Source organism: Pseudomonas sp. P8_229 (genome assembly GCF_034008635.1).
GTDB lineage: Bacteria > Pseudomonadota > Gammaproteobacteria > Pseudomonadales > Pseudomonadaceae > Aquipseudomonas.
In genome coordinates this window covers 5,779,187-5,834,901 of the sequence record NZ_CP125378.1, presented here as the reverse complement: position 1 = coordinate 5,834,901, position 55,715 = coordinate 5,779,187, and the positions used below count along the sequence as shown (strand labels likewise).

General features: G+C 60.1%; 56 protein-coding genes, 3 tRNA genes and 1 pseudogene. 34 read left to right on the top strand and 26 right to left on the bottom strand.

From position 1 onward, the window contains the following. Positions 1-243 precede the first annotated feature (243 nt). Both QMK55_RS26310 and QMK55_RS26305 read left to right on the top strand, forming a co-directional pair. Complete coding sequence (locus QMK55_RS26310; RefSeq protein WP_007912238.1) at positions 244-429, top strand: hypothetical protein; 186 nt, start codon at positions 244-246, stop codon at positions 427-429. A gap of 154 nt (positions 430-583) precedes the next feature. Further along, positions 584-871, top strand: a complete 288-nt coding sequence (locus QMK55_RS26305; protein ID WP_102358519.1) for a hypothetical protein — start codon at positions 584-586, stop codon at positions 869-871. Between the two features lie 4 nt (positions 872-875). Here the strand turns inward: QMK55_RS26305 and QMK55_RS26300 are convergent, their stop codons facing one another. Together QMK55_RS26300 and QMK55_RS26295 are read right to left on the bottom strand one after the other, a co-directional pair. Next, on the bottom strand, positions 876-1,106 hold the full coding sequence (locus tag QMK55_RS26300) for a hypothetical protein (protein WP_003225391.1): 231 nt from the start codon (positions 1,104-1,106) through the stop codon (positions 876-878). 72 nt (positions 1,107-1,178) lie between these two features. Further along, positions 1,179-1,535, bottom strand: coding sequence for a hypothetical protein (locus QMK55_RS26295; RefSeq protein ID WP_102358520.1), 357 nt, complete (start codon positions 1,533-1,535; stop codon positions 1,179-1,181). Positions 1,536-1,747: 212 nt separating this feature from the next. Here QMK55_RS26295 and QMK55_RS26290 point away from each other — a divergent pair, with 212 nt between their 5' ends. The 5 genes from QMK55_RS26290 to ada all read left to right on the top strand — a co-directional run bounded on the left by QMK55_RS26290 (position 1,748) and on the right by ada (position 4,880). Continuing rightward, complete coding sequence (locus QMK55_RS26290) at positions 1,748-2,050, top strand: DUF1883 domain-containing protein (protein ID WP_025112441.1); 303 nt, start codon at positions 1,748-1,750, stop codon at positions 2,048-2,050. A 29-nt stretch (positions 2,051-2,079) separates the two neighbouring features. Further along, positions 2,080-2,250 (top strand): hypothetical protein, encoded by a 171-nt coding sequence (locus tag QMK55_RS26285; RefSeq protein WP_177327363.1) that lies wholly within the window; start codon positions 2,080-2,082, stop codon positions 2,248-2,250. 93 nt (positions 2,251-2,343) lie between these two features. Then, positions 2,344-3,054 carry a 2OG-Fe(II) oxygenase gene (locus tag QMK55_RS26280; protein ID WP_102358521.1) on the top strand — a complete coding sequence of 237 codons (711 nt, stop codon included), beginning with the start codon at positions 2,344-2,346 and terminating at the stop codon, positions 3,052-3,054. Between the two features lie 5 nt (positions 3,055-3,059). Continuing rightward, on the top strand, positions 3,060-3,725 hold the full coding sequence (alkB, locus tag QMK55_RS26275) for a DNA oxidative demethylase AlkB (RefSeq protein ID WP_320330225.1): 666 nt from the start codon (positions 3,060-3,062) through the stop codon (positions 3,723-3,725). An 87-nt stretch (positions 3,726-3,812) separates the two neighbouring features. After that, positions 3,813-4,880: a bifunctional DNA-binding transcriptional regulator/O6-methylguanine-DNA methyltransferase Ada gene (ada, locus tag QMK55_RS26270; protein WP_320328114.1), complete on the top strand. Its 1,068-nt coding sequence runs from the start codon at positions 3,813-3,815 to the stop codon at positions 4,878-4,880. Here ada and QMK55_RS26265 read toward each other — a convergent pair. Beyond that, the gene (locus QMK55_RS26265; RefSeq protein ID WP_320328113.1) at positions 4,877-5,335 is read right to left on the bottom strand and encodes a GyrI-like domain-containing protein; all 459 of its coding nucleotides are present in this window, start codon (positions 5,333-5,335) and stop codon (positions 4,877-4,879) included. The two genes, ada and QMK55_RS26265, sit on opposite strands and share 4 nt — an antisense overlap. A gap of 61 nt (positions 5,336-5,396) precedes the next feature. Continuing rightward, complete coding sequence (locus QMK55_RS26260) at positions 5,397-6,380, bottom strand: MDR family oxidoreductase (protein ID WP_320328112.1); 984 nt, start codon at positions 6,378-6,380, stop codon at positions 5,397-5,399. A 189-nt stretch (positions 6,381-6,569) separates the two neighbouring features. Between QMK55_RS26260 and QMK55_RS26255 the strand changes: the two genes are divergently transcribed. The 13 genes from QMK55_RS26255 (at position 6,570) to QMK55_RS26195 (ending at position 18,386) form a co-directional block, all read left to right on the top strand. Beyond that, complete coding sequence (locus QMK55_RS26255) at positions 6,570-9,032, top strand: autotransporter (protein WP_320328111.1); 2,463 nt, start codon at positions 6,570-6,572, stop codon at positions 9,030-9,032. A 114-nt stretch (positions 9,033-9,146) separates the two neighbouring features. Next, positions 9,147-10,211: an NAD(P)H-dependent flavin oxidoreductase gene (locus tag QMK55_RS26250; protein ID WP_102358525.1), complete on the top strand. Its 1,065-nt coding sequence runs from the start codon at positions 9,147-9,149 to the stop codon at positions 10,209-10,211. Positions 10,212-10,380: 169 nt separating this feature from the next. Next, on the top strand, positions 10,381-11,148 hold the full coding sequence (gene modA / locus QMK55_RS26245) for a molybdate ABC transporter substrate-binding protein (protein ID WP_320328110.1): 768 nt from the start codon (positions 10,381-10,383) through the stop codon (positions 11,146-11,148). Further along, positions 11,149-11,829 (top strand): molybdate ABC transporter permease subunit, encoded by a 681-nt coding sequence (gene modB, locus QMK55_RS26240; RefSeq protein ID WP_102358527.1) that lies wholly within the window; start codon positions 11,149-11,151, stop codon positions 11,827-11,829. Between the two features lie 3 nt (positions 11,830-11,832). Further along, the gene (modC, locus tag QMK55_RS26235; protein WP_102358528.1) at positions 11,833-12,912 is read left to right on the top strand and encodes a molybdenum ABC transporter ATP-binding protein; all 1,080 of its coding nucleotides are present in this window, start codon (positions 11,833-11,835) and stop codon (positions 12,910-12,912) included. Positions 12,913-12,985: 73 nt separating this feature from the next. Next, on the top strand, positions 12,986-14,014 hold the full coding sequence (locus QMK55_RS26230; protein ID WP_320328109.1) for a DNA topoisomerase IB: 1,029 nt from the start codon (positions 12,986-12,988) through the stop codon (positions 14,012-14,014). Between the two features lie 146 nt (positions 14,015-14,160). Further along, complete coding sequence (locus tag QMK55_RS26225) at positions 14,161-15,786, top strand: ABC-F family ATP-binding cassette domain-containing protein (protein WP_320328108.1); 1,626 nt, start codon at positions 14,161-14,163, stop codon at positions 15,784-15,786. 70 nt (positions 15,787-15,856) lie between these two features. Next, on the top strand, positions 15,857-16,087 hold the full coding sequence (locus QMK55_RS26220) for a hypothetical protein (protein ID WP_102358531.1): 231 nt from the start codon (positions 15,857-15,859) through the stop codon (positions 16,085-16,087). A 122-nt stretch (positions 16,088-16,209) separates the two neighbouring features. Next, on the top strand, positions 16,210-16,440 hold the full coding sequence (locus tag QMK55_RS26215; RefSeq protein ID WP_007964939.1) for a hypothetical protein: 231 nt from the start codon (positions 16,210-16,212) through the stop codon (positions 16,438-16,440). 107 nt (positions 16,441-16,547) lie between these two features. Beyond that, positions 16,548-16,832, top strand: coding sequence for a hypothetical protein (locus tag QMK55_RS26210; protein WP_102358532.1), 285 nt, complete (start codon positions 16,548-16,550; stop codon positions 16,830-16,832). A 180-nt stretch (positions 16,833-17,012) separates the two neighbouring features. Then, positions 17,013-17,366, top strand: coding sequence for a hypothetical protein (locus QMK55_RS26205; RefSeq protein ID WP_320328107.1), 354 nt, complete (start codon positions 17,013-17,015; stop codon positions 17,364-17,366). An 89-nt stretch (positions 17,367-17,455) separates the two neighbouring features. Continuing rightward, positions 17,456-17,962, top strand: coding sequence for a peptide-methionine (S)-S-oxide reductase MsrA (gene msrA, locus QMK55_RS26200; protein WP_102358534.1), 507 nt, complete (start codon positions 17,456-17,458; stop codon positions 17,960-17,962). A 262-nt stretch (positions 17,963-18,224) separates the two neighbouring features. Further along, the gene (locus tag QMK55_RS26195; protein ID WP_178082165.1) at positions 18,225-18,386 is read left to right on the top strand and encodes a hypothetical protein; all 162 of its coding nucleotides are present in this window, start codon (positions 18,225-18,227) and stop codon (positions 18,384-18,386) included. A gap of 152 nt (positions 18,387-18,538) precedes the next feature. Here QMK55_RS26195 and QMK55_RS26190 read toward each other — a convergent pair whose 3' ends face one another. Further along, positions 18,539-18,979, bottom strand: coding sequence for a hypothetical protein (locus QMK55_RS26190; RefSeq protein ID WP_102358535.1), 441 nt, complete (start codon positions 18,977-18,979; stop codon positions 18,539-18,541). A 440-nt stretch (positions 18,980-19,419) separates the two neighbouring features. Between QMK55_RS26190 and QMK55_RS26185 the strand changes: the two genes are divergently transcribed. After that, the gene (locus tag QMK55_RS26185; RefSeq protein ID WP_256588266.1) at positions 19,420-19,755 is read left to right on the top strand and encodes a hypothetical protein; all 336 of its coding nucleotides are present in this window, start codon (positions 19,420-19,422) and stop codon (positions 19,753-19,755) included. A 136-nt stretch (positions 19,756-19,891) separates the two neighbouring features. Here the strand turns inward: QMK55_RS26185 and QMK55_RS26180 are convergent, their stop codons facing one another. The 11 genes and pseudogenes from QMK55_RS26180 to QMK55_RS26130 all read right to left on the bottom strand — a co-directional run bounded on the left by QMK55_RS26180 (position 19,892) and on the right by QMK55_RS26130 (position 28,211). Next, positions 19,892-20,413: an AidA/PixA family protein gene (locus QMK55_RS26180; protein ID WP_102358539.1), complete on the bottom strand. Its 522-nt coding sequence runs from the start codon at positions 20,411-20,413 to the stop codon at positions 19,892-19,894. Between the two features lie 548 nt (positions 20,414-20,961). Then, positions 20,962-21,048: transfer RNA gene (locus QMK55_RS26175), tRNA-Leu, on the bottom strand. Positions 21,049-21,492: 444 nt separating this feature from the next. Then, positions 21,493-21,639, bottom strand: a pseudogene (locus tag QMK55_RS26170) (transposase); the annotation flags it as partial. Between the two features lie 136 nt (positions 21,640-21,775). Next, positions 21,776-23,197: a carbohydrate binding domain-containing protein gene (locus QMK55_RS26165; protein WP_320328106.1), complete on the bottom strand. Its 1,422-nt coding sequence runs from the start codon at positions 23,195-23,197 to the stop codon at positions 21,776-21,778. A 368-nt stretch (positions 23,198-23,565) separates the two neighbouring features. After that, a tRNA-Cys gene (locus tag QMK55_RS26160) sits at positions 23,566-23,639 on the bottom strand. A gap of 46 nt (positions 23,640-23,685) precedes the next feature. Continuing rightward, a tRNA-Gly gene (locus QMK55_RS26155) sits at positions 23,686-23,761 on the bottom strand. A 60-nt stretch (positions 23,762-23,821) separates the two neighbouring features. Beyond that, a complete protein-coding gene (gene pgsA / locus QMK55_RS26150; protein ID WP_102355378.1) occupies positions 23,822-24,382 on the bottom strand; it encodes a CDP-diacylglycerol--glycerol-3-phosphate 3-phosphatidyltransferase in 561 nt (186 codons plus the stop codon). A gap of 32 nt (positions 24,383-24,414) precedes the next feature. Then, on the bottom strand, positions 24,415-26,238 hold the full coding sequence (gene uvrC, locus QMK55_RS26145) for an excinuclease ABC subunit UvrC (RefSeq protein WP_102355377.1): 1,824 nt from the start codon (positions 26,236-26,238) through the stop codon (positions 24,415-24,417). Positions 26,239-26,240: 2 nt separating this feature from the next. Beyond that, positions 26,241-26,882, bottom strand: coding sequence for a UvrY/SirA/GacA family response regulator transcription factor (gene uvrY / locus QMK55_RS26140; protein WP_024012761.1), 642 nt, complete (start codon positions 26,880-26,882; stop codon positions 26,241-26,243). Positions 26,883-27,009: 127 nt separating this feature from the next. Further along, a complete protein-coding gene (locus QMK55_RS26135; protein ID WP_102355376.1) occupies positions 27,010-27,453 on the bottom strand; it encodes a GNAT family N-acetyltransferase in 444 nt (147 codons plus the stop codon). Continuing rightward, complete coding sequence (locus QMK55_RS26130; protein WP_320328105.1) at positions 27,450-28,211, bottom strand: carbon-nitrogen hydrolase family protein; 762 nt, start codon at positions 28,209-28,211, stop codon at positions 27,450-27,452. Before QMK55_RS26130 ends, QMK55_RS26135 begins: the two co-directional genes overlap by 4 nt. A gap of 618 nt (positions 28,212-28,829) precedes the next feature. Between QMK55_RS26130 and QMK55_RS26125 the strand changes: the two genes are divergently transcribed. Next, entirely contained in the window at positions 28,830-29,906 is a 1,077-nt protein-coding gene (locus tag QMK55_RS26125; protein ID WP_102355374.1) for a 3-deoxy-7-phosphoheptulonate synthase, read from the top strand. Between the two features lie 74 nt (positions 29,907-29,980). Here the strand turns inward: QMK55_RS26125 and QMK55_RS26120 are convergent, their stop codons facing one another. Further along, positions 29,981-30,952: a hypothetical protein gene (locus QMK55_RS26120; RefSeq protein ID WP_320328104.1), complete on the bottom strand. Its 972-nt coding sequence runs from the start codon at positions 30,950-30,952 to the stop codon at positions 29,981-29,983. Positions 30,953-31,497: 545 nt separating this feature from the next. On the opposite strand from QMK55_RS26120, the gene QMK55_RS26115 reads away from it, so the two are divergent. The 10 genes from QMK55_RS26115 to QMK55_RS26070 all read left to right on the top strand — a co-directional run bounded on the left by QMK55_RS26115 (position 31,498) and on the right by QMK55_RS26070 (position 44,536). Beyond that, a complete protein-coding gene (locus QMK55_RS26115; RefSeq protein ID WP_320328103.1) occupies positions 31,498-32,367 on the top strand; it encodes a triacylglycerol lipase in 870 nt (289 codons plus the stop codon). Positions 32,368-32,463: 96 nt separating this feature from the next. Continuing rightward, entirely contained in the window at positions 32,464-32,745 is a 282-nt protein-coding gene (locus QMK55_RS26110) for a peptidylprolyl isomerase (RefSeq protein ID WP_007912303.1), read from the top strand. A 135-nt stretch (positions 32,746-32,880) separates the two neighbouring features. Further along, positions 32,881-34,749 (top strand): extracellular solute-binding protein, encoded by a 1,869-nt coding sequence (locus QMK55_RS26105; RefSeq protein WP_320328102.1) that lies wholly within the window; start codon positions 32,881-32,883, stop codon positions 34,747-34,749. Beyond that, positions 34,749-35,810: a microcin C ABC transporter permease YejB gene (locus QMK55_RS26100; protein WP_102355370.1), complete on the top strand. Its 1,062-nt coding sequence runs from the start codon at positions 34,749-34,751 to the stop codon at positions 35,808-35,810. Before QMK55_RS26105 ends, QMK55_RS26100 begins: the two co-directional genes overlap by 1 nt. Continuing rightward, a complete protein-coding gene (locus tag QMK55_RS26095; RefSeq protein ID WP_320328101.1) occupies positions 35,810-36,832 on the top strand; it encodes an ABC transporter permease in 1,023 nt (340 codons plus the stop codon). The genes QMK55_RS26100 and QMK55_RS26095 overlap by 1 nt, the downstream gene beginning before the upstream one ends. Positions 36,833-36,841: 9 nt before the next feature. Then, on the top strand, positions 36,842-38,416 hold the full coding sequence (locus tag QMK55_RS26090; protein ID WP_320328100.1) for an ABC transporter ATP-binding protein: 1,575 nt from the start codon (positions 36,842-36,844) through the stop codon (positions 38,414-38,416). Positions 38,417-38,559: 143 nt separating this feature from the next. Continuing rightward, positions 38,560-39,975 (top strand): sigma-54 interaction domain-containing protein, encoded by a 1,416-nt coding sequence (locus QMK55_RS26085; protein ID WP_320328099.1) that lies wholly within the window; start codon positions 38,560-38,562, stop codon positions 39,973-39,975. A gap of 274 nt (positions 39,976-40,249) precedes the next feature. After that, on the top strand, positions 40,250-41,641 hold the full coding sequence (locus tag QMK55_RS26080; RefSeq protein ID WP_320328098.1) for a GntP family permease: 1,392 nt from the start codon (positions 40,250-40,252) through the stop codon (positions 41,639-41,641). 7 nt (positions 41,642-41,648) lie between these two features. Further along, a complete protein-coding gene (gene hbdH / locus QMK55_RS26075) occupies positions 41,649-42,422 on the top strand; it encodes a 3-hydroxybutyrate dehydrogenase (protein WP_102355365.1) in 774 nt (257 codons plus the stop codon). 158 nt (positions 42,423-42,580) lie between these two features. Next, entirely contained in the window at positions 42,581-44,536 is a 1,956-nt protein-coding gene (locus QMK55_RS26070; RefSeq protein ID WP_102355364.1) for an acetoacetate--CoA ligase, read from the top strand. Positions 44,537-44,650: 114 nt separating this feature from the next. Here QMK55_RS26070 and QMK55_RS26060 read toward each other — a convergent pair whose 3' ends face one another. Continuing rightward, the gene (locus tag QMK55_RS26060) at positions 44,651-45,763 is read right to left on the bottom strand and encodes a PilT/PilU family type 4a pilus ATPase (protein ID WP_102355363.1); all 1,113 of its coding nucleotides are present in this window, start codon (positions 45,761-45,763) and stop codon (positions 44,651-44,653) included. 133 nt (positions 45,764-45,896) lie between these two features. Between QMK55_RS26060 and QMK55_RS26055 the strand changes: the two genes are divergently transcribed. Continuing rightward, positions 45,897-48,446, top strand: a complete 2,550-nt coding sequence (locus tag QMK55_RS26055; RefSeq protein ID WP_102355362.1) for a PAS domain-containing sensor histidine kinase — start codon at positions 45,897-45,899, stop codon at positions 48,444-48,446. A 39-nt stretch (positions 48,447-48,485) separates the two neighbouring features. Further along, a complete protein-coding gene (locus QMK55_RS26050) occupies positions 48,486-48,761 on the top strand; it encodes a peptidylprolyl isomerase (RefSeq protein WP_003225447.1) in 276 nt (91 codons plus the stop codon). 226 nt (positions 48,762-48,987) lie between these two features. Here the strand turns inward: QMK55_RS26050 and QMK55_RS26045 are convergent, their stop codons facing one another. The 8 genes from QMK55_RS26045 to QMK55_RS26010 form a co-directional block, all read right to left on the bottom strand. Next, positions 48,988-49,920, bottom strand: a complete 933-nt coding sequence (locus QMK55_RS26045) for a sugar kinase (RefSeq protein ID WP_102355361.1) — start codon at positions 49,918-49,920, stop codon at positions 48,988-48,990. A gap of 130 nt (positions 49,921-50,050) precedes the next feature. Further along, positions 50,051-51,265: an amino acid deaminase gene (locus QMK55_RS26040; RefSeq protein WP_320328097.1), complete on the bottom strand. Its 1,215-nt coding sequence runs from the start codon at positions 51,263-51,265 to the stop codon at positions 50,051-50,053. Between the two features lie 40 nt (positions 51,266-51,305). Continuing rightward, positions 51,306-52,070, bottom strand: a complete 765-nt coding sequence (locus tag QMK55_RS26035; protein WP_102355359.1) for an IclR family transcriptional regulator — start codon at positions 52,068-52,070, stop codon at positions 51,306-51,308. 156 nt (positions 52,071-52,226) lie between these two features. Then, positions 52,227-52,616 carry a RidA family protein gene (locus tag QMK55_RS26030; protein ID WP_007912330.1) on the bottom strand — a complete coding sequence of 130 codons (390 nt, stop codon included), beginning with the start codon at positions 52,614-52,616 and terminating at the stop codon, positions 52,227-52,229. A 30-nt stretch (positions 52,617-52,646) separates the two neighbouring features. Further along, positions 52,647-53,444, bottom strand: coding sequence for an amino acid ABC transporter ATP-binding protein (locus QMK55_RS26025; RefSeq protein ID WP_320328096.1), 798 nt, complete (start codon positions 53,442-53,444; stop codon positions 52,647-52,649). Next, positions 53,441-54,103 carry an amino acid ABC transporter permease gene (locus QMK55_RS26020; protein WP_025112526.1) on the bottom strand — a complete coding sequence of 221 codons (663 nt, stop codon included), beginning with the start codon at positions 54,101-54,103 and terminating at the stop codon, positions 53,441-53,443. Before QMK55_RS26020 ends, QMK55_RS26025 begins: the two co-directional genes overlap by 4 nt. Before the next feature lie 9 nt (positions 54,104-54,112). Further along, positions 54,113-54,775 carry an amino acid ABC transporter permease gene (locus tag QMK55_RS26015; RefSeq protein ID WP_003225455.1) on the bottom strand — a complete coding sequence of 221 codons (663 nt, stop codon included), beginning with the start codon at positions 54,773-54,775 and terminating at the stop codon, positions 54,113-54,115. 51 nt (positions 54,776-54,826) lie between these two features. Further along, a complete protein-coding gene (locus tag QMK55_RS26010; RefSeq protein WP_102355357.1) occupies positions 54,827-55,675 on the bottom strand; it encodes a transporter substrate-binding domain-containing protein in 849 nt (282 codons plus the stop codon). Between the last annotated feature and the right edge of the window lie 40 nt (positions 55,676-55,715).

The following is a 55,715-nucleotide window of genomic DNA, read 5'->3' as shown; positions in this document are numbered from 1 at the left end:
GGCTGTGTGTACGAGTTTCGGCGCAGTCTAATCAGGCGGCGTGCACCTTACAATGCCCCGCACTGGCTAACCGATGCCAACATAGAGAAATATTCTCGCCGATAGTTCCGTTGGCGCTTTCTGACGGCGAATTCAGAGTAGCCCAAAGACGCAGACGCGCCGCACCACCATACGCCGTTCGCCCCCCAATGTGAGCATTTGTCGGTATCATGGCGCCTTTGAACCAGCGAACGAGACAGATAGATGGCCGCGGTAAAAATCATCAACGGGTATGTGATCGACAAGAAAGACGGCAAGTGGACGCTGACCACGACCAATGGCGAACACATCGCCGGGCCGTTCGACAGCGAGCAGATGGCGACTGATGTCGCGTCGGTGTTCACTGACACCCCTGCGTCGGCCAAACGCCGAGGCAAGGATCAAGACTGAGCGGCGGCGACACATGATGCCGAGCCCTGCCCTTGCGCAGGGCTTTTTTGTGGACCGCGGAAAGATCAATGAAACAAGTGGCCTATCGCTATAACCTTTTCACTGCGGCGCTGTCAGAGCGTTTAGCCCCTCCCTCGCTGAAGACGACATTCCTATGAACTTGAACAGATTGCTGCCGCTGATCGCGGTATTGGCCCTCGGTGGCTGTGCCACTTCGCAAACCACTTACCTGAACAACGGCGAACAGGGCTTGACCATCGACTGCTCCGGCGAGGCCAACTCCTGGGCCACCTGCTACGAAAAGGCTGATGCCTCCTGCGCCGGCACCGGGTATCGCATCGTCGGTACCGATGGCACGCCGGCGCCAAAGGAAAGCGACAAGACCCTGGGGGTCGATGTCGGCAACTACAAGAACCGCAGTGTGGTGGTGGTCTGCAAATAGACCCCTACATGTGGATCTCGGCGAACTTGATACCGAGCCCGCGCACGATCTCGATCAAGTCGTCGAGCCGGGCAAAGGATTCGACTTCATCGTTGTCGTCTACCAGAAAATAGCTGCGCCCGGCGCTCTTCTTGAAAAACACGATCCACTCGCCCGGATTGGCCGGGTTCTGAATAACATGCGTGGCAGAAATCAGGCCTTCTGCGTGGCGCTCCCGTACTTGCTCTCGCTTCATGCGCGACTCCAGAAATGAAAATGCCGTCACAGCAGGGCTGTGACGGCATCGGTGCTGACAACTTATAGTCTATCAGCCGGAAATACAGGCATTGGCGGCGTTTTGCACGTCACGCGGACGAATCGGCACATTGGACATGCGCTCATGCAGCTTGATACTGCTGCCGCCGGAGCGATCGTCAATATCAAACACGGCGGCCGCGCCGGTCGAAAATTTCCCGGGAACAATCACTCGAACGCCATCCTTGTGCGGTTGCATCTGCAACGCGCCGCGGCTGCTGGCAAGCTTGTCCGCCAGGCACTGAGCATACTCATGGGGTTTCTTGCCGGAAATCACGCTCATGGTCGGCAACGTTTCATTGATTTCGGAAACGCTCGCGCAACCACCCACGGCCAAGATCAATGGCAGACACACCACACCCCACTTCATACAAACACCTCCCATAAAGACCGTCGGACAGCAGTAATGCCATTTTTCTCCGAGGCTCACTCCATTAAACCCGCATCGAATCGCGAATAACTGTTTTTAATTGTCAAAGCGGCGCTCGACGGCGGGATAATAACCCGTTCGGGCTGATAAACTGCGCCAATCGCACATGCTATCGTTTTGATTTAGTAGAAAAAGCCCTTTTGGAGGCGCCCATGAAATTCATTCACCAGCGCGAGCACCTCAACGAAGACGACATCGTCGTCATCCAATGCTCGCAAACCTGCAACATCCGTTTGATGAACGACGCCAACTTCCGCGCCTTCAAGAACGGCGGACGCCACACCTACCACGGCGGCGCTTTCGACACGTTTCCTGCGCGCATCACCGCGCCAAGCACTGGTTTCTGGAACATCACCATCGACACCGTCAACCGCCGCGCCATCAGCGTCACGCGCAAGCCGACCCTGACCCACTCGATCAAGATCATCCGCCGCTCCAGCACCAAACTCAGCTGAGTCGCCCCCAACGCAAGGTAAGCACGACCGTGGCCCAAACGACCAAATACGTCATCAAATACAAGCTCAACGGTGAGCGCCGCTTCGAGTTCGCGCAACTGGAGCACGGCACCGTGGAAGAGGCCAAGGCTGCGCTGGACGCCATCCATGGCACCACTGAAGACGTGATCAGCGATATCGCCGTCAGCAAAGCCCTGTAACGCAACGCGTCGGATTCGACCGCAAGCGGCGGAGTGTTCTGCCGCCGGGACCTGCCCAGACTGACCGCCTCGACCAAACGTTCAGGAGTCAGCATGTCAATGTCCCCGTCCCGGCTGGATGCGCTCGATTGGGCAAGCCTCGAACAGCAACTGGATGAGCAAGGCTACGCCATCATTCGCGCGCTGCTCTCGGTACAGACCTGCGAGCGCCTGAGTGCACTGTATCCGCAGACCGAACCGTTCCGCTCGCAGGTCGTCATGGCCCGCCACGGTTTCGGTCGCGGGGAATACAAATACTTTCGCTATCCCCTGCCGACCACGGTCGAGCGCCTGCGCAACGCGCTGTATCCGCGCCTGGTGCCGTTGGCCAACCGCTGGTACGAACGCATGGGTTTGCCCGTACGTTTCCCTGTGGCACATGCCGAGTTTCTTCAGCGCTGCCACGCCGCCGGTCAGTTGCGGCCAACGCCGCTGTTGTTGAAGTACGGCCCGCAGGACTACAACTGCCTGCATCAGGACCTCTACGGGGAACTGGTTTTCCCGTTGCAAGTGGCGATTCTTCTGTCAGCACCGGGGCGAGACTTTACCGGCGGCGAATTCGTCCTGACCGAGCAGCGCCCGCGCATGCAATCGCGCCCGCATGTGGTGGATCTGCAACAAGGTGATGCGGTGATCTTTGCGGTCAACCAGCGTCCGGTCAGGGGCACACGCGGCGACTATAAGGTGACCCTGCGGCATGGCGTCAGTCGCCTGCACAGTGGAAATCGGCATACCCTGGGCATCATCTTCCACGACGCCACATGAGCACCATGCAACCGACCACCTTCGACCTGTTCGCCGACCACGAGCCCGTACAACAACCGCGCACCGAGCAAATCGGTGAACAGTCGTGGCTGTTGCGCGGCTTCGCCCTGCCGGTTATCGATGAGTTGTTGCTGGCGCTGGATGCCCTGCTCGCTGCCGCGCCGTTGCGGCACATGGTCACCCCGGGCGGCTTCAGCATGTCGGTGGGCACCAGCAGTTGTGGAGCGCTGGGCTGGATCACTGATCGCAGTGGCTATCGCTACAGCACCGTCGACCCGCTGAGCGGCAGGCCTTGGCCGGCGATGCCGCGGGTGCTGTTCGAACTGGCGCAAACAGCGGCGCACCGCGCAGGATTTGCCGACTTTTGCGCGGATTCCTGCCTGATCAACCAATATGTCCCCGGCGCCAAGATGTCTTTGCACCAGGACAAAGACGAACATACCTACGCGGCACCGATCGTTTCGTTGTCACTGGGCTTGCCGGCAATGTTCCTGTTCGGTGGTTTTGCCCGCAGCGACAAGAGCCAGCGCATTCCCCTGCTGCACGGCGACATGGTGGTCTGGGGCGGGGTCGATCGCTTGCGTTTTCACGGCGTGCTGCCGATCAAGCCAGGGCGGCATCCACGCTTGGGCGAACGCCGGATCAACCTGACCTTTCGCGTTGCCGGATGACCCTGAATAATTTGACCGCAAGGCGCGGAGTGTTACTAACATCGCTGCTGGTTAACCTGAATCAAACAGGTCAACGGACTACTCGCCATGAAAAAGCTTTCGCCGATCACCAACGTTGAAACCGATCCACGCTGGGCCGCCGTCGTTGCACGGGACCCACGGGCCGACGGGCAGTTTGTCTATGCGGTGAAAACCACCGGCATCTATTGCCGCCCGAGCAGTCTTTCGCGTTTGCCCAAGCCGCAGAACGTCGAGTTCTTCGACAGCGCCGAAGCCGCCGAAGCTGCGGGTTACCGCCCGAGCAAACGCAGCAGCAAGGATCAGACTGACGTCGCCGCCCAACACGCCGCGACCGTGGCGCTGGCCTGTCGGCAGATCGAAACCTGCGAAACGACGCCCGCGCTCAACGAACTCGCCGAGGTTGCCGGCCTCAGCCCGTTCCATTTTCACCGCGTGTTCAAGGCGGCAACCGGCCTGACGCCCAAGGGCTACGCAGCGGCGCATCGCTCGCGCCGAATGCGTGAACGGCTGGCGGACGGTGGCTCGGTGACCGCTGCGCTGTACGACGCAGGCTTCAACTCCAACAGTCGCTTCTATGAATCGGCCGACAAGGTGCTGGGCATGAAACCCGGCGACTATCGCGCAGCCGGGCGCAACAACGACATTCACTTTGCCGTCGGCCAGTGCTCACTCGGGGCGATTCTGGTGGCACAGAGTGAGCGCGGGGTCTGCGCGATTCTGTTGGGTGACGATCCGCATCAACTGGTGTGTGATCTGCAGGATCAGTTCCGTCAGGCCAACCTGATTGGCGCCGATGCCGGCTTCGAACAGTTGATTGCCAAAGTGGTGGGCTTCATCGAGGCGCCAGCGCTGGGGCTCGATTTGCCACTGGATGTGCGCGGCACCGCGTTTCAGGAGCGGGTGTGGCAGGCGCTGCGGGAAATCCCGGCTGGGCGCACCGCCAGCTACGCCGAGATCGCCCAACGCATCGGCGCGCCGACCTCCATGCGCGCCGTGGCGCAGGCGTGCGGCGCCAACCGTCTGGCCGTGGCGATCCCCTGCCATCGGGTGGTGCGCAGCGATGGCAATCTCTCGGGGTATCGCTGGGGCGTGGAGCGCAAGCGCCAACTGCTGGAGCGCGAAACGCAGCCTTAATCGATGCCGATGTAGACCGCCACGGACTCGGGGCCGGTATAGGCCTCGAAGTCGGTGGCGTAACGACGCTGAATCTGTGGGCTCTGCTCAAAGAACGTCCAGATCCGCCCCCAGGTCGCAATGACCGCGTCAGGCAAAGTGCCCTGCGCTTCGAACACCAGGTACTCACCGGCTTCAATCTGCACCGCTTCGTAGTCCTTGGTGCGCGCGCTCACGGCGACGCCAGCGGTGACATCGAACGCCCCCGAGGCATCGGACTCGTAAGCCGAGTACACACCATAAATTGGCGAGTTGGCGATCTTTGCTGGAATGCTCTCGGCCTGCTCTTCGCTGAAAAACTGCTCCCACATCGGGCCGATCTTCGCGGTCTCCGGACGATGCTCTGCGGCGTTGGTGGTCCGTACGCGTAGGCCGGCCACGGTGAAGGCGTCGATTTGCTGTCGTTTCAAGTCCATCGAAAATGCCGCTCCCAAGATAGAGGTGCGGCCACACAGGGCCGCAATGGCGCTTACTTTGTCAGCGATTGACGTCGACCACAACCCTGCCGCGCAGCTGCCCGGCGAGCAGTTTCGGCGCCGCATCGATGGCTTCGCTCAGGGCGATTTCGTGACTGATCAAGGGCAACAGGGCGAAGTCCAGATCCTTGGCCAGACGCTCCCAAGCCTCGATCCGCCGTGCCTTGGGTTGCGTCACACTGTTGATCCCAGCCAGGGTCACACCGCGCAAAATGAACGGCGCCACCGACGCCGGGAAGTCCATGCCCTGGGCCAGACCGCAGGCCGCCACCGTGCCTTCGGCGCGGGTGCTGGCACAGGCGTTGGCCAACGTGTGGCTGCCGACCGAATCGATCACTGCTGCCCAGCGCTCCTTGGCCAGCGGTTTGCCCGGTTCCGACAGGGTCGCGCGGTCGATGATTTCGCTGGCGCCCAGTTGTTTCAGGTACTCATGCTCGCAAACCCGGCCGGTGGACGCCACCACGCGATAACCCAACTTGCTGAGCAGCGCGATGGCGAAACTGCCGACCCCGCCATTGGCGCCGGTCACCAGCACCTCGCCCTGAACCGCAGTCACGCCATTACGCTCCAGCGCCAGAATGCACAGCATCGCCGTGTAACCGGCGGTGCCGATGGCCATCGCTTGCGCGGCGCTGAAAGCTTTGGGCAAGGGAATCAGCCAGTCGCCATTGAGCCGCGCCTTCTGCGCCAACCCGCCCCAGTGATTCTCGCCCACGCCCCAGCCATTGAGCAGCACCTGATCACCGGCCTGATAGTCGGGATGCGAACTGACCTCGACCGTTCCCGCCAGGTCGATGCCCGGCACCATCGGAAACTTGCGCACCACCGGACTGTTTCCGGTAATCGCCAGACCGTCCTTGAAGTTCAGCGTGCTGTACGCAACCTTCACCGTCACGTCGCCTTCAGGCAGCTGCGCTTCGCTGATCTGCTGCAGGCTGGCGTGGTAACCGTTGTCGTCTTTGTCGATCAAAATGCCGTTGAACATGGCTGCCTCGCAATCAATGGATTCAAATCCTCGCGCCTTGAAATAACACAAAGCAACACATTGCCCCACCCGACTTTGCGCCAATTCGCAAATCCGCCGAGTAATTCCAGAGCGGGCGGCTATGCTTTTTCGACGGTCGTGCTTTCGCTGCCCTCCCTCCCGAAAGCGGCCCTGTCGATGGAGCTGACAATGTCTTACCCGCGTTCATTGCTTGCGATGTTATTGCTGTGCCTGCTGAGCGTTGGTAACGCCTGGGCAGCCCCGGCCACTGCCACCAAACCCGCCGCAACTGACGCTGCACCCAGCGCGCCGACCTGGCCGCAAGTGATCACCAGCGGCAAGGCCAAGCTGACGGTGTATCAGCCGCAGCTCGACAGTTGGGATGGCTACACGCTCAATGCCCGGGCGGCGGTCGAAGCCACGGGCGCCGATGGCAAACCCACCTACGGCATTGTCCAGTTCAGCGCACACACCCTGGTCGACAAGGCCACGCGCTGGGTCGCGCTGGATCAATACAAGATCATCAAGGCTGACTTCCCCGCCGATGCCAGCCAGGCGGATGTGTGGCTCGCGGCACTGCAAAAAGATGCCGAAAGCCGCAAAAAAACCATTTCCCTCGATCAACTCGAAGCCGCCGTCGGCGTGCTGTCGGCCGAGCAGAAAGCCGACAGCGCACCGCTGGAGAACGCCCCGCCGGCGATCATCAGCGCCGACGTCCCCGCCCTGCTGGTCTACATCGATGGTGACGCGGCCTACCGGGCGGTCGAAGGCACTGCGCTGCAACGGGTGATCAACACCCGTCCGCTGTTGCTCAAGGACGCTGAGGGCAAGCATTACCTGCACGTGTTTGATGGCTGGATGGTCGCCGACAGCCTCAGCGGCGAGTACACCCGCCTGGCCACGCCCCCGGCCAATCTGGAGAAAGCCAGGCAAGCGGCGATTCAGAGTCGTCAGGTCGATCTGCTGACCGGCCAGAGTGATCCGAAAGACAAGATCCCCAGCCTGGCCAAACCGCCACAGCCGAAAATCTTCATCGCCACTACGCCCACCGAACTGATCGTCACCGACGGCGCACCGCAGTGGTCGCCGATTCAGGGCACCGGCCTGTTGTACGTGAGCAATACCACCGGCCACATTTTCAAGGAAATCGGCGACCAGAACAGTTACGTGCTGATCTCCGGCCGCTGGTTCCGTGCCGCCGACATGAACGGTCCCTGGACGTTTACCCCGGCGGACAAACTGCCGGCAGACTTCGCCAACATCCCCGACGACAGTCCGAAAGAGAACGTCAAGGCCTCCGTCGCCGGCACGCCACAGGCCAAGGAAGCCGCGATCGCCGCGACCATTCCGCAAACCTCGGCGATCAAGAAAAGCGCCGTCAAAATGACCGCGCCGCAGTTCGACGGCGAGCCGCAACTCAAGGCGATCACCACCACACCGCTGCAGTATGTGATCAACAGCGCCACGCCGATCATCCGCGTCGATAACGACAGTTGGTATGCGGTGGAAAACGGTATCTGGTTCACCGCGACGTCGGTGAACGGGCCGTGGGTGGTCGCCAGTTCGGTGCCGGCAGTGATCTACTCGATTCCGCCGAGTTCACCGATGCATTACCTCACTTACGTCAAAGTCTATGAATCCAGCGGCGATACCGTGGTGGTCGGCTATACCCCGGGTTACCAGGGTTCGAACCTGGACCCGGCCACCGGCGTGGTGGTCTACGGCACGGGTTACCCGTATACACCGTGGGTCGGCAGCGTCTGGTACGGGCCGCCGGTGACCTACGGTTTCGGCGTCGCGATTCGCTACACGCCGTGGACCGGCTGGACCTTCGGTTTCGGCTTCGGCTGGAGCTGGGGCGGCAACACCGTGGCGATGGGCTGGGGCTGGGGCGCTTATCCGTGGTGGGGCAATTACGGTTGGGGTTACGCCTGGGGGCCGCGCTTGTATCCCGCGCCGCTGGCCTGGGGCGGCGCCGCTTACGGTTATCGCGGCGGTGCCGTGGCCTGGGGCCCCGGTGGCTGGGCTGGCACCACCGGCAATATCTATCGTCAATGGGGTGACCGCGCGACCGTCAGTCGCTATGGCGCCGGCTACAACGCCTGGACCGGCAATCGCTGGGCGGGTCAGGTCGGCTCTTCCTATAACTCGCGCACCGGCGTTGCCGCGGCGGGTCAGCGCGGGGCCGTACACAATGTCTACAACGGCAATTACGCAGCCGGGCGCAGCGGCGAAGTGGTCGGGCCGAACGGCGGCGCCATCGCCGGTGGCCGGATGACGGCGGGCAATGCACGCAACGGCACCCAGGTCACCGCCAATCGTGGCGCGGTCTACAACCCCAACACCGACAAGACCACCCAATATGGCGGCGTGAAAGGGCGTAACGGCGGCGCCGCACGGGTCGGCGACAACGTGTATGCCGGGCACGACGGCAACGTCTACAAGAAGACCGACAACGGTTGGCAATCAATGGTCAAGGGCAGCCCGACCCGCACGGCACCGGTCAACAACAATGCCCAGTTGCAAAACCTCAATCGCGAATCGGCGGCGCGCAACTTCGGCAACCAGCGCACCAATAACTTTCACAACTCCTCGCAAAACATGAACCGTTCCTTTGGAGGCGGTGGTGGTGGCGGATTTCATCGACGCTGACAGGGGGCGATGCCCCATGCCCGGAAAATTCGGGCTGGCCCTGAGTCCGGTTTTGCTGTTAAAAAACCGGCTCTGCCGTCCCTGCCCCGCTTCATCGTTCGGAGAATCGCTTCCATGAGTCAATGGCCTGACACCCGCATCCTTGACCTGCTCGGCATCGAACTGCCGATCATCCAGGCTCCCATGGCCGGCGCCACGACTCCGTCCATGGTGATTGAGGTGTGCAACGCGGGCGGGTTGGGTTCACTGCCGGCAGCGATGTTGAGCATTGAACAACTGCGCGAAGATCTGCAGACCATCCGTGAGCACACCCGCCATCCGCTCAACGTCAACTTTTTCTGTCATCAGCCACCGGCCGCCGATGAACAACGAGCGCGTGACTGGAAAAATCTGCTAGAGCCTTATTATCGCGAACTGGGCATTGACTTCGATGCACCGACACCGGTTTCCAACCGTGCCCCCTTCGATGCGGCGGCGTGCGCCGTGCTGGAAGAGTTTCGCCCACAAGTGGTGAGTTTTCATTTTGGCCTGCCGGAGAAATCCCTGCTGGATCGGGTCAAGGCCACCGGCGCGAAAATCCTCTCGTCCGCCACCACCGTCGCCGAAGCGGTGTGGCTCGAGCAACACGGCTGCGATGCGATTATCGCCATGGGCTACGAAGCTGGCGGGCACCGCGGGATGTTTCTCAGTGATGACTTGAGCAGCCAGGTCGGCACCTTTGCCCTGGTGCCGCAGATCGCTGACGCGGTCAAGGTACCGGTCATTGCTGCCGGCGCCATTGCCGACGGCCGAGGTGTGGCGGCGGCATTGATGCTCGGAGCATCGGCGGTGCAGGTTGGCACCGCGTATCTGTTCACACCGCAAGCCAAAGTCAGCGCCTCCCACCACCAGGCACTGCGCACCGCCAAGGCAAGCGAAACCGCCGTTACCAACCTGTTCACCGGGCGCCCGGCTCGGGGCATTCTCAATCGGGTGATGCGCGAAATCGGCCCAATGTCGCCCAAAGCGCCGGCGTTCCCGCTGGCCGGTGGAGCATTGATGCCATTGCGCGCCAAAAGCGAAGCGCAGTTCAGTAATTTTTGGGCCGGTCAGGCCTTCCCATTGGGCGAGGAACTCAGCAGCGCCGAACTGACCCGGCAACTGGCTGAAGACGCCCTGGCGAAACTGGCTCGCCGATGATCCGGCACGGGGTGAGGCATGGCACAGCCTCTCCCCGTGTTTATAAGCACTTCCCGTTTAGCGGCATTTCGCTATATATTTCACTATATAGCGTTTCACCCCCTCGCATCGGTGCAGTCCACCCCCAACAATAACTGCCCTCTGCACACGCCAATAACGGAGCTGTTACATGACCATTCGTGCCTCACGTTTTGCCCCAACTTGCCTGGCCACTTTGCTGGCGGTGTTCGCCTTCGGCACTGCTCAGGCCGATGAAGTGCAGGTGGCTGTCGCCGCCAACTTCACCGCGCCGATCCAGGCGATTGCAGCCGATTTCGAAAAAGATACCGGGCACAAACTGGTCGCAGCCTACGGCGCCACCGGCCAGTTCTATACCCAGATCAAGAACGGCGCGCCGTTCGAAGTGTTCCTCTCCGCCGACGACAGCACCCCGGAAAAACTGGAAAAAGAAGGCGACACCGTCAAAGGCTCGCGCTTCACCTACGCCATCGGCACCCTGGCACTGTGGTCGGCGAAAGAAGGTTACGTCGACGCCAAAGGCGAAGTGCTGAAGAAAAACGAGTACCAGCACCTGTCCATCGCCAACCCGAAAGCCGCGCCGTACGGCCTGGCCGCCACTCAGGTACTGGAAAAGCTCAAGCTGACTGAAGCGACCAAAGCCAAGATCGTCGAAGGCCAGAACATCACCCAGGCATACCAGTTCGTCTCCACCGGCAATGCCGAACTGGGTTTCGTCGCGCTGTCGCAGATCTACAAGGACGGCAAGGTCACCAGTGGTTCGGCGTGGATCGTTCCGGCCAGCATGCACGACCCGATCAAACAAGACGCGGTGATTCTGAACAAAGGCAAGGACAGCGCCGCCGCCAAAGCGCTGGTTGAATACCTCAAAGGCCCGAAAGCCGCTGCGGTCATCAAGTCCTACGGCTACCAGCTCTAAATGTCGCTCTCGAGTGCCGACTTCGCGGCGATCTGGCTGACCCTGAAACTGGCGTCCCTGACCACCGCGATCTTGCTGGTCGTCGGCACTCCGATTGCCCTGTGGCTGTCGCGCAGCCGTTCCTGGTTACGCGGCCCGATCGGGGCGATCGTCGCCCTGCCCCTGGTGCTGCCACCGACCGTGATCGGTTTCTACCTGTTGCTGATGATGGGGCCCAACGGCTTTCTCGGGCAGTTCACCCAGTGGCTGGGCCTGGGCACCCTGACGTTCAGCTTCACCGGGCTGGTGATCGGTTCGGTGATCTATTCCATGCCGTTTGTGGTGCAACCGTTGCAAAACGCGTTCTCCGCAATCGGCACTCGCCCACTGGAAGTGGCCGCAACCTTGCGCGCCAATCCCTGGGACACTTTTTTCAGTGTGATACTGCCGTTGGCCCGCCCCGGTTTCGTGACGGCGGCGATCCTCGGGTTCGCGCATACCGTCGGTGAATTCGGTGTGGTGCTGATGATCGGCGGCAACATTCCCGACAAGACCCGGGTGGTCTCGGTGCAGATCTACGATCACGTCGAGGCCATGGAATACGCTCAAGCCCATTGGCTGGCCGGGGCAATGCTGGTGTTTTCGTTTCTGGTGTTGCTGGCGCTGTACTCCAGCCGCAAGACCCGCGCAGGCTGGAGCTGATCGATGATTGATGCACGTCTGAAAATCACCTATTCGGGTTTCAGCCTGGATGTCGATCTGCACTTGCCAGGGCGTGGCGTGACCGCGTTGTATGGTCATTCCGGTTCGGGTAAAACCACCTGCCTGCGTTGCATCGCCGGTCTTGAACGCGCCGAACAGGGTTTTATCCAGGTCAACGACGAAGTCTGGCAGGACAGCGAACGGCGCATTTTTGTCCCGCCGCACAAACGTGCGCTAGGTTATGTGTTCCAGGAAGCCAGCCTGTTTCCGCACTTGTCGGTGCTGGCCAACCTGCAGTTCGGCCTTAAACGCATCGCCAAGGCCGAGCGCCGAGTCGACATGGCGCAAGCCACCGAACTGCTGGGGATCGGCCATTTGCTGGAGCGCCATCCGCAGCATCTGTCCGGCGGCGAACGCCAGCGAGTCGGCATCGCCCGCGCACTGTTGACCAGCCCCAAGCTGCTGCTGATGGATGAGCCATTGGCCGCCCTCGACAGCCAGCGCAAAAACGAAATCCTGCCCTACCTGCAACGCCTGCACGATGAACTGGACATTCCAGTGCTGTACGTCAGCCACGCTCAGGATGAGGTCGCGCGACTGGCCGATCATCTGGTGCTGCTCAGCGACGGCAAGGCGCTGGCCAGCGGCCCGATTGGCGAAACCCTCGCGCGTCTCGACCTGCCAATGGCGATGGGCGACGACGCCGGGGTGATCATCGAAGGCCAGGTCAGTGCCTACGACGCTGATTATCAGTTGCTCAGCCTGCAACTGCCGGCCACCGAAATGAACATCCGCGTAACGCACGCACCGATGGCCGTAGGTCAGACCCTGCGCGCCAAGGTGCACGCCCGCGACATCAGTCTGAGTCAGCATGACAGCGAGGCCAGCAGCATCCTCAATCGGTTGCCGGTCACCGTGGTCAGCGAGCAGGCGGCGGACAACACCGCGCACGTGCTGATTCGGCTGGACGCCGGTGGCACACCGCTGTTGGCGCGGATCACCCGCTTCTCCCGGGATCAGCTCGGCATTCACCCGGGCCAGCACTTGTGGGCGCAGATCAAGGCCGTCGCAGTACTCGCCTGAATTCGTTGGCACGACGGCAACGGCGCGCGGTCAATCGCTGTAACAGAGCGATTTGCCGCCAAGGACATACGCCATGCCCGACACTGCGCCAGCCGACGTGCTACCCCCCGACCTGCATTACGTCGAAGATACCCAACCCGGCCTGACCCGCAAGAAACTGCGCGGCAAGTTCGCCTATTTCGATCCGGCCGGACAGCGCATCAGTGATCCCGACGAAATCAAACGAATCAATTCATTGGCGGTGCCACCGGCCTACACCAACGTGTGGATCTGCGCCGACCCGCGCGGCCATTTGCAGGCCACCGGCCGCGATGCCCGGGGCCGCAAGCAGTATCGGTATCACCCGCGCTGGCGGGAGGTGCGCGACGCCGACAAATACTCGCGCCTGCGTGAGTTCGGCCTGGCGTTGCCGAAACTGCGCAAACAGCTCGAAGCCCTGCTGGACGCGCCCGGTTTCAGCCGTGACAAGGTCATGGCCACCGTCATCACGCTGCTCGACGCCACGCTGATCCGCGTCGGCAACACTCAGTACGCGCGGGACAACCGCTCCTACGGCCTGACCACCTTGCGCAGCCGGCATGTCGAGGTCAACGGCAGCGCAATCCTGTTCCAGTTTCGCGGCAAAAGCGGCATCGAGCATCAGATCACCGTCAAGGATCGACGCCTGGCACGCATCATCAAGCGTTGCCTGGAGATTCCCGGGCAGAATCTGTTCCAGTATCTGGACGAAAACGGCGAGCGGCACACCGTCAGTTCACACGACGTCAACACTTACCTGCAAACCCTCACCGGCGCCGACTTCACCGCCAAGGACTACCGCACCTGGGCCGGCAGCGCGCTGGCTCTGGCGGTGTTGCGCGAGCTGCACTGGGAGTCGGAGGCCGAGGCGAAACGGCACGTGGTGGACATGGTGAAGAGCGTTGCCAAGCAACTGGGCAACACCCCGGCGGTGTGCCGCAAGTGCTACATCCATCCGGCCGTGGTCGAACGGTTCCTGCTCGGAGCGCTGGCCGAACTGCCACGCCCGAGAGTGCGCAAAGGCCTGCGCGCCGAGGAAGTCGCCCTGGCAATGTTTCTGGAGCAAATGCTGGACGCGCCTTGATCGAGGCGTCCAGCTGTTCTAGGCTAGCGACCTTTCCCCTCTTCAGGACAACCGCAGACAGTGAACAATCAAGCCTTCTGAAAATGTAATCGCGGCACGCGCTGAATCGCGCCTGTCACTGTTCACGACATTTTTCGGAGGTGCCGATGACTCACGTCTCGCATACGCCTGCCCTCGTCTGCCTGAATCAGTTGGCTTTTCAGTTCGCCAATGGCGAGACGGTTTTCAATGATCTGAATCTGCAATTCGATCACACCCACACCGCGATCGTCGGGCGCAATGGCGTCGGCAAAAGCGTGCTTGCGCGGCTGATTGCCGGAGACTTGCAACCGACTGCCGGCAGCGTCACCTGCACGGAGGCCGTGGCCTATGTGGCGCAAACATTCATCGCCGGACCGGAGCAGACCGTAGCCGACGCCACAGGCACCTCCTGCGCCCTGCGCGCACTGCGCCGCCTGCAACGGGGCGAGGCGACACCGGAAGATTTCGACATCCTCGGCGAACGCTGGGATCTGGCCGAACGTCTGCGCCAACGGCTCGATGATGCCGGGCTGCCGGATGTTGCACCGACGGATTTGACTCAGTCTCTGAGCGGCGGTCAACAGGCCCGCCTGGCGTTGATCGGTGCCTTCCTGAGTCCGGCGCGCTTGCTGGTGCTGGATGAGCCGACCAACCATCTGGACGCCGCCGGCCGGCAGTGGCTGATGATTGAGCTACAACGCTGGCGCGGCGCACTGATCGTCGTCAGTCATGACCGGCAATTGCTTGAACGCATGCAGCGTATCGTCGAGCTGACGCCATTGGGCGTCACAGTGTACGGCGGCAACTTTTGCGCGTATCAACAGCAGCGGCAGATCCATCAGGCCGCGGCGCAAGCGACGCTCGATCAAAGCCGAACCGAGCGCCGGCGTGAACAGCAGCGCCTGAAAACCGAACACGACACCATCCAGCGCCATGCCGCCCGCTCGTTGCGCAATGCCAAGACCGCCAATGTCTCGGGCTTCGAACGCGCCAGCCTCAAAGGTGCCGCACGGCAGATCATGGGGCATGTGCGTCATGGTCATCAGCAGCGCAAATCGGAGCTCGACGCCCGGGTGCGTGACGCCTACGTCAAGGTGCTCCCGGACGATGTGGTGCTGATGAACCTTCCCGGCAGCGCAGTACCCAGCTCGCGCAGGGTCTGCACATTGATGGACGTGCGCCTGCCATGGTTGCCGGCGCAGGTGTTCAACCTGACGTTGAACGGCCCCGTGCGCGTTGCCGTCAATGGCCCCAATGGCTGCGGCAAATCGACCTTGCTCAGGCTGCTCGCCGGCGATCTGCACCCCGTGAGCGGCGAATGCACCACCCATGTTCCCGTGGCCTGCCTCGACCAGCACCTGGTGTTACTGGACGATCGCCTCAGCGTCATGGAACAGTTGATCGCGCTGCAGAGCCCATTGAGTGAAAGCGCATTGCGCAGCCATCTGGCGCACCTGCAACTGGACGCGCAACGGGTCACCCGCCCAAGCGCTTCACTGAGCGGCGGTGAACGCTTGAAAGCCGCGCTCGCGGTAGCGTTGTGGCGCCAGACGCCCGCGCAATTGCTGCTGCTCGATGAGCCTAGCAATCATCTGGACCTGGCCTCGGTACAGGCTTTCGAACAGGCATTGCAGACGTTTCCCGGGGCAATTGTCGCGGTTTCCCACGACCCGGACTTTTTGCAGGCCTTGCAACCGACGCATCACCTGGATTGGCATCACGAGGGATGGCGATTGCAACCGACGAACTGACTGTCTATTTTTTGCACGATTGGCCAAGGCTTCTATAGTTGATCTGACACCTAATTGCTGTGGTGACGCCATGGAAGACATTTTTGTCGTGAAGCGGTGCAACAAGATCATCATTCACGGCCGCCGCGCCGGGGAAAGTCTGCATGAGCCCGCCGAGGCCAGCCGTTGGTATCGAATCAACGACACCCGTACCGGCGGCTTCATCGGCGATGGCTACGATCTCGAGGAAGATGCCCGACGCGAATGCCACCGGCTCAATGCCGCGAGTTCGCCAGTGTCGGCGCGGCAGTCGGTCGGCTGATGCAATTGACAGGCCGGGTCTATACTCAATTCAGCTGACGGACCAGCGCCCCAACGGCAGAGAGCTCGCAGCTCTGCGAGCTTTTTGCTGCCTCTCAACGGTTTTCTGAACGGAGGTGTTCCATGTCCGAAAAAGAGTCCATCACCACCCTCCTCACCCTGCTCGACTCCCGTCAGGCGCGCCTTGCTGCGGCCTGCAAGGAGATCGCCGACTGGGTCGATCATCAAGGCGGACATCCGACCGCCCTGCGCATCCGTGATCGCCTGAACGACATCGAAAAAGACACGCCGCTGATCCGCAGCACACTGTCTTCGCTGCAACCTGTCGAACGACCATTGCCGCGCTTCAGATGATCGCGCAGCAATAAACGACAGTAACCAGACGAGCCACTTGGCCGATGCACCGAACGCCCTGGGTCGTGGGAGGTCATAATCTGTACACGTCCCCCAGGAGACTGTTCATGGTTATCCATTTCAAAACAGACGGACATCTGGCTTGTGGTCACAAGGGCAACAACCTAGCCTCGAGCCAGGAACTCAACCGCGTCAAATGCCGCAGCTGCCGCAACACCGATGCCTACAAAGAAGCGCGCAAAACCCAACGCAATGCTGCACGGCGTGCCGCTCGTCATGCCAAGGCCGTTCATGGCGCGTCGAACTGGCGATCGGAATGGATCGAACGATTGACCGCACTGGCCGGGCCGCAACGTCTGCCACGGGGCTTTCACGGGCAAGCTTTTGTATAAAGACCTCAACAGCCCACGCCGCGGCAGTACTGTTAGTCCATTCCCCCTTGCGTGAAGTACTGACCCGAACCAACAGACCGAGCAAAATGCCCTGGCCGCAACCGCCGGGGCTTTTTATTGCCCCTGTGTAACGGCGACTCGAATGTTAAAGTTCGGCCACACTTTCAAGGACGACGCCTCATGCACACACCAAGACTTGCTGTAGCGGCTGCCATGATCACCCTGAGCCTTTCCGCTCATGCAGCCGCTCTGCCCAGTGCAGATTTCGAAGAGTGCAAACGCACAGAAAACTCGGCCAGACAGATCATGAAAGGCCGACAGGCCGGTGTGCCGAAAGCTTCACTCTGGGAGTTGGCTGAAGGCGCGCAAGACAAGTATGTCAGCGACTTGTACAAGATCCTGATTGGAGAGGCCTATCAGATCCCGGTTTACACTTCAGAATCACTGCAGCAACAAGCGGTCGCTGACTTTCAAAAGAACTTCTTCTCCGCTTGCATCGTGACCGCCGAAAAGCGTTCAAACGAAAAAGGTTAAGCGTCGGGCAAGATCGTAACCCTTGGAATTGGCCAATGCGCCCTCATAACAATGGCCATACCCACTGTCACCGAGAGGACGCACAGATCATGACCGGACAAACCGAAACCGCCATTCTCGCCGGCGGCTGCTTCTGGGGCATGCAAGACCTGCTGCGACGCTATCCCGGCGTGCTGCAGACACGAGTCGGATACACCGGCGGCGATGTGCCGAACGCCACCTATCGCAACCACGGCAACCACGCCGAAGCCATCGAAATCGTTTTCGATCCGGCCGTGATCAGCTACCGGCAGATCCTCGAGTTCTTCTTCCAGATCCACGACCCCAGCACGCCCAATCGCCAGGGCAACGATCTTGGCCCCAGCTATCGCTCGGCAATCTATTACCTCAACGAACAGCAACGCGACATCGCCGAGGACACCGCTGCCGACGTCGACGCCTCAAAATTGTGGCCTGGCCGAGTAGTCACCGAAATCGAACCGGCGGGGCCATTCTGGGAAGCGGAACCTGAGCATCAGGACTACCTGGAGCGGATCCCGAATGGCTACACCTGCCACTTCATTCGTCCGAACTGGAAACTGCCGAAGCGCGGCTGAAATTCAATCACTCCACGCGCGGCGCTGCCCTCAACCAAAGGCCAGCGCCGAACGTCGCGGGTTTATCGCGTTACAACCCCGCTCCTGTAGTGCCCCCAGGATGACTGCGCAAAATGGCCTGCGCAGATCCACAATCGATCATTTTGGCGAGCCCTCCGTAGCACAGTTCAAGTACCCGAACATGAACATACGTTCATCGCAAACACGGCTCGATGCGTCTAGCCTGCGGGTTCCGACATAGTGACTACAGGAGTACCCCACCATGTTCTCGCACGAAAGCCTCCCGCTGATTGCCATTTTCATCATCATGCTGCTGTGCGTGCTTGCGGCGTTTTTACACCCGGTTCACGCGTTCTTCAGTTGGCTTCGCAGGCGCAGGGAAAGATCAAACGCCCGGATTGCAGACGAAGTTGACTCGCGCTGAATGTTTGCCCCAGAGGCCCGGATACGTCCGGGCTCTTGGTTTTCTGCCTGGATCGCAGAAACGAAAAAGCCCAGCGCGGGGCTGGGCTTGGTCATTTCGTCAACGTTATGAACATTCAGGCCTTGTAGCCATCACCAAGGGAACTGAACGACTTACGAGAGCGCCCTCTCGTGCTCGCTTTCGTGGACGTAAATCCATGAAATTCCCGATGGAGAGGAGCGGTCAACGCGCATGAGCGCCGAATCGACTTTCTTCTTGGCGATTCCGTCCTTGACGAGATCGAAGACCGCGAGGAAGAAGTCGCCTGGAAGCGGTGTGATCGAGAGATTGGTGATGTGCGATTCCGGGCTTCCGGCACGTTTGCCGTACAGGCCCCAAAGTCGCTCCCAGTAGTCCGCCCGGCTCATGATCTGACCGTCGGTGAGCACCACCCGAAACTCATTCGCCAGTGCATCGTACAAGGGCTTGATGGCACCTTCCGAGTGGGAGGAGACGCCGCGCGACCACGGAAAGAAGAGATTGTACCAACGGTACACCTCGGCTTTGACGAGAGCGGTTTTATCCGAAGTCTGGAGTGTTTGGTTGATTGCCATCTGTGTTCTCCTTAACACGCTAAAGATGGCGGGTTCGCATCACAGACTGAATGTCTGAATTCCTATCGGGTGATGCACCGCGCCTTGTTCAAGATCCATCCTGAAGTCGGTGTCACGGGGTCTAGCTCAGATTATCGCTTCAATGACCTCTTGAAATCTCCCGCGACTTTACCGACCAGATCACAAAAGTAGTCTCTTGCCAGGGAGATTGCATTGAGAACTGACCAACGGTTTTGAGCACAGAGGCAAAAGAACGAGCCGTCAAAATGACTGGAGGCCTTGTTAAAATTGGCCTTCCCTGCTTTACAGATTCAACGAAAATTTGTCTTCGAAACTGCGATCATGGCGCTGACTCTGCGAGTCGAGCAGTGTAGATCTGCCGATGTCGCCGGAAACGTTCGTGGCACACTCTGGGCACCCAAAAAATGCAGAACTCCTCAATGGGAACGCTCCTCATCAGCCTTCTTTGCGGCATCAACCCCCTTGCCAATGCGACAGACGTCCCGATCAAAGAACACATGCCATTTTTAAACGCCCGAAAAGCCTTGATCAAAAATGACTGGAAACCAAACCCGACCTATTCGGGTGATTTCGGGGTCGAAAACACGCTCGTGAAGAAAGGCTTCAATGAAATCGAATCTTGCACGGAAGGCCTGCGCTTCTGCAGTTTCAACTACATCAAGAACGGAACCTGCCTGGGCGTCGCGACGGTTGGCGAAGAAGTCAAAGACATGAAGATTTACTCCTGGAGCTTCAAGTGTCCTGAGAGGGGTTGAGGCCAGAGCTATAAACGAAAGGAGCCAGATCCATTTTGTTGAAATGAATCTGGCTCCTTTTTCGGGCCTGCACACAGCCCGGTCATGTGCCTCCGTCACCCGCGAAGGAAGCCGGTCAAGGCCATGGGCATTTCAGTTACTGGTCATTGACGGTGATGTAGGGATCCCAGGTGTAGTTCGGGCCAATCTGGTTCAGGTCACGGTCGTACAGAGCGAAGGTGATTGTGTACCAGAGCTTTCCTTGATTCTGAGCAGTGGATTGCCACAGGGAGTAGGTCACGTCGGTTTTGGAAACACCGCCGGGAGCCGCCTTGTTCAGATAGAGCACCACACCGGGAACGTTGAACGTTATCGGTTTCGTCATGGTGCCCTGGTAATCTCCGCCCTGATGCGGGTCGCCGCTCTCGACGTCCTTGATCAATGCAATGCGGTCGAAGTTACGCGACAGTGTCGTTGCGCGCCAGCGGATGTTGTCGCCGGGTTTGACGTCAATCCACAACTCGTTGCCGCCTTCGCCGGTGTTGCCGCTGGCATGGCTGTCGACAGCATCACGCGTCACCAGCATGGAAATTGCGCCGCCTACGTCGCCGGGATGGGCGAGCAAGTAATCGGCATCGATATTGACCAACACATCAATGGTTTGGGTCGCACTGGACATTTTGCTGCTCCTGGTTGGAATGGCATAAACGACCGCGCCCGCAAAGGCTGTCCGGCACATCCGGTCCCTGGATGCGGTCTGGGGAGAACGATAGGAGGTGGCCATGTAATGTCAACGCTCGATCGGTTGACGCTGGAAAATTCGAGCGCAACACGGCGTGGACAAGGCTTTGATTTGCTTCTGTGCCAGTCAACGTCTCAATCGATTCTCGGGTGTTTGCTGACTGCGACAGCAGGCAAACGCGCACAGTCGTTGTCGGCAAGTGATAGGGCCAGGGAGGCTGTTGGAGTTGAGACGTCCGTGCTCCAGATGCGCGATTTACCCGCTAAGGCCGGCACAGACAAGGCAAAATCGAACGGCGACATCATGCGGGTCGAGGATCAACTTGGGCATACCACCGTGGATGACCGAGCAGTACATCCGCAAGGGCAAGGGCACGGGCAACAGGGTCATGCCCACAAAGTGAACTGCGAACCAATGTCAGAATTGCGACCCAGAAACAAACAAGGGTTTGCATCAGCTTTCGCCCGCAAACCCTTGATTCAAGATGGTGCCCGAAGCCGGAATCGAACCGGCACGCCCTTACGAGCGGGGGATTTTAAGTCCCATGCGTCTACCAGTTTCGCCATTCGGGCGGTAGCGCGGTGCAGCCCTCATATCAGTCGATCAGCAAACCTGACAGTGTTGGGCCATGTGAAGCAGAGCGGGAAATATATACATCACTTCCCGGTGAAGCAAGTTCACAGTGGCTGATTTCAAGACTAAATCTTGCAGCACACTGGAAATAAAAAAGCTCCGTAAATCATGGATCTACGGAGCTTGTTTATAGTGGAGGCCGAGGTCGGAATCGAACCGGCGCAGGTGGATTTTCAATCCACGCTACAAAGCCAAGTAGATCAATAGGTTAGCACGCATTTTGTTCCGCAAGCTACTGATTTCTGAAGCCCTCTAGGGTACGTCCCATCAAGGGGGCAAATATCGTTGCGGAACTCTTTTCACGCCCCACCAATCGCGAGACAGGTAAACTCCTGGCTCGGTTGATAGCTATCTACCTGGTAGCTTGAACCTCATTTTCAACCCTGTTTCCTGATGACCCAGCGGCGCAACGCGGACTCGACAACCCCGAGCGAACGACAGGCTTCGATATGGCTATAGCCCTGATCAAGCACGAGGCCTGCGGCCTCGCGTTTGAATTCAGCGTAAAAGGAACGACGTTGCTTGGTCATCAGACACCACTATCTGGCGAGCATTCTCGCCTAAATGGGTGTCCGGTTTCATTAGAGCACTACACAGTACGTGCGATTTACTGGCGATCAGGGTGGGAGGCAAGAGAGAAGAGGCCACAGATCTGTGGCCCCATATTCAAATGTCTAAAGCCGGGTTTCCGGGATTGGCAATCACCAGACGTCCCACATGGTAATCATTGCCATTGCTGTCATTTTCATGACTGATCACCTCCAGATTTGTCGGCCCCGCTCCCGCGGTGAAGTTCCCTTTTATTGTCACCCATTCATCTGTAGTTATCAGCTCTACCACACCACTGATGTCTTTACCGTCAACGCTCAATGAGAGCTTCGGTGTACTAAACTTCCCGATCACCCGCTTGGCGCGGATCAGAAACGAATACTCTTGCCCTGGTTCCAATCCCACCAGAGTTTTCTTCAGGATAGTGCCGGCATGCGCTTTGTTCGCAGCTGTTTTAAAATAAAGACCTTTAGTTTTTTGCTTCGCGTAATCGACAAGTTGACAGTCATGCCCGACGGGCCCGGCTTCCCATTGGTTCCAGTCGCCATCAGTAAACATCGTTTTATCGACGAATTCGGATACCTGGGGCTGCTCTTCCACCCCGGGGTTACTATTCCCAGATTGCTCAGCACTGTTATTCCCAGTGTCTTTTTTCGCATCATGTTCATGACAATGACAAGCGTGTTTTTCTCTATTGCTGCTCGGGGCGCAGGACTCAACCAGACCTTTCAGTACGTCGGCCAACGTATTAACCGCTTTGACAATCTCGGGGAGTTGCTCGCAGAGATTACTATTTCCTGAAGCAGTATTATCTGGCTTATCGACAGGATCTTTACCCTCCAACTTATCGGCCTCTTCTTTCTTCTCTTCGACACTTTCCTGATGGGGTACCTTGCTGGCGCAGATAGCGTTTTTCAGTACTTGGGAGAAATCAGCAATGCCTTTGGTGTAAATATAATGTTCACCGCCGGTGCGTAATGCAAGACGCTTGTACTCCTTAACCATGGCCTCTTCATCAGCAGGTGTAGGGTAAGGCAGAGTATGGTGCGGAGTTCCCAGATAAGAGTGAACCTTAACAGTATGGGCCAGTGCGGTGTCGATGGCATCATCACAGGCTTTAATGCGCTCTGCATTCAGTACCATCTCTCCGCCGTACAGGCTTTCATCTCCCAATACGAAGAGGTTTCTTTCCGCTCCTTTGCGCCAGTCAAAATATTTGATGATGTCTTCGGCAGCCGGCGCTACATCCTCCTGTGCTGGATTACCGACGGCACTGGCTTTTCGGCCTTTGATCTTACCGTCCTCGACCCCAAGCGTCCCGGTAAGATAGCTACGTGCGCTCTTATCAAATTTTGAATTGCCAAAAGTACCCTCAATACCAAGAAACTCAACACGTAAATCCGAAGGACAGGCTTTACTCGCCTGCTCGATTGCCGCATTGAGCCTTGCACTGAGCGCGGATGCTTCATCCTTCATTGAGTTACTAGAGTCGATTAAAAAGACTAGGTCGACCTTTTTCGTATTATCAGTGGTGGTCACTTGCACGCTCCTTGAAAAATTAAAATTTCCTTCCTCTTCCGGGCTATCGCTCAGCTGCATCACTATGAACCCGAACGCGCAAATTAGATTAGGCCAGCGACGTAGTTGCGCAACCCTTTAATTGAAATTGTTAGATAACGTCAGGTTCAAGGGCTCACCTGTAGCAACAACGTATTTCATTCTGAAATCGTTTTTTGACAGCCACCTGGCGTCAACTCAGCAGCACCACGAAAAAAACCAAAAGCCCCAATAAAACCACGTAGCCAGCGCGATAAGTTGCGGAACCCCCTCAAGAACTGCGGAACACCCCACTTTTTCGCAGACAATAAAAAACCCCGTAGATCATTGATCTACGGGGTTTTTAAGAGTGGAGGCCGAGGTCGGAATCGAACCGGCGTAGGTGGATTTGCAATCCACTGCATAACCATTTTGCTACTCGGCCTCAAACGATCGCTGTCTAGTAGCACAACAACAACCGCGTACAAACTTGGAGCGGGAAACGAGACTCGAACTCGCGACCCCGACCTTGGCAAGGTCGTGCTCTACCAACTGAGCTATTCCCGCTTGGTGTGGCGCATTCTATAGATTTCAGAAGCCCCGTCAACCCTTTGATTCAAAAAAGTTTTATTTCTTTTCAACGTCGGTTTTCAGATGCGGCCAGGCAGCGCGCAGGTATTGAACCATCGACCACAATGTCAGGCCTGCCGAGACCAGCAACAAGGCGTAACCCAGCAAGACCCAAAAGCTGAAGTCGCGCGGGTTGGCCAGCAGGATCACCAGCGCCAGCATCTGGGCGGCGGTTTTCCACTTGCCGAGATTGGACACCGCCACGTGGGCGCGAGCACCGAGTTCGGCCATCCATTCACGCAAGGCCGATACCACGATCTCACGGCCAATAATGACTGCGGCGGGAAGTGTCAGCCACAAGTTGCCGTGTTCCTGCACCAGTAGCACCAACGCCACTGCCACCATCAATTTGTCGGCGACAGGATCAAGGAAGGCGCCAAACGGCGTACTTTGCTCCAGGCGACGAGCCAGATAACCATCCAGCCAGTCAGTGGCCGCCGCAAAGGCGAATACCGAGGCGGAGGCCATGTAACTCCACTGGTAAGGCAGGTAAAACAGCAAAATGAAGATCGGGATGAGCAGGACGCGTAGAACGGTAATCAGATTAGGGATATTCATCGGCACAACTGGCTACGAGGTGAGTTGGCATTCTACTCGCTATGCAGGTTTGCATAAATCGACTCTGCGAGCTTTTTACTGATCCCCGGTGCTTTGGCGATCTCTTCGATGCTTGCACGAGACAGCTCCTGCAATCCACCAAAATGTTTCAACAGGTCCCGACGTCGGGTCGGCCCCACGCCCGCAACGCCTTCCAGCGTTGAGGTGCGGCGGGTTTTACCGCGCCTTGCGCGGTGTCCGGTAATCGCGAAGCGGTGGGCTTCGTCGCGAATCTGCTGGATCAGATGCAGCGCCGGCGAGTCGCCGCGAAGCGTGAACTCGTGCGCAGCATCATTAAGATACAAAGTTTCGAATCCGGCCTTGCGCGTTGCGCCCTTGGCCACACCCAAGAGAATGAGATCAGGCACCGCCAGTTCGTTCAGCACGTCACGCGCCATCGACAGCTGCCCCTTGCCGCCGTCCACTAACAGGATGTCCGGCAACTTGCCCTCCCCGTCCTTCAGTTTACTGAAACGGCGGGTCAATGCCTGGTGCATGGCGGCATAGTCATCGCCTGCAGTGACGCCTTCAATGTTGTAGCGACGGTAATCGGACTTGATTGCGCCTTCCGGACCGAACACGACACAGGACGCAACGGTTGCTTCACCACTGGAATGACTGATGTCATAGCATTCCAGGCGCTGTGGTGGTTCATCCAGGTTCAGCACTTCGGCGAGCGCATCGAAGCGCGCAGCCGTGTGTTGGCGGTTGGCCAGACGTGCGCCCAGCGCCTGCTCGGCATTGGTGACCGCCAATTGTTGCCAGCGTGCCCGCGTGCCACGCACGCGATGACTGATGGTCAGTTCTCGACCGCGCAACTCGTGAATGGCTTCGATCAGCGCCGTTGCGTCCTCTGGAACCACGTTGACGATCAACTCGCTCGGCAAGTCGCGCTCCGGACTGCTGATGAAGTACTGACCAAGGAACGCGGCCATGACTTCAGCAACCTCTTCTTCAATACCCACCTGCGGAAAAAAGTTCTTGCTGCCCAGCACCCGCCCGCCACGCACACTGATCAAATGAACGCAGGCGCCGCCCGGGTTGACGAAGGCGGCAATGACGTCGATGTCACCCGTGCCGCCTTCCATGCTTTGCTGATCCTGAACCCGGCGCAGCAAGGCAATCTGGTCACGCAACTCTGCGGCGCGCTCGAATTCGAGATTGATCGCCGCTTCTTCCATCGCCGTAGAGAGCTCATTGGTCAGTGCGTGACTGCGGCCCTCAAGAAACATCACCGAATGGCGAACATCCTCGGCGTAGATTTCAGGTTCGACCAGACCGACACAGGGCGCCTTGCAACGTTTGATCTGATATTGCAGGCACGGGCGCGTGCGGTTCTTGTAGTAACTGTCTTCGCACTGACGGACAAAAAAGGTTTTTTGCAACAGGCTGAGGCTTTCGCGGATGGCCCCGGCGCTCGGGTACGGGCCGAAATACTTGCCCTTGGCCTTCTTTGCGCCGCGATGGATGCTCAGCCGCGGAAATTGGCCGTCGGAGAGAAACACATAGGGATAGGACTTATCGTCGCGCAACAGAATGTTGTACGGCGGGCGCCACTCCTTGATCAGGGTCTGTTCAAGCAGCAACGCTTCGGTTTCGTTGGCCGTGATCGTCGTTTCGACCTGCGCGATACGCCCGACCAACGCTGCAGTTTTCGGCGCCAGCCCGGTCTTGCGGAAATAGCTGGCAAGGCGCTTCTTGAGGTTCTTGGCCTTGCCGACGTAAAGCAGACGCGCCTCGCTGTCGAACATGCGATAGACGCCGGGACGCCCACTGACAGTCGCCAGAAAGGCGCCGGAATCGAATGTTTCAGTCATGATCAGGCGCTGGCATCAACCATGCCGTGGCGCACAGCCAACAACGTCAGTTCGACATCGCTGCTGATCGACAGCTTTTCGAAGATCCGGTAGCGGTAAGTGTTCACCGTTTTCGGCGACAGGCAGAGCTTGTCGGAGATAATCTGCACCTTCTGGCAGCCGACAATCATCAATGCGATCTGGATTTCCCGTTCGGACAAGGCATCGAAAGGCGAATCATTGGTGGGCTGGAACGACTTGATTGCCAGTTGCTGGGCAATCTGCGGACTGATGTAACGCTGCCCGGCAAATACCAGCCGAATGGCCTGGACCATTTCCGGTAAACCCGCGCCCTTGGTCAGGTAGCCGGCAGCACCGGCCTGCAACAGACGTGTCGGGAACGGATCTTCCTCGCACACTGTGACGGCGACGACCTTGATGTCCGGATGACTGCGCAACAGCTTGCGCGTGGCCTCAAGACCACCGATACCGGGCATCTTGACGTCCATCAGGACCACATCCGGTTTCAACTCACGGGCCTTGATCAGGGATTCTTCCCCGGATTCGGCCTGGCCAACCACCTGCAAGCCATCGATATCGGCCAGCATACGTGTAATGCCTGTACGAACGAGATCATGGTCATCGACCACTAGCACCCTAATCAAGCAGACACCTCGCGAATTGGTCTTATTGGGATGCCCGACACCTTAGCAAAAAGTGCCGGACAGACCTAGCGGCAAGCAGCATTTAAAAAGTTTCAATTCATCATCGAGGGCTTGCCAGCCGTGGGTTTCAGAGCACAGATGTACCGAAATCGAGCTGCATCCTCAGGAAACACTCGTCCTCGCCGCACACCTTCAAGCCTTTTCTCTTATACAGACTTTGCGCCGGATTATTTTTGAATACGGTCAGACGCAACGCCGGGAGTCCTTCAGTACAGGCCATAGCGATAACCTGATCAAGCGCCCACGATCCTGCACCCTGCCCGCGAAAGGCTTCAGTCACTTGCAGCTCGCGTATGTACAGTGCCCGGCGATCCCGACTGAGGCTGAAGAATCCCACGGCGACTTCAGCACGAATGATCAACCAGTTGTCACGCCCGGACCAGGCGACATCGAATGCTTCGTCCTGCCAAAGCAGGTCGTGATCAATGTAATAACGCAGCATGTTCCGACACGCCAGGTCACGGGCAAATGCCAAGTCATTCGGTTGTGCGCGACGCAAACTGTAGCTCATTGCGCCACCATCACTGGAACCACCCACCCCTGCCAGCCATCGGCATCACGCCGGGCGACCACCAACAACTCACCAGGCCCGGGTGCGGCAACGATCAACGTCCCGCTTTCAGACCAGAACGCGCTGCGCCCTGCCGACTGCCATCCACCCGTGAGCCCGGCATGATTGGCCATCAGCACCGCCATCGCGTGGTGTCCGGCGTAACCCTGTAGCATCGCGCTATCCACGCCATAGCCACTGTCCCCAATCAGCACACCTGCCGCGTACAGGTCAGCACCAAGACCGGCAGCCGTTGCCGCGTGGCTGGCGTGAGAAAAATCCGCGCAGACAGCCAATGCCACGGTATCGCTGCCTATCCGCAAGGTCGAGCCACCAGACCCGGGGGCAAAGAAACGCTCTTCGCCAGCGTGCAGATGCTGTTTGCTGTAAATCTCAAGAGAGCCGTCCTTGCTTAACGTCAAAGCTCCGATCAACACCTGCGAACTGCCCTTCAGACGAATCGGCATGCCGACGACAGTACTGATGCCCAGTTCTCGGGCGCAATCGCGCAAGGGTTGCAGCACCGAGTCCTGCGGATCGATCGCCATGTCTGCGGCCATCTGGTTTTCGTAGCCAGTCAGGGACAGTTCCGGGAACACCAGAAGCTCTACGCCCTGCTCCGCCGCTGCAGCCATCAAGCGCAAATGACCGGCGATGTTCGCGGCCAGATCACCGGCGACGGAAAATGATTGGGCTGCTGCGACAGTGAGCATCGACATGAATCATCCTTGGGTTTGTGACAAAACATCCAGTGTGTCACAACGCCTGCGGCACTCAAGCGATAGGTAACGCGTTGAATGAGCGATAGCAATTTCTGATTGCTCAGGCGTACGGGCCTCTAGTAAGCTCGGCGCATTCATCGGAGACAAACCATGTTCAACGCCCTCTCACAGCTTCGTTCCGCCAGCGCACTGCGCTCGGTTGCGGCTGCCCGGGTGAACGACGTTTGCGCTCCAGCCAGCTTTTATTTTGGGTATTGGTTTAGCCACTGGCGCGCCTGATACCCACACGGCGCCCATGTAAACGGGTCGCCTACCAGAGAATTCTCAACCCCCGGTCGGCCTCCCGACCGGGGGTTTTGTTTTTTCCGGCCCCAACTTTTTTCAGCAACACACCAGACACTTTGAGGAATCACGACATGAACTACGCCACTTATTACCGTTACGACAGTTTTACCGCCTGGCGATTTAGCAGCCTCCGCTCGGGACAGCCTGCCGCCTCCGATCGGTCACCCACAGGTGGCAAGCACACACACGCAGCCAATACGGCCAATTGTCGAACACCCCAGTAGGGCCGAGTGAGCGGGAAGACCCGCCGCCAGCTCAGGAATCCCGAATATGAACTCGTCTGCTTCTGCTCTGCCACTGTCCGCGGTCAACTCTGCCAACGAAGCGCTGACCCTGCGCCTGCCCAGCTCGTTGCAGCTCAAGCAGCAATTGCCACTGAGCAATGCTCTCGCCCGGCAAGTCGCCGCCCACCGCCAGGCGATCCGCGCAATCCTCAACGGCGAAGACCATCGCCTGCTGGTCGTCGTCGGCCCTTGTTCGATTCACGACCCGCGCTCCGCGCTCGAATACGCCGAAAAACTCTCCCGCCTGGCACAAGATATCAGTGACGAAATGCTGCTGGTCATGCGTGCCTATGTCGAAAAACCACGCACCACGGTTGGCTGGAAAGGCCTGGCCTATGACCCACACCTGGACGGCAGCGATGACATGGCCGCCGGCCTGATCCTGTCGCGCGAACTGATGCTCGAGATGGTCCGTCTGGGACTGCCCATCGCCACCGAACTGCTGCAGCCAATGGCTGCCGGCTACTTCGATGACCTGCTTGGCTGGGTTGCCATCGGCGCACGCACGACCGAATCGCAGATCCATCGCGAAATGGCCAGCGGCCTGAGCATGCCCGTTGGTTTCAAGAACGGCACTGACGGTGGTGTGACCGTAGCCGTCGACGCCATGCGTTCGGCAGCACACCCGCATCGGCATTTCGGCGTCGACAGCCAAGGGCACCCGGCGATCATCCAGACCCCGGGCAACCCCGACACTCACATAGTGCTGCGCGGCGGTCATCACGGTCCGAACTACGATCGCGGCAGCGTGGCACGGGTACATGCCGACTTGAGCCGCCTGAAGATTCCGAGCCGGATCATGGTCGACTGCAGCCACGCCAACAGCGGCAAGGATCCACTGCGCCAGCCCGAAATATTCAACGACGTGCTCGAGCAACGCTTGCAAGGTGATCGCTCCTTGGTTGGCATGATGATCGAGTCCCATCTGTTCGAGGGCTGCCAGACTTTGAGCGCTGCTCTGCGCTATGGCGTATCGGTCACCGACGGTTGCCTGGGATTCAGCGCAACGGAACAGTTGCTGTCGAGCGCAGCCGAACGTCTTCGGGCCCGTCCTCAGGCCTGAACCTCAGAACAACCTTTGCGGGCGAAGCAGAATCCCGCAAAGGTTGAACCATTGTTCAGAACACCAACACAGGGTTACGCCCGCACCCGGATGCGGGTTACACCAGACGCCTGGCTGACATTATCCAGGCGCTCCACCGAATACGACACCTGCACCACGGTTTCCCGGTGCTCTCGCCAGAAGCGGTAAGGCACGATAAATACCAGTGGCTGGCCGGCGATCTCCCGAGTGATATCGCGGTCATCACGATGACTGAAATACTCACCATTGCACTTGAGATACACCAACTCCCCTTCCTCTGCCTGCGCATTACCGATCACCACGGTAACGCCGTCCACAGCATCTGCTGCGTCCAGCTCACCGTCTTGCGCTTCCAGAACTTGCGGCGCCGCAAGATCGCCTCGAATCAGCGGCGCGATCAAAATTCGGGAGTTTACGGAGCGCCTCACCTGCGCGTCTCCTGATTCGACCCGGTAGCTGACACTTGCTTCCAGTGTGGAGTGAGGCGCGAAGCGATCTGCGCTTATCCAGAAAGACAGCGCTGCGCCAACGGCAAAATGCTCCACCGTTAACGCATCGTTGAACGCTGGCCCCTCGGCAGAGCCTTGCCAGGACAGAATGACCCGATCACCGGCAGCCATCCGCGCATAAGGTCGCACAGTGACGCTGGTGCCCTGTGGAACACGGGCCGGATCAAGCGTGCCACCCACCGAATCTTCGATGATCGGTGCAAGCAGCTCCGGTTCCGGATCGCCCACATCCAGTTGCAAACGAGCAGATGACACCGGCTCGGGCAGCGCGACGCTGTACAGCGTCCAGTAAACCTGCAGCGAACCGCACTCCAGCGTTGCGACGTGTACGCCCTTTATGACAAACACGATTTCCTGCCCCACCAATTCTTCGCTTACTGAGCGAAAAACTTCATGTCGGTAGATCACCCCTTCGGCATCGAGACCTTCCCAGCGCAGCACCAGCTTGTCGCCGCACAGCATGTTCGGATAAGGCGCAACCCTGACAACAGCCTCGCTCAGGGATGGATCGAGCATCCCACCCTCCAGCACCTCAAGCATCGGCGCGGCCAGACACCGGACTGAAGATGGTATGGGGGCGCACGCTGGTCGATAGCTGAATTCGAGGTTCTCACCGTCCACCCTCAAACTCAGTTGGGGCCCTGCGTCAGAGCCAATCGACATCGAAGAAGTATTTGCCGCGAGTATTGAAGAACAGTCGGTAGTGGCTTCGTACATAAACATTCGTGGCTCCATTCCTTGGATAAAACGCCGCCATCACGGCAGCGTCGAACGAAAGCCATTGAATACCTTCCAGTGAATGAATGAAGTCAGCCCAAAGCATTACAAGCCTGAGGTAAACACACCACGGGGCGTAGGCATCCGGCAGCGTTTGCGTGGAAACAGGACAAAAGATTGCCAAATGTTCCGACTCCCCCCCTCAAGCAGAATCGAAAGTTCGTACAGTTTTTAGTCCAGATTCCTGGCAATTCCGAGGACTTTTCAGACATCGCCGCCCCGCAGGCCTGTTTTACAGTGGCACGCATCAACCACTGACAAGCATCTGCAAAAGAGGCAGGAACATGCAACGGAATGCGACAACACGCTACCCCATCCTTTTGGTCCATGGCCTGTTCGGATTTGACCGTATCGGTCGCTTCGAGCTTTTTCATGATGTCAAGCAAGCACTGCGGGAGGCTGGCGGCCAAGTGTTTGTGCCACAGCTGTCTGCGACCCATGACAACGAAGTACGCGGCCAGCAATTAATGCTGCAGATCGAGCGGGTGCTGCAAGGCACCGGCGCCGGCAAGGTCAACCTGATCGGGCATAGTCAGGGTGCGCTGGCCTGCCGTTACGCCGCTGCACTGATGCCAAAGAACGTGGCCTCTGTGACGTCCGTCAGTGGCCCCAATCACGGTTCGGAACTGGCTGACGCATTGCGTATGGCTTTGATACCGGGGCGCCTGCCGGAGCAGGTGGCAGAGCAAATCGCGACCCGGATCGCCGACTTCCTCTCGCTGCTCAGCGGTCAGCCGGCGCTACCGCGCAATGCCGTCGCGGCACTCAACGCCCTGACGACTGCGGGGGTCGGCGAATTCAACAGCAAGTACCCGCAAGGCTTGCCCGCGATCTGGGGTGGTCACGGCGCGGAACGGGTCAATGACGTCCGCTACTACTCCTGGAGCGGCACGCTGCAAGACGATTGGCTGCAGACACTCGACCCGGTGCATGCCGTCTGCCGGGCAATGTCGGAACATTTTGTCGTGGATGCCGGGCAGAACGATGGTTTCGTCGGTCGCTACAGCTCGCATCTGGGGACGGTCATCCGCTCCGACTACCCCTTCGACCACCTCGCCAGCCTGCGCCGCCCCGACGGGCCGCGAAAACCGGGCCTTGATCCCGTCGAACTCTATGTAGAGCACGCCATACGCCTGAAGGCTGCGCAGCTGTAAGCACGAACCAATGTACCAAGTGGAACTTTGCCGAGAAATCGCTTACTGAATCCGGTAGGCTCCACATTTTACTGAAATAGATTGGAGAGTTTCCCCATGGCTAAAGCCACTGCCCGCCACATCCTGGTTTCCAGCGAAGACAAGTGCAACGAACTCAAGGCCCAGATCGAAGGCGGCGCTGATTTCGCCGAAGTCGCCAAGGCCAACTCCACCTGCCCGTCCAGCCGTCAGGGCGGCGACCTGGGTTCGTTCGGTCCTGGCCAGATGGTCAAGGAATTCGACACCGTGGTATTCAGCGCGCCAATCAACGTCGTGCAAGGCCCGGTGAAGACCCAGTTCGGTTATCACCTGCTCGAAGTCACCAGCCGCCAGGACTGATCCGTCGCCTGATTGCTGCCCCAACGGCCCGCCTTCTGGTGGGCCGTTGTGTTTCGGTTACAGGATACGGCTGGCGGCTGACGCGCCGCTCGCGTACAAATTGCGCTTATCGATCACCCGGCTTTAAGGCTGACAATGCGACTGGCTTTCCCTTCTCTGCTGTTCACTGCCGTGGCCCTGCTGTTGGGCGCCGCTGGTGTGGACGCCACCCCGCAACACGCGTTGACCGTCTATGGCGAACCTGCCAAATACCCGGCCGGCTTCAGCCACTTCGACTACACCAATCCGCAGGCGCCCAAGGGCGGCACAATGCGCCGTTCGGCGATAGAAATCGGTCATTTCGATCACATCCTGCCTTATATAGACAAAGGCATCGGCGTCACCCAGATTGACGGCATGCTCTATTCACCGCTGGCCCAGCGTTCAATGGACGAGCCTTACACCGTCTACGGACTGGTGGCGCAAAAGATGGAGCGCTCGGAGGACGGCCTGTCCCTGCGCTTCTTCATCAATCCCAAGGCGCGCTTCGCCGATGGCACACCGATCACCGCCGAAGACGTGCGCTACACCTATGACTTGTTGATGACACAGGGCAGCCTGCGCTATCGCACGCAGTTCGCCGACGTCAAAGGCGTTGAAGTGGAAGCGCCGCTGACCGTGCGTTTCGACTTCAAAAGCAACGAGAACCGCACGTTGCCGCTGGACATCGCCACCCTGCCGGTGTTTCCCGAGCGCTGGTGGAAAACCCGCGACTTTGCCGGTGGCGGTGGCTATGAACCGCCACTGGGCAGTGGTCCCTATCGGGTCGGCAAGGTCGATTCCGGCCGCAGCATCACCTTTGAACGCAACCCCGACTGGTGGGGCAAGGACCTGCCGGTCAGTCGCGGCCTGTACAACTTCGATCACTTCAGCATCGAGTATTTCGGCGACACCGATGTTGCACGCCAGGTGCTGCGCGGCGGCGCCTATGACTACAACCGCGAGTTCTCCGCGACTGGCTACTCGATCGGCTACGACAGCCCCGCGCTGAGCGACGGCCGTTTGCAGAAGGCCCACCTCGCCACCGAAGCCCCGCAATCGGCCCAGGGTTTCGTGTTCAATCTGCAAAAGCCGATGTTCCAGGATCGCCGGATGCGCCAGGCGCTGGCGATGCTCTGGGATTTCGAGTGGAGCAACCGGCAGATGATGCGCAATATGTACATCCGCCAGCAGAGCTACTTCTCCAATTCCGCGCTGGCTGCCCGCGAGTTGCCGGATGCGGCGGAACTGAAGATCCTCGAACCGCTGCGCGGGCAGATTCCCGATGAAGTCTTCAGCCAGGTCTTCGAAGCGCCGAAAACCGATGGCAGCGGCTTGATCCGCGACAAACAGTTGCAAGCGCTGCAGTTGCTGGAACAGGCCGGCTGGAAACCTGATGGCGACCAACTGGTCAACGCCGAAGGCGAGCCATTGAGTTTCACCTTTCTGGTCAGCCAGAACGGCATGGACCGTTTGCTCCTGCCTTATAAGCGCACGCTGAAGCAGATCGGCATCGACCTCAACATCCGTCGCATCGACTCCTCGCAATACGTCAATCGCCTGATGAGCCGCGACTACGACATGATCGTCACTGGCTATCCGGTCACCACCTCTCCGGGTGGCGAGTTGCTCAATTACTTCGGTTCGATTTCAGCCAACGACCCCGGCGCCAACAACTACATGGTGCTGAAGAACCCGGCGGTCGACAGCTTGATCAACGGCTTGATCCGCGCCTCGACGCAGAGCGACATGTTGCACTACGCCCATGCGCTGGACCGGGTGCTGCAATGGAACTATTACTGGATCCCCAACTATTACCCGCCGGGCACCTCCACCGTCTGGTGGAACCGCTTCGGCATGCCGGCTATACAGGCCAGCAATGACGAAGCCATCGAGAGCTGGTGGGAGATCAGCAGCACGCCGCTGACCAACCAGCAGATGACCGCCGAGAAGATCGGCCGTGGCAGACCCGGAGGACCGCACTGATGTGGGCATACATTCTGCGGCGCCTGCTGCTGATCATTCCGACGCTGGTGATCATTCTGCTGGTCAATTTCGTGATCATTCAGGCGGCGCCCGGCGGCCCGGTCGAACAGGCCATCGCCCATTTGCAGGGAATTGGCGGCGCCAGTGTCGGTGGCGGTGCCAGCGAGACCATGAGCAGCACCTCACGCGCCAGCCGAGGCCTCGATCCGCAACTGATCAAGGACATCGAAAAGCAGTACGGTTTCGACAAACCGGCGCATGAACGCCTGTGGCTGATGCTCAAGAACTATGCGCGGCTGGACTTCGGCAAAAGCTTTTTCCGCGGTGCCACGGTCACCGACCTGATCCTCGAAAAAATGCCGGTGACCATCTCCCTGGGACTGTGGGCGACGCTGATTACCTACCTGGTGTCGATCCCGCTGGGCATTCGCAAGGCGGTACATCACGGCAGCCATTTCGACATCTGGAGCAGCACCGCGATCATCATCGGCTACGCAATGCCGGCGTTTCTGTTTGCGATGTTTCTGATCGTGGTGTTTGCCGGTGGCACCTCACTGAACTGGTTCCCGGTGCGCGGGCTGGTCTCCGACAACTTCGAATCGCTGTCGACCCTGGGCAAGATCGCCGATTACTTCTGGCACCTGGTGCTGCCGGTGACCGCGCTGGTGATCGGCGGTTTCGCCACGCTGACGATCCTCACCAAGAACTCGTTCCTCAATGAAATCACCCGCCAGTATGTGGTCACCGCCCGCGCCAAAGGCCTGAGCGAACGCCGCGTGCTCTACGGCCACGTGTTCCGCAACGCGATGCTGCTGGTGGTCTCGGGGATTCCGCAGGCGTTCATCAGCGTGTTCTTTGCCGGCTCGCTGCTGATCGAAGTGATCTTCTCCCTCGACGGTCTCGGCCGCATGAGTTACGAGGCGGCGGTGTCCCGTGACTACCCGGTGGTGTTCGGCTCACTGTTCATCTTCACCCTGTTCGGCCTCTTGATAAAACTGATCGGCGACCTGTGCTACACACTGGTAGATCCGCGTATCGACTTCGCCGCGAGGAACGCCTGATGTTCAAGCTCTCGCCTCTGGGCCGTCGCCGTTTCGCGCGATTCAAGAAAAACCGCCGTGGCTGGTGGTCGCTATGGCTGTTCATCGGACTGTTCATCGTGACGCTGGGCGGCGAACTGATCGCCAACGACAAACCGCTGGTCGTCAGCTATCAGGGCCAGTTCTACTTCCCGGTATTCAAGCGTTACACCGAGCAGGAGTTTGGCGGGCAACTGCCGTTCCAGGCCGATTACCGTAGCGACTATGTGCAGAACCTGATCCGCAAGGACGGTGGCTGGCTGGTATTTCCGCCGATTCCGTTCAGCGATGACACGCCTAACTACGACCTCAATCAGCCCGCGCCGAGCCCACCTTCGAAGGTCAACTGGCTCGGCACCGACGATCAGGCACGCGACGTGTTGGCGCGGGTGATTTTCGGTGCTCGGGTGTCGATCCTGTTTGCCCTGATGCTGACCGCCATCAGCGCGCTGATCGGCATTGCTGCCGGCGCCCTGCAAGGCTACTACGGCGGCTGGGTCGACCTGCTCGGGCAGCGTCTGCTGGAGGTCTGGACCGGGTTGCCGGTGCTGTACCTGCTGATCATCCTGTCCGGTTTCGTCGAACCGAACTTCTGGTGGCTGCTGGGCATCATGGCGCTGTTTTCGTGGCTGGCGCTGGTGGATGTGGTGCGCGCCGAGTTCCTGCGCGGGCGCAACCTGGAATACGTAAAAGCCGCTCGCGCCCTCGGCCTGAGCGACCGCAAGGTGATTTTCCGGCACATCCTGCCCAATGCGATGAACGCGACGCTGAGTTACCTGCCGTTCATTCTGACCGGGGCGATTTCCACCCTCACTGCCCTCGACTTCCTCGGTTTTGGCATGCCGGCCGGCAGCGCCTCGCTGGGCGAGCTGATCGGTCAGGGCAAGCAGAACCTGCAAGCTCCGTGGCTCGGGCTGACGGCGTTTTTCACCCTGGCGCTGATTCTGTCCTTGCTGGTGTTCATTGGCGAAGCGTTACGCGACGCGTTCGATCCACGATCCTGAAGTGCAACCATGACTGATAATCTGATCGAAATCCGTGACCTGAATGTCGCCTTCCATGGCCAGCCAGCGGTGCGCAACCTGTGCCTTGACATCCGTCCCGGTGAATGCCTGGCGCTGGTCGGCGAGTCGGGTTCGGGCAAGTCGGTAACCGCGCATTCGATCCTGCAATTGCTCCCCGAAGGCGATGCGCAAACCATTGGCAGCATTCGCTATCGTGGCCAGGAACTGGTCGGTGCCGATCCGAAGGTGCTGCGCGAACTGCGCGGCAACCGTATCGCGATGATCTTCCAGGAGCCGATGACCTCGCTCAATCCCCTGCACACCATTGAAAAGCAGATCGGCGAAACCCTGCTGGTGCATCGGGGCCTGGGCGGTAAAGCGGCGCAACAGCGGATTCTCGAACTGCTGGAACTGGTGGGCATTCAGAAACCCAAGGAGCGCCTCAAGGCCTATCCGCATCAACTGTCCGGCGGTCAGCGGCAACGGGTGATGATTGCCATGGCCCTGGCCTGCGAGCCGGAACTGCTGATTGCCGACGAGCCGACCACCGCGCTCGATGTGACGGTGCAGCGCAAGATCCTGCTGCTGCTCAAATCCTTGCAACAACGCCTGGGTATGTCGCTGCTGCTGATCAGCCACGACCTCAATCTGGTGCGCAGCATTGCGCAACGGGTGTGCGTGATGAAGTCTGGCGAGATCGTCGAGCAGGCGCCGTGCGAAACCCTGTTTACCGAACCGAAGCACCCGTACAGCTGCGTGCTGCTCAACGCCGAACCGGAGGGCGAAGCATTGCCCCGGGACGAGCGCGAGAACGTACTGGAAGTCGATGATCTGCGGGTCGAGTTCGTCGTCGGTGGCGGGCTGTTCCAGCGCAAGCAATACCTGCGCGCGGTGGACGGCATCAGCCTGAATATCCAGCGTGGTAAAACCCTGGGCATTGTCGGCGAATCCGGTTCGGGCAAGTCAACCCTGGGCCAGGCCATTCTGCGGCTGCTTGATTCCGCGGGCAGCATCCGTTTCCAGGGCGCAGCCCTCGACGGTCTCGATCAGAAACAGTTGCGACCGTGGCGCCGGCAGATGCAGGTGGTGTTTCAGGACCCGTTCGGCAGCCTCAGCCCACGTATGTCAGTGGCGCAAATCATCAGCGAAGGACTGGAGGTGCATTGTCAGTCCAGCGCCGAGGAATGCGACGCACAGGTAATCCGCGTGCTCAAGGAAGTCGGCCTCGACCCACAAAGCCGCCATCGCTACCCGCACGAGTTTTCCGGCGGCCAGCGCCAGCGCATCGCCATCGCCCGCGCACTGGTGCTGAAACCGGCGTTGATTCTGCTCGACGAGCCGACTTCGGCCCTCGACCGGACCGTGCAGAAACAGGTGGTCGCCCTGCTCCGCGACCTTCAGGAAAAACACGGCTTGACCTATTTGTTCATCAGCCACGACCTGGCGGTGGTGCGGGCGCTGGCGCATGACATGATCGTGATCAAGGATGGCAAAGTGGTCGAGCGCGGTGCCAGCCATGATGTGTTCGATTCGCCGCAGCATCCGTACACCAAGGAGCTGTTGGCGGCGGCGCATCCGCGGTAGGCATAATCGGCGCTTGCCTTGATACCGAGTCGCGGCCTTCGCGAGCAAGCCCGCTCCCACATGGGAATGCATTTCAAATGTGGGGGCGGGCTTGCTCGCGAAGAGGCCCTTACCAACCACCCAAGTTCCGGATCAACCCGCCCATGAACACCACCGAAAGCCTCAAGGACTACCAACGCGTTCGCACGCTGGCGATCCGCTCGCTGTTCGAGATCATCGAGCAGTCCAGCGAAGGCACGGTGATTGTCGATCGTGATGCCAACATCGTCTGGATGAACGAGCGCTATGCCCGGCGCTTTGGTCTTGAGTCGGCGAAAAAAGCCATCGGCCAACCCTGCGAAAGCGTGATCCCCGGCAGTTTGCTGCGCGACGTGGTGCGCACCGGCCGGCCGATCCTGCTGGACATGCAGGACACACCCAAAGAGCCGCTGGTGGTGATGCGCCTGCCGATCCACGACGATGCCGGCGCGGTGATCGGGGCAATCGGTTTTGCCCTGTTCGATGAGTTGCGCACGCTGTCGCCGATGCTCAAGCGCTACCTGAGCATGCAGGAGGAGCTGGCTTCGACCCGTTCCCTGCTGCGGGCCCGGCAGACCAAATACAACTTCGCCCATTTCATTGGCACCAGCACCGCCAGTCTCGAAGTCAAACGCCGCGCCCGACGCAGCGCCAGCGCCGAGTCAGCGGTGTTGCTGCTCGGCGAAACCGGCACTGGCAAGGAGTTGCTGGCCCAGGCGATTCACAGTGCCTCGCCACGCGCGCACAAAGCCTTCGTCAGCATCAACAGCGCGGCGATTCCCGAAGCGTTGCTGGAAGCCGAGTTTTTCGGCACCGCGCCCGGCGCGTTTACCGGCGCCGACCGCAAGGGTCGTACCGGCAAGTTGCAGATCGCCCAGGGCGGTACGCTGTTTCTCGATGAGATCGGCGACATGCCGCTGCCGTTGCAAAGCAAACTGCTGCGGGTGCTGCAGGAAAAGGAATTCGAACCGGTCGGCTCCAACGACGTGATCCAGAGCGATGTGCGGGTGATCGCAGCAACTTCGACCGACCTGCAAGCCGCGATCAAGCGCGGCGAGTTCCGCGCCGACTTGTATTACCGCCTCAACGTGCTGCCGATCCATGTTCCGCCGCTGCGCGAGCGTCTTGACGATCTGCCGGCGCTGAGCGAAGCGATCCTTGAAGAGTTGCGCAGTCAGCATGAACTGAGCCGCGCGGCGCTGGACCTGCTCGGCCAGCATGCGTGGCCGGGGAACATCCGTGAGTTGCGTAATGTACTGGAGCGCGCGGCGCTGCTCAGTGATGACCTGAGCCTGAGCGCAGAGGATATTCGCGCCGCCATCGGCACCTTTACCCCGGTTGAACGCCCGTCGGTGCCGGCGCCTCAGCCTTTGGCAGACGAGACATTCGCCCAGGCGCGCCAGCGTTTTGATCGCCAATTGATCGAGTCCGCCCTCGCGCAATGTGCAGGCAAGGTGCCAGAGGCGGCTGCTCGCCTGGGGCTGGGGCGGTCGACGCTGTACAAGAAGATGCTGGCCTTGGGCATTACCGAGTCTCAATAAAGAGATATTAGTCTCCATAAAAGGATAACAGCCAAAGCTTCGCGAGCAAGCCCGCTCCCACAGAGAAATGCATTCCGAGTGTGGGAGCGGGCTTGCTCGCGAAGACGTCAGTACATTCAAAAATATCTCAGAAAAGAGACAAAACTTCTAAACCGCGCTCACAAGAAAAATAAAACCTTTAAATTTCAATAACTTGAATATCTGGCACAGATCTCGCTAAAGCCCTCCCCACACCCGCTTCACCCACAACAATAACAATCCCTGGAGACACACCATGAGTGTGATCATTGCCTTGGCCGCCCTCGCGCTGCTGATGCTCGCCGCCTACCGTGGCTACAGCGTTATCCTCTTCGCCCCGATCGCCGCCCTCGGCGCTGTCCTGCTCACCGATCCGTCCGCCGTCGCCCCTGCCTTCACCGGTGTGTTCATGGAGAAAATGGTCGGTTTCATCAAACTGTATTTCCCGGTATTCCTGCTCGGCGCGGTGTTCGGCAAACTGATCGAGTTGTCGGGGTTCTCCCGTTCGATCGTTGCCGCCGCCATTCGCCTGCTCGGCACCCAGCAGGCGATGCTGGTGATTGTGCTGGTCTGCGCCCTCCTCACCTATGGCGGCGTGTCGCTGTTCGTCGTGGTGTTTGCGGTTTATCCGTTCGCGGCGGAGATGTTCCGCCAGAGCAATATCCCCAAACGCCTGATCCCGGCGACCATCGCCCTCGGCGCGTTCTCGTTCACCATGGACGCCCTGCCCGGCACTCCACAGATCCAGAACATCATCCCCAGCACCTTCTTCAACACCACCGCTTGGGCCGCGCCGTGGCTGGGCGTGATCGGCACGATTTTCGTATTCTGCGCCGGCATGCTGTTCCTCCAGCGCCAACGCAACAAGGCGCAGCGCGCCGGCGAAGGCTATGGCACCGAGTTGCGTAACGAACCGGAAACGGCCGAAGACCTGAAGTTGCCGAACCCGTGGATCGCCCTGTCGCCGCTGCTGGCGGTGGGCATCATGAACCTGCTGTTCACCCAGTGGATTCCGCAGTGGTACGGCAAGACTCACAGCCTCGCGCTGCCGGGCATGGCCACGCCGGTGACCACGGAAATCGCCAAACTCACCGCGATCTGGGCGGTGCAAGCGGCGTTGCTGATCGGCATCCTGCTGGTGCTGGCGTTCGGCTTCAAGGCGATCCGCAGCAAACTCGCGGAGGGCAGCAAGAGTGCGGTCAGCGGCGCGCTACTGGCGGCGATGAACACCGCTTCGGAATACGGTTTCGGCGCGGTGATTGCCTCGTTGCCGGGCTTCCTGGTGCTGGCCGACTGGCTCAAGCAAATCCCCAATCCGCTGGTCAACGAAGCGATCACCGTGACCCTGCTGGCGGGCATCACCGGCTCGGCGTCGGGCGGCATGAGCATTGCGCTGGCGGCGATGTCCGAGCAGTTCATCGCCGCGGCGCATGCGGCGAACATACCGCTGGAAGTGCTGCACCGCGTTGCCGCCATGGCCAGCGGCGGCATGGACACCCTGCCGCACAACGGCGCGGTGATCACCTTGCTGGCGGTCACCGGTCTGACCCACCGCGAAGCCTATAAAGACATTTTCTGTATTACGCTGATCAAGACCCTGGCGGTCTTTGTAGTGATCGGCACTTTCTACGCCACTGGCATTGTGTGAGGTATTCATGACCACTCTTTCGGGCAAGACCGCACTGGTTACCGGTTCCACCAGCGGCATCGGTCTGGGCATCGCCCTGAGCCTGGCCAAGGCCGGCGCCAACCTGATTCTCAACGGTTTCGGCGATGCATCGAGCGTCATCGCCGAAGTCGGCCAGTTCGGCGGCAAGGTCGGGCATCACCCGGCCGACGTCAGCGATCCGGTGCAGATTGCCGAGATGATCGCTTACGCCGAACGCGAATTCGGCGGCGTCGACATTCTGGTCAACAACGCCGGGATCCAGCATGTGGCGGCCGTGGAGGAATTTCCGGTGGAGCGCTGGGATTCGATTATCGCGATCAACCTGTCGTCGGTGTTCCACAGCACCCGTCTGAGCCTGCCGGGGATGCGCGCCAAAGGCTGGGGGCGGATCGTCAACATTGCTTCGGTGCACGGCCAGGTCGGTTCGACCGGCAAGGCTGCGTATGTCGCGGCCAAACACGGGGTGATCGGTCTGACCAAAGTGGTTGGCCTGGAGACGGCGACCAGCAACGTCACTTGCAACGCGATCTGCCCGGGCTGGGTGCTGACGCCGCTGGTGCAAAAACAGATCGACGACCGTGCGGCCAAGGGTGTCGACCCGCAGCAGGCGCAGCATGATCTGCTGGCCGAGAAACAGCCGTCACTGGAATTCGTCACGCCACAGCATCTGGGGGAACTGGTGCTGTTCTTGTGCAGCGAGGCTGGCAGCCAGGTGCGGGGCGCGGCGTGGAATATTGATGGGGGTTGGTTGGCGCAGTAATGCTGCGCCCTTGTGGAGCGAGCCTGCTCGCGATAGCGGACTGACATTCAACATTGATGTTGGCTGATACACCGTCATCGCGAGCAGGCTCACTCCTACAAAAGATGGATGTACCACGCGGGCTTGTATGTATGAATCAGATAACAAGAGGCAAACCAATGTCCGACATCCTCTGGCAACCCGATGCCGAGCGTATCGCCCAATCGCGCATGGATCAGTTGCGGCGCGACATCAATCAGCGTCATGGCCTGGCCCTGAGCAGCTACAACGACCTGCACCGCTGGAGCGTCGAACAACGCGAAGCGTTCTGGCAGGCGATCGTCGACTTTTTCGACATCCGCTTTCACACCCAGCCCGACGCCGTCCTGCGTGAGGGCGCGCAGATGCCCAGCGCCGAGTGGTTTCCCGGCGCGACCCTGAACTTTGCCGAACACTTGCTGCGCCGCCGTGACGATGCCGTGGCGGTGATTGCCGTGGCGGAAAACGGTCAGCGCGAACAGCTGACATGGGCCGAGCTGGCCGAGCACGTCGCCGGTTTTCAAGCCAGTCTGCAAGCCGCAGGTATAGGCCTCGGCGACCGCGTGGCGGCGTGCATGCCCAATACCTGGCAGACCCTTGTGGCAATGCTCGCGACCACCAGCCTCGGCGCGATCTGGTCGTGCTCGTCGCCGGACTTCGGCACCCACGGGGTGATCGACCGTTTCGGCCAGATCGAGCCCAAGGTGCTGGTCACCTGCGCCGGTTACCGTTACGCCGGCAAAGACATCGACCAGACCACCAAGGTCAATCAAATCCTCGCGCAGCTACCGTCGCTGCAACAACTGATCATCGTGCCCTACGCCCGCGAACAGGCCCGCGCCGGGGATTACCGCACTCACGCCAACGTGACGTTGTGGGACGACTTCTACCAGCCCGGCGGCGAACCGCGTTTCGTCCCGGTGCCGTTCAAGCACCCGCTCTACGTGCTGTATTCCAGCGGCACCACCGGCGTGCCCAAATGCATCGTGCACAGCACCGGTGGCGTGCTGTTGCAGCATGCCAAGGAGCACGGCCTGCACGTCGATCTCGGCCCCGGTGACCGACTGTTCTACTACACCACTTGCGGCTGGATGATGTGGAACTGGCTGGTCTCGGCCCTCGCGGTCGGCAGCGCGGTGGTGCTGTATGACGGCTCACCGTTTCATCCGGATAACCAACGCCTGCTCGACCTGATCGACGATGAGCGCATCAGCGTGTTCGGCACCAGCCCCAAGTTTCTGGCGACGCTGGAGAGCAGCGGCGTCAAGCCTGCGCAAAGCCATGACCTGCGCAGTCTGAAGACCTTGCTCTGCACCGGTTCGGCGCTGTCACCGCAGAGCTACGACTTCGTCTACCGCGACTTCAAGCGCGACGTGTGCCTGGCGTCGATGTCGGGCGGCACCGATGTGGTGTCGTGTTTCGTCAACGGTAACCCGATGTCGGCCGTGCGCCGTGGCGAAATCATGGGCAAAAGCCTGGGCATGGCGGTTGAAGTGTGGAACGACGCGGGCGTCGCCGTCATTGGCGAGAAAGGTGAACTGGTCTGCACCCGGCATTTCCCGGCGATGCCCGTCGGGCTTTGGCACGATGACGATGGCGAAAAGCTGCGCAAATCCTATTTCAGCCTGTTCCCCGGCGTCTGGGCCCAGGGCGATTACGCCGAGCAATTGCCCCACGGCGGGATGCTGATTCACGGCCGCTCCGACGCCGTACTCAACCCCGGTGGCGTGCGCATCGGCACGGCGGAAATCTATCGTCAGGTCGAGAAAGTCCCGCAGGTGCTGGACAGCGTAGCCATCGGGCAGCAATGGCAGGACGATGTGCGCGTGGTGCTGTTTGTGCGCCTGCAGGATGGCGTGGCGCTGGATGACAACCTGCAACAACAGATCCGCCAGGTGATCCGCGCCAACACCACACCGCGCCATGTGCCGGCGAAGATCGTGACCGTCACCGACATCCCGCGCACCATCAGCGGCAAAGTGGTCGAACTCGCCGTGCGCAATGTGGTGCACGGTGAGCCGGTGAAAAACACCGATGCGCTGGCCAATCCCGAGGCATTGGAGCAGTTTCGCAATCGCCCGGAGCTATCGGATTAGCACGCCATCCCCTTGTGGGGGCGGGCTTGCTCGCGAAGGCGGAGTGTCAGCCGACATCATCGTTTACTGATACACCGCTTTCGCGAGCAAGCCCGCTCCCACAAGGGTGAGGTGTCAATCCATCAAGCCCCATTCGCCCGATGCCGGTGGTGCCGGCGTCGGCGCCGCCTCGGCATGCAGCTTCAGGCGCAGGCGCAGATTGTTTTGTGAGTCGGCATGCTTGAGCGCCTCGTCTTCGCTGATTACACCCTCCACCACCAGCGCGTACAGCGCCGCATCGAAGGTCTGCATCCCGACTTCGGCCGATTTGTCCATGATGCCCTTGAGTTCGCCCAACTCGTTGCGGCGGATCAGGTCGGCGATGGTCGGCGTGCCCAACATCACCTCGACCGCCGCCCGCCGCTGCCCGTCGAGGGTGCGCACCAGCCGTTGCGAGACAAACGCCTTGAGATTGTTGCCCAGCGCATGCAGCAACTGCGGGCGGCGTTCTTCGGGGAACAGATTGACGATACGGTCCAGCGCCTGATTGGCGTTGTGCGCGTGCAGTGTCGACAGCACCAGATGCCCGGTGTCGGCAAACGTCAGGGCATGTTCCATGGTTTCGCGGTCGCGGATTTCGCCGATCAGCACCACATCCGGAGCCTGGCGCAGGGTGTTTTTCAGCGCGGCCTGGAAACTGCGGGTATCGACCCCGACTTCGCGCTGGTTGATGATCGAGCGCTTGTGCCGATGGATATACTCCACCGGGTCTTCGATGGTGATGATGTGCCCGCTGCTGTGCCGGTTGCGGTGATCGATCAGCGCGGCCAACGAGGTGGATTTGCCGGAGTCGGTGGCACCGACGAACAGGATCAACCCCTGCTTGAGCATCACCGTTTCCAGCAGCACCGGAGGCAACTTGAGGTCTTCGAAGCGCGGGATATCAAGCTTGACGTTGCGGATCACGATTGACACGTCGTTGCGTTGTTTGAAGATGTTCAGGCGAAAACGCCCGACACCGGTGCGCGAAATCGCCAGGTTCATTTCCAGTTCCCGATCGAACTCGCGCCGCTGCTCGGCGTCCATCAGGGAGTTGGCGATGGCCTGGACCTCACCCGGTTTGAACGGCCGCTCGCTGAACGGCGTCAGCACCCCGTCGATGCGCGCACTGGGCGGCGCGCCAGTGGAGAGGAACAGGTCGGAGCCGTGCTGGCTCGACAGGCGGATCAACAGTGCATCGATTTCCATGGCAAAAAGCACCCGCGCAGCATTCAATGAACAGAAATGACCCAGTGTCGTGACGTAATGGGTCATACAGCGTCTACCGCAAGTGCAAGAATAGTAGACGCCGACGCACTGACCGACGCTCAGGATAGACGTGATGAACCCAGCTCCCTCCCCCGACGACGCCCAAGCCTTGATCGCCCGCACCGACTGGACTCGTACGCCGTTGGGCGCTGCCGGCACCTGGCCACAAAGCCTGCGCACCGCGGTGGACATCGTGATTCACTCGCCGATGCCGATGCTGCTGTTGTGGGGCACGCAGCTCACGCAGATCTACAACAACGGCTTTGCGATGCTGGCTGGCAGCAAGCATCCACACGCTTTCGGACAGCCGGCGCATCTTATATGGCCGGAACTTCAAGACTTTACCGACCCGATTTATCGAGCCGTCCTACAAGGCCAGGTGCGCACCTACAGCGAACGGCGATTTACCCTGCAACGCGAAGGGAAGGAATCCGACTTCTGGCTGGACCTGACCTACAGCCCGATCCGTGACGAGAATGCGCAAGTCGCCGGCATTCTGGTGACCGCCATTGAAACCAACGAACGCCGACGCATCGCCCTCGAACTGCAACGCCGTTCCGAAGAAAGCCTCAAGGCCCAGCGCGACACCGAAGAACGCCTGCAACTGGCGCTGGCCGCCACCGATGCGGTCGGCACCTGGGACTGGAATATCGGCGAAGATCGCTTCATTGCCGACGCCCATTTCGCGCAACTGCACGGCATCGACCCGGCGCTGGCCAGCCAGTTGCCGATCAGTGATTACCTGCAAGGCGTGCATCCCGAAGACCGCGCCCTGATCGCCCGCAGCATCAAGCACTGCATCACCCATGGCACCGAATACGCCGAGGAATATCGCCTGCTGCGCGCCGACGGCGAACTGCGCTGGGTGTTTGCCCGGGGTCGTTGTTACAAGGATCACCACGGTCGCCCGGTACGGTTCCTCGGCGCCGCGCTGGACCTGACCGAGCGTAAACACACCGAGCAGGCACTGCGCCAGAGCCAGACCGAGTTGCAACTGATCATCAACGCGATGCCGATCCTCATCAGTTATGTCGACCATGAGGAGCGTTTCCGCCTGAACAATGCCGCTTATCTGGACTGGTACGGCCTCACCCCGCAGGAGTTGTACGGCCGCACCATTCGCGACGTGATCGGCGAAGAAGCCTACTTTCTGCGCGCGCCGTACATCGCCGAAGCGCTGGCCGGGCGGTCCTGCTCGTTCAGCCTGTATACCCCGCACCGCGACGGTAGCAACCGCCATGCATTGATGAATTACCTGCCGCGCCACGGTGCCGATGGCGCGGTCAATGGTTTCTATATTTTCGTGATCGACGAGACCGAACGTAAAAAGACCGAAGAAGCCCTGCGCAATCTGAATGAAACCCTGGAGGAGCGGGTCAGCGCCCGCACCGAACAACTGGCCCAGGCCAATCAGCGTCTGCAGAACGAAATGTTCGAACGCGAACGCGCCGAAGATGCGTTGCGCCATGCGCAAAAAATGGAAGCGGTCGGCCAGCTCACCGGCGGTATCGCCCACGACTTCAACAACATGCTCACCGGAATCATCGGCAGCCTCGACCTGATGCAACGCTACATCGCCGATGGTCGCTCACATGAAATCGGACGATTTACCGAAGCGGCCGTGTCGTCAGCCAACCGGGCGGCGGCATTGACCCATCGCCTGCTGGCGTTCTCGCGTCGGCAGTCGCTGGATCGCAAGACCCTCGACGTCAACGAGCTGATTCATTCGCTGGAAGACTTGATCCGCCGCACCAAGGGCGATCCGATCGACCTTACGCTGCGCCTCGCCGAGGATGTCTGGGCGATCAGCACCGACGTCAGCCAGCTGGAAAATGCCCTGCTCAACCTGGTGATCAACGCTCGCGACGCCATGCCCAATGGCGGCGAACTGCTGATCGAAACCGCCAACGTCTACCTCGACGGCAGCGACATCACCACCCTCGAACCGGTCAAGGCCGGCGACTATCTGATGTTGGCGGTCAGCGACAACGGCACCGGCATGACCCCGTCGGTGCGCGCCAAGGCCTTCGATCCATTCTTCACCACCAAGCCGATCGGCCAGGGCACCGGGCTGGGGCTGTCGATGATTTATGGTTTCGCCCAACAGTCGGGCGGCCATGTCAGCCTCGACAGCCTGCCCGATCAGGGCACGTGCGTGCGCCTGTACCTGCCGCGCCTGAATCTGCTGGAACCCGAGCAGCCAATCGTGGAAACCCTCAGCACCGCGCCGGCTGCCAGGTCCGGGGAAACCGTAGTGGTGGTCGAAGATGACCCGGCGGTGCGCATGCTGGTCCTCGACCTGCTCAAGGAACTCGGTTACCTCGCCCACGAAGCCGCCGACGCCAGTGCCGCTCTGCCATTGCTGGAATCGGATCTGCGCGTGGACCTGCTGGTGACCGACGTCGGCCTGCCGGGGATGAACGGCCGCCAATTGGCGGAAATCGCCCGTCAGCATCGCCCGGGCCTGAAAGTGCTGTTCATGACCGGTTATGCGCAGAAAGCCACCGAGCGCCAGGGGTTTCTGGAGGATGGCATGGACATGGTCGCCAAACCGTTTTCGCTTGACGTGCTGGCGAACAAGATCCGCACGATGATCCACCAAACGCCGTCACTTGAGGCATAATCCCGCGCCCCGCCGTCACCCCGTTACAGGTATCGCACGATGAAAGCCCAAGCCCGCCACATTCTGGTGAAAACCGCCGAAGAGGCCGAACAACTCAAACAACGCATCGCCAAGGGCGAAGCGTTCGATGTGCTGGCGAAGAAATATTCGACCTGCCCGTCCGGCAAGCGCGGCGGCGATCTGGGTGAAGTGCGGCCGGGGCAGATGGTCGGCGCGATTGATGCGGTGATCTTCAAGAAACCGTTGCGCACGGTGCATGGGCCGATCAAGAGCAAGTTCGGCTATCACCTGGTGCAGGTGTTTTTCCGCGATTGAGTGTTTGGCCTTAGGGCCTCTTCGCGAGCAAGCCCGCTCCCACAGTTTGGAATGCGTGCCAGTGGGTGCAAGTTCGGTTATCACTTGGTGCGGGTATTTTTTTCGTGATTGAGTGTTTGGCGTAAGGGCCTCTTCGCGAGCAGGCTCGCTCCCACAGTTTGGGATGCGTCATTGTGGGAGCGGGCTTGCTCGCGAACCGATTGCGCAGCAAACGGCCATTCGCCGCTTACTTGGGGATCAACGCCCCAGGCACCTGAATCACCCGACTCGCCAGCCAATGCCCCGCCTCGGCCGCCTCGACCGGACTGCCCCCCAGCAAGCGGCTCGCCAGGTACGCCGCACTGAACGAATCCCCCGCCGCCGTGGTGTCCACAACCTTGTCGACCTTCTGCGCCGGCACCTCGAACGCCTCGCCATCGCAGCGAATCAGACACGCCTCGGCGCCGCGCTTGAGCACCACCTCCGGCGTACCGATCTCTGCGTAGGCCTCAAACACCGCCGCACAGTCGGCAAAATGGAACAGCGCCTGCTCGTCGTCCACCGTCAGCAAGGCCAGATCGACATGCGGCAACACGCTGCGATACGCCGCTCGCGCGTCTTCCTGTGACGCCCACAAACGCGGTCGATAGTTGTTGTCAAAGACGATCCGCGCATCGCGCTGCCGGGCTTCGATCAGGGTCTGGATCAAGCGCTCGCGGCCCTTGGCGCCCAGCACCGCGAGGGTGATACCGCTGAAATACAACACGTCGTAATCCGCCAGCGCTGCCAGAATCGGCTCCGCCGCCGGGGTGGTGAAGCAATCGCGCACGGCGGCTTCATTGCGCCAGTAGAGGAAACGGCGCTCGCCGTTGGCGTCGGTCTGGATGCAGTACAGGCCGGGCAAACGACCGGACAGACGCTGCACGAGTTCCAGGCCAATGCCTTCCTCGACCCAACTCTGGCACATGGCGTCGCTGAAACTGTCATCGCCCAGCGCAGTGACGTAGTCGACCTGCGCCTTATCGCCGAGCGCGCGGGACAGGTACACCGCCGTGTTCAAGGTGTCGCCGCCGAAGCTTTGCTGCAGGCTGCCGTCGGCACGGTGCTGGAGTTCGATCATGCACTCGCCGATCAGGGCGATGCGCGGGATGTTCGGGCCCAGGGGGCTGAGGGTGGTCATCGGGTGGGTCTCTGCTGATTCGATAGTGTTTGATGCGGCCCCATCGCGAGCAGGCTCACTCCTACAGGGGAGCGCATTCCAACTGTAGGAGTGAGCCTGCTCGCGATTGGCCGCACCTCGGTGTCGGACCTTAGAAGCAAGTTTCCATGCTCTCGACCACCGCCAATTGCTCATCCACCAGCAACCCTACCCGCCACTTGTCGAACGTCAGGCACGGATGCGAAGTGCCGAAGGAAATAATGTCGCCCACCCGCAGCTCAACCCCCGGCGCCACGGTCATGAACGCGTGCTGGTCCATCACCGCCGTGACCTTGCACGCGCCAACGTCATCGCCCACCGCTGGCACCACACCGGCCTTGTAGCGCAGCAACGGCACCGGCAGTCCGGCGTCGAATGCCACATCGCGTTTGCCGAGGGCGATCACCGCAAAGCCCGGCTCTGGCATCGATTGCACATGGGCCCAGACTTCCAGCGCCGGGCGCAGGCCTTCATGCAGATCGCTGCGACGATCGAGCACGCAGCACTGCGCTTCCTTGTAGATGCCATGGTCGTGGGCCACATAACTGCCCGGACGCAGCACGCTGAGGAAACGTCCGCCCGCATTCTGCGCTTCGAACGACTCGGCGATCAGGTCGTACCACGCCGAACCCGAGGCGGTGATGATCGGCTTGGCAATGGCAAACGCGCCGCTGTCCTGCAGTTGCACCGCCAGGCGCACCAGCGACCCGGCAAATTCGCGAATGCCGCTGACCGCGTGATCGCCGTGGATCACCCCTTCGTAACCTTCGATGCCGGTCAGGGCCAGTGCCGGTTGCGCATTGATCGCCCCGGCCAGTTCGATAACTTCCTGCTCGCTGCGGCAACCGCAGCGGCCGCCGACCACGCCGTACTCGATCATCACGTTCAGCTTGACCCCGCGCGAGGCGAAGTAGGTGCCGAGATCGGCGACGTTGTCCGGGTGATCGACCATGCAGTGGAAGTCGAATGCAGGGTCTGCCAGCAGATCGGCAATCAGCGCCATGTTCGGCGTGCCGACCAGTTGGTTGGCCATCAGCACCCGCCGTACGCCGTGGGCATAGGCTGCGCGGGTCTGCGTCGCGCTGGCCAGAGTGATGCCCCACGCACCGGCGTCGAGCTGACGCTGGAACAGGGCTGGGGTCATGCTGGTCTTGCCGTGGGGCGCAAGTTCTGCCCCGCTGTCACTGACGAACTTCTGCATCCAGCGAATGTTGTGCTCCAGCGCCTCGCGGTGCAGCACCAGCGCCGGAAGGCTGACGTCACGCGCCAGATGCGCACCGATGGCGGCATCGCCCTTTTCCACAGCAGAATTGATCGCAGTCGTCATGGTCGAACTCCTCACTGTCGCGGCCGGCAGGCAGCCGCGGTTATTCGTTGATACGCCGGGCGAGGCTGTTGGCGCTCTCGATCAGAACCCGGCGATAGTCGTTGTAATTGTTCTTCGCATCGGCCCGTGGGGCGACGATGCACAGGGTGCAAATGGCGATGCCGCTGGGGTCTTTGACCGGGGCGGCGAAGCAATGGGTGAAGGTGTCGGCAACGCTGTCGAAGGAGAAGAAACCGTCGATGCCAGCCTGACGGATCTCCGCCAGAAAGCGTTCCAGCGGCAGGCGTTCGCCGTCGGGCAGGATGTAGTCGTCTTCGTCGATCAGGTCGATGATCTGCTGATCACTCAGGTGCGCCAGCAGCAAGCGCCCGGACGCGGTCCACGGGATCGGCGCGTTCTCGCCAATGTCGGAAGAAATACGAAAATGCCGCTCGCCTTCCTTCATCAACGCCACCGTGTACTTGCGCCCGTTGAGCAGGCACATCTGCGCGGTCTCCCGGGTCTGGCTGACGATTTCCTGCAAGGCGTGATCGGCCTCGCGACTGAGGTCGAAATGGCGCAGATGCGCCTGCCCGAGGAAATACAACTGGCGACCGAGATAGACGTGACCGTCCTTGCCCACCGGCTCCAGAATCCGCCGTTCGAGCAACGATGCAACCAGCTCGTAGACCGTGGATTTCGGTCCGCCGATGCCATTGGCAATGTCGTTCGGACGCAGCGGCTGGCCGATTTCCTTGAGGAAATCGAGGATATCGAACGCCCGGTCCAGACCACGGGCCCGGCGCTTGATGGTGTCTTCGGTCATTTCAGTGGTTCCCATTCAAAGTCGCCGGGAGTTTACCGCTAATGATCGTTCCCATGCTCCGCGTGGGAATGCAGCCCGGGACGCTCTGCGTCCCTTGGAACGCGGAGCGTTCCGAGAGGCATTCCCACGCAGAGCGTGGGAACGATCGAGTGCAGTTCAAGCCTTTTTCTTGTACGCGATGCAGTCGATCTCGACCTTGCAGTCGACCATCATGCTCGCCTGCACACAGGCCCGTGCCGGGGCGTGCTCAGGTTTGAAGTATTCGCCGAAAACCTTGTTGAAACTGCTGAAATCCCGCGGATCGTCCAGCCATACACCGGCACGCACCACATCCTCCAGGCCATAACCGGCTTCTTCGAGAATCGCGATCAGGTTCTTCATGGTCTGGTGGGTCTGTTCGACGATGCCACCAACGATAATCTCGCCATCCACTGCCGGCACCTGGCCGGACACGTGCAGCCAGCCATCCGCTTCAACGGCGCGGGCGAATGGACGTGGCTGGCCGCCGGCGGCGGTGCTGCCAGTGCCGTAACGCGTAATGCTCATGGGTACTTCTCCTGATGACAAAAGCAAAGATTAAAACCGCGTGCTCTTGAAAAACTCAGCCAGGCGCGGTGATTGCGGGCGTTCGAACAGCTCCTTGGGAGGCCCCTGCTCTTCGATCCGCCCCTGATTCATGAAAACAATCTTGTCCGAGACCTCGAAGGCGAATCGCATCTCGTGGGTCACCAACAGCATGGTCATGCCGTCTTCGGCCAGACCCTTGATCACGTTGAGCACTTCGCCGACCAGCTCCGGGTCCAGCGCCGAGGTGACCTCATCGAAGAGCATCAGGCTCGGGTTCATCGCAATCGCCCGGGCAATCGCCACGCGCTGTTGCTGACCACCGGACAACTGACCGGGAAAGTGATTGCGCCGTTCCAGCAGGCCGACCCGCTCCAGCCATTTTTCGGCCAGCACCACGGCTTCGTCCTTATGCATCTTCTTCACCTTGAGCAGGCCCAGGGTGACGTTCTGCAACGCCGTCAGGTGCGGAAACAGATTGAATTGCTGGAAGGCCATGCCGGTCATGGCGCGATGGCGGGCGATGACTTTTTCCGCGTGGCGCACGCGTTTGCCGCCGACCTCGTCATAACCGATGGACTCGCCGTCGAGCAGGATCTGCCCGCCCTGGAACTCTTCGAGCATGTTCACGCAGCGCAGCAGCGTGGTCTTGCCCGAACCACTGGAACCGATCAACGTGACGACGTTGCCGCGCTGCATGCTCAGGTCGACGCCCTTGAGCACTTCGACCGCGCCGTACTGTTTGTGCAGGCCACGGATGTCCAGCAGTGGCTGGCCGTTTGCAACGTTGGAAACTTGAGCTTGAGTCATGGCAGGGCCACCCGCTTTTCAATGTGCCGGCCGAGTAATTCGATGCCGTAGTTGATGACAAAAAACAGAAAACCGGCGAACAGGTAGAACTCCAGGGTCATGAAGGTCCGGGCGATGATCTGCTGCGTGCTGAGCAGCAGTTCGGCCACGCCGATCACCGAGAGCAAGGTCGAGGCCTTGACGATTTCGGTGGACGAGTTGACCCAGGTCGGCAGGATCTGCCGCAACGCCTGGGGCAGCAGCACGTAACCGAGGGACTGATAGAACGTCAGGCCGATCGCCTTGCTCGCCTCCATCTGCCCGCGCGGCAGTGCCTGCAAGGCGCCGCGCACAATCTCGGCAACGTGCGAGCCGCAGAACAGCGTCAGGCCCAACGCACCGGCCTGAAACGCGCTGATCTGCCAGCCCAGCGCCGGCGCCATATAGAAGCAGGCCAGCACCAGCACAAACACTGGCGTGCCGCGAATCAGATCGACGTAAAAGCGGAACGGCGCGCGCATCCAGAACTTGCCGTAAGTCAGCACCAGACCGGTGACGACACCCAGCAGCGTGCCAAACAGAATCGCCAGCGCCGACACCTGCACACTGGTCAGAAACCCTTGCAGCAACGTCTCGCGTGCCACCCACAACTCATGCAACCAACTGGGGGATTGGTACATCGCAGCCTCCTATCGGCGGATCGCCAGACGCTGCTCGAGGTACCGCAGCAGCATGGCAATGAGGTAACAGGCCGCGACATACAACGCCGTGGTCACCAGCCAGGTTTCAATCACCCGGTAGCTCTCGACGTTGATCTTGCGCGCGTAATAGGTCAGCTCCGGCACCGCGATCGCAGCGGCCAACGAGGTGTCCTTGAACAGCGAAATGAAGTTGTTCGACAACGCCGGCAACACGTTGCGCAACATCACCGGCACCGTGACGTAGGCCTTGACCTGCCATTCACCGAGGCCGATCGCCAGCCCGGCTTCACGCTGGCCCTTGGGGATGCTCAGCAAGCCACCACGGAACACTTCGGTCAGATAGGCCCCGGCATACAGCGACAGCGTGATGATGAACGACGGGATCTTGTCCAGGCGGATGCCCAGGCTTGGCAAGGCAAAGTAGATCAACAGAATCAACACCAGAATCGGCGTGTTACGCACCACCGTGACGTACACCGAGGCCAGCACCCGCAAGGCGCGATGCTTCGACAGCAAGGCAAACGCCATCAGCAGGCCTATCACGCAGCCGATGGCGATCGACACCAGCGCCAGTTCGAGGCCCAGACCGAGCCCCGCCAGCAAGGTGTCGAAATCGCGCCATACGGCGGCAAAGTTCAACTGATAGTTCATGGTCAGCAGTACCTTGAGCGGGGCGATTCGAGTCGCCCCACTCTCACGGGATCATTTGAATTCGACAGGGAAACCGATCGCCGGCGACGGCAGATCGACACCGAACCATTGCTTGAACGAGGCCGCGTAGGTCGGGAACTCGACGCCGGTCATCGCCTCATGCAGGGTGGTGTTGACGAAGTTCAGCCAGTCCTGATCGCCGCGTTTGACTGCGCAGGCATAGGTCTGCGGGCTCCAGGCGTAGGTCGGGCTGCGATAGCGGCCAGGGTTCTGCACCATCAGGTACTTGACCGACGACTGATCAGTGGCAGCGGTATCGGCGCGGCCGGAGTTCACCGCCTGATACATCAGGTCGACGCTGTCGTACTGATCGACCTTGGCCTTGGGCAGCGCCTGATGCACCAGTTCTTCGGCGTAGACATTCTGCAGCACGGCCACGGTGACGCTGTCGCCAGCAGCCTGCAGGTCTTCGATTTCCTTGTACTTGCTGTTGGCCGGCAGCAGCAGGCCGACACCTTCGCGGTAGTACGGCAAGGTGAACGCCACTTGCTGCGCACGGCTGGCGGTGACGGTGATGAACTGGCAGCTCATGTCGACCTTGTCGGTCAGCAGATTGGGAATCCGCGCATCGGACGACTGCACCACGAACTCGACTTTGTTCGGGTCATTGAACAATCCCTTGGCCACCATCCTGGCGATGTCGATATCAAAGCCCTGCAACTTGCCGTCCGCACCCTGAAAGTGCCACGGCGCATTGGTGCTGCCAGTGCCCACAATCAGCTTCCCACGGGCCAGAACACTGTCGAGCTTGCTGTCGGCTGCCTGGGCCATGCCCATGGCAGCGGACGAAGCCGCAAGAACAAAAACACACGCTTTGAACAACGAAGGACGGCGATGCATGGCAAGCACTCCAGAATTGTGTTTATTCCGCTATACCGGA

Excerpts from the sequence above, each read along its gene's own strand:
- QMK55_RS26030 (WP_007912330.1), bottom strand. The coding sequence starts at position 52,616 with ATGAGCATTACGCGTTACGGCACTGGCAGCACCGCCGCCGGCGGCCAG.
- pgsA (WP_102355378.1), bottom strand. The coding sequence starts at position 24,382 with ATGAATATCCCTAATCTGATTACCGTTCTACGCGTCCTGCTCATCCCG.
- QMK55_RS26085 (WP_320328099.1), top strand. The coding sequence starts at position 38,560 with ATGAACACCACCGAAAGCCTCAAGGACTACCAACGCGTTCGCACGCTG.
- QMK55_RS26255 (WP_320328111.1), top strand. The coding sequence starts at position 6,570 with ATGTCTTACCCGCGTTCATTGCTTGCGATGTTATTGCTGTGCCTGCTG.
- QMK55_RS26280 (WP_102358521.1), top strand. The coding sequence starts at position 2,344 with ATGTCAATGTCCCCGTCCCGGCTGGATGCGCTCGATTGGGCAAGCCTC.
- QMK55_RS26180 (WP_102358539.1), bottom strand. The coding sequence starts at position 20,413 with ATGTCCAGTGCGACCCAAACCATTGATGTGTTGGTCAATATCGATGCC.
- QMK55_RS26300 (WP_003225391.1), bottom strand. The coding sequence starts at position 1,106 with ATGAAGCGAGAGCAAGTACGGGAGCGCCACGCAGAAGGCCTGATTTCT.
- QMK55_RS26115 (WP_320328103.1), top strand. The coding sequence starts at position 31,498 with ATGCAACGGAATGCGACAACACGCTACCCCATCCTTTTGGTCCATGGC.
- QMK55_RS26250 (WP_102358525.1), top strand. The coding sequence starts at position 9,147 with ATGAGTCAATGGCCTGACACCCGCATCCTTGACCTGCTCGGCATCGAA.
- QMK55_RS26050 (WP_003225447.1), top strand. The coding sequence starts at position 48,486 with ATGAAAGCCCAAGCCCGCCACATTCTGGTGAAAACCGCCGAAGAGGCC.
- uvrC (WP_102355377.1), bottom strand. The coding sequence starts at position 26,238 with ATGACTGAAACATTCGATTCCGGCGCCTTTCTGGCGACTGTCAGTGGG.
- ada (WP_320328114.1), top strand. The coding sequence starts at position 3,813 with ATGAAAAAGCTTTCGCCGATCACCAACGTTGAAACCGATCCACGCTGG.
- modB (WP_102358527.1), top strand. The coding sequence starts at position 11,149 with ATGTCGCTCTCGAGTGCCGACTTCGCGGCGATCTGGCTGACCCTGAAA.
- QMK55_RS26225 (WP_320328108.1), top strand. The coding sequence starts at position 14,161 with ATGACTCACGTCTCGCATACGCCTGCCCTCGTCTGCCTGAATCAGTTG.
- hbdH (WP_102355365.1), top strand. The coding sequence starts at position 41,649 with ATGACCACTCTTTCGGGCAAGACCGCACTGGTTACCGGTTCCACCAGC.
- QMK55_RS26035 (WP_102355359.1), bottom strand. The coding sequence starts at position 52,070 with ATGACCGAAGACACCATCAAGCGCCGGGCCCGTGGTCTGGACCGGGCG.
- modC (WP_102358528.1), top strand. The coding sequence starts at position 11,833 with ATGATTGATGCACGTCTGAAAATCACCTATTCGGGTTTCAGCCTGGAT.
- QMK55_RS26100 (WP_102355370.1), top strand. The coding sequence starts at position 34,749 with ATGTGGGCATACATTCTGCGGCGCCTGCTGCTGATCATTCCGACGCTG.
- QMK55_RS26265 (WP_320328113.1), bottom strand. The coding sequence starts at position 5,335 with ATGGACTTGAAACGACAGCAAATCGACGCCTTCACCGTGGCCGGCCTA.
- QMK55_RS26045 (WP_102355361.1), bottom strand. The coding sequence starts at position 49,920 with ATGACCACCCTCAGCCCCCTGGGCCCGAACATCCCGCGCATCGCCCTG.
- QMK55_RS26215 (WP_007964939.1), top strand. The coding sequence starts at position 16,210 with ATGTCCGAAAAAGAGTCCATCACCACCCTCCTCACCCTGCTCGACTCC.
- QMK55_RS26130 (WP_320328105.1), bottom strand. The coding sequence starts at position 28,211 with ATGTCGATGCTCACTGTCGCAGCAGCCCAATCATTTTCCGTCGCCGGT.
- QMK55_RS26110 (WP_007912303.1), top strand. The coding sequence starts at position 32,464 with ATGGCTAAAGCCACTGCCCGCCACATCCTGGTTTCCAGCGAAGACAAG.
- QMK55_RS26120 (WP_320328104.1), bottom strand. The coding sequence starts at position 30,952 with ATGCTCGATCCATCCCTGAGCGAGGCTGTTGTCAGGGTTGCGCCTTAT.
- QMK55_RS26125 (WP_102355374.1), top strand. The coding sequence starts at position 28,830 with ATGAACTCGTCTGCTTCTGCTCTGCCACTGTCCGCGGTCAACTCTGCC.
- QMK55_RS26015 (WP_003225455.1), bottom strand. The coding sequence starts at position 54,775 with ATGAACTATCAGTTGAACTTTGCCGCCGTATGGCGCGATTTCGACACC.
- QMK55_RS26295 (WP_102358520.1), bottom strand. The coding sequence starts at position 1,535 with ATGAAGTGGGGTGTGGTGTGTCTGCCATTGATCTTGGCCGTGGGTGGT.
- QMK55_RS26060 (WP_102355363.1), bottom strand. The coding sequence starts at position 45,763 with ATGGAAATCGATGCACTGTTGATCCGCCTGTCGAGCCAGCACGGCTCC.
- QMK55_RS26185 (WP_256588266.1), top strand. The coding sequence starts at position 19,420 with ATGGGAACGCTCCTCATCAGCCTTCTTTGCGGCATCAACCCCCTTGCC.
- QMK55_RS26220 (WP_102358531.1), top strand. The coding sequence starts at position 15,857 with ATGGAAGACATTTTTGTCGTGAAGCGGTGCAACAAGATCATCATTCAC.
- QMK55_RS26310 (WP_007912238.1), top strand. The coding sequence starts at position 244 with ATGGCCGCGGTAAAAATCATCAACGGGTATGTGATCGACAAGAAAGAC.
- QMK55_RS26230 (WP_320328109.1), top strand. The coding sequence starts at position 12,986 with ATGCCCGACACTGCGCCAGCCGACGTGCTACCCCCCGACCTGCATTAC.
- QMK55_RS26205 (WP_320328107.1), top strand. The coding sequence starts at position 17,013 with ATGCACACACCAAGACTTGCTGTAGCGGCTGCCATGATCACCCTGAGC.
- QMK55_RS26195 (WP_178082165.1), top strand. The coding sequence starts at position 18,225 with ATGTTCTCGCACGAAAGCCTCCCGCTGATTGCCATTTTCATCATCATG.
- QMK55_RS26095 (WP_320328101.1), top strand. The coding sequence starts at position 35,810 with ATGTTCAAGCTCTCGCCTCTGGGCCGTCGCCGTTTCGCGCGATTCAAG.
- QMK55_RS26080 (WP_320328098.1), top strand. The coding sequence starts at position 40,250 with ATGAGTGTGATCATTGCCTTGGCCGCCCTCGCGCTGCTGATGCTCGCC.
- QMK55_RS26260 (WP_320328112.1), bottom strand. The coding sequence starts at position 6,380 with ATGTTCAACGGCATTTTGATCGACAAAGACGACAACGGTTACCACGCC.
- msrA (WP_102358534.1), top strand. The coding sequence starts at position 17,456 with ATGACCGGACAAACCGAAACCGCCATTCTCGCCGGCGGCTGCTTCTGG.
- modA (WP_320328110.1), top strand. The coding sequence starts at position 10,381 with ATGACCATTCGTGCCTCACGTTTTGCCCCAACTTGCCTGGCCACTTTG.
- QMK55_RS26090 (WP_320328100.1), top strand. The coding sequence starts at position 36,842 with ATGACTGATAATCTGATCGAAATCCGTGACCTGAATGTCGCCTTCCAT.
- QMK55_RS26055 (WP_102355362.1), top strand. The coding sequence starts at position 45,897 with ATGAACCCAGCTCCCTCCCCCGACGACGCCCAAGCCTTGATCGCCCGC.
- QMK55_RS26020 (WP_025112526.1), bottom strand. The coding sequence starts at position 54,103 with ATGTACCAATCCCCCAGTTGGTTGCATGAGTTGTGGGTGGCACGCGAG.
- QMK55_RS26040 (WP_320328097.1), bottom strand. The coding sequence starts at position 51,265 with ATGACGACTGCGATCAATTCTGCTGTGGAAAAGGGCGATGCCGCCATC.
- QMK55_RS26070 (WP_102355364.1), top strand. The coding sequence starts at position 42,581 with ATGTCCGACATCCTCTGGCAACCCGATGCCGAGCGTATCGCCCAATCG.
- QMK55_RS26010 (WP_102355357.1), bottom strand. The coding sequence starts at position 55,675 with ATGCATCGCCGTCCTTCGTTGTTCAAAGCGTGTGTTTTTGTTCTTGCG.
- QMK55_RS26305 (WP_102358519.1), top strand. The coding sequence starts at position 584 with ATGAACTTGAACAGATTGCTGCCGCTGATCGCGGTATTGGCCCTCGGT.
- QMK55_RS26210 (WP_102358532.1), top strand. The coding sequence starts at position 16,548 with ATGGTTATCCATTTCAAAACAGACGGACATCTGGCTTGTGGTCACAAG.
- QMK55_RS26290 (WP_025112441.1), top strand. The coding sequence starts at position 1,748 with ATGAAATTCATTCACCAGCGCGAGCACCTCAACGAAGACGACATCGTC.
- QMK55_RS26135 (WP_102355376.1), bottom strand. The coding sequence starts at position 27,453 with ATGAGCTACAGTTTGCGTCGCGCACAACCGAATGACTTGGCATTTGCC.
- QMK55_RS26105 (WP_320328102.1), top strand. The coding sequence starts at position 32,881 with ATGCGACTGGCTTTCCCTTCTCTGCTGTTCACTGCCGTGGCCCTGCTG.
- alkB (WP_320330225.1), top strand. The coding sequence starts at position 3,060 with ATGCAACCGACCACCTTCGACCTGTTCGCCGACCACGAGCCCGTACAA.
- QMK55_RS26190 (WP_102358535.1), bottom strand. The coding sequence starts at position 18,979 with ATGGCAATCAACCAAACACTCCAGACTTCGGATAAAACCGCTCTCGTC.
- QMK55_RS26025 (WP_320328096.1), bottom strand. The coding sequence starts at position 53,444 with ATGACTCAAGCTCAAGTTTCCAACGTTGCAAACGGCCAGCCACTGCTG.